The sequence below is a fragment of the Alteromonas profundi genome (assembly GCF_010500865.1).
In the GTDB taxonomy this organism is placed as follows: Bacteria; Pseudomonadota; Gammaproteobacteria; order Enterobacterales; family Alteromonadaceae; genus Alteromonas; species Alteromonas profundi.
Genome location: NZ_JAAAWN010000026.1, coordinates 1 through 57,671 on the forward strand (window position 1 = coordinate 1; position 57,671 = coordinate 57,671).

Below are 57,671 nucleotides of genomic sequence, written 5' to 3' on the forward strand. Positions count from 1 at the left end.
GTTTAGTCACTACTTCAAGATAGCCAATGCGAGCAGGGCATTTAAGCAAATAGCGAGCTGGCTAAGGCGCCGCTTGCGCAGCATCCAACTTAAGTTATGGAAGAAGGCGAGCCGCCTCCATCGCTGGCTAAGACAGCATGGTTATAAAGGTAAGTTCGCTCACATCAACATGACGAGTTGGTGCAGTGCGCGAAGTCCCTTAGCAAGCTACGCGATGCCAAACAGTTGGTTCGATGAACTCGGGCTAATGAACTTGGAAAATGTTGCAACGGGATATGTGTTTAGCAATTACGCTAAATAACTATGTACATGAGCCGTATACGAGGTCCGTATGTACGGTTCTGTGAGAGGGATGAGGCGGTAACGCCTCACCCTACTCGATATGTCAATTGAATGGGGCAACTAAATCCAGTAGAAGGACGTTTATACTTGCTCAAACCATTCTTGCAGGCAGTTAATAGCAGCGCTTATCTTGGCAGGAATAAGTTCGCGTTTCGGGGTCACTGCGTAAACGGTGTAGTCGGGTAATTGCCAGTCTGAGAACAGTTGTTGCATTGAACCATCGTGTAAAAGATGACGTATTTCTGGCTCTGGTAGCACAGCGTACCCCATCCCATCGCGTGTAAGTTGAATAAGTGTTTGCATTGAGTTTACGTCGATACGAGGCGAAGGTAATGCCATAGACGGGTGTTTGGCGTGCCCTATGGTATAGTCTTCGATATGGCGATGGGCTATGTAGGTATAGTCTTTTAGTGCCTCGGGGGTGTCTAAATGTTCGTTCGCCAGAGGATGTTCTGATGAGACGCACAAATAGCGATTCCACGTAGCCAGTTTTAAACTGCTAAAATTGGCATCTGAGAGCGGGGCAAAGCACAACACTAAATCTGCCCCAGAAGCGATAATGTCTTTAGGTTCATCGGTAACCGTTAAAGACACGGAAATTTTAGGGAATTCTTCACAGAGCTTATGAATGGGACGGCTAAGTAGGCCGCCGCCAAAACCTTCAGGAGCAATAATTTTAACCTTTCCAGAGGGCGCATCTTGTAAGGTTTCGATCTGTTCTTGCGCTAATTCAGCTGTTTTTAGCATTTGCACACTGGTGTCGTAATAAATTCTGCCAGCTTCGGTCAAACTCAAATTACGCGTGTTTCGGTTGAATAAGCTAAGGCCAATATCCTGCTCTAACTTTCTAAGTTGCTGACTAATAGCGGAAACTGTCATGTGGAGTGATCGCGCCGCAACGCTCATGCTACCGCTTTCGGCCACAGCTACGAAAACCTGTAGAGAGCGAAGTAATTTCATATTCATCTTACAAAATCCTATTTTCAAAAGCCGATGCTTTCTTATCCTAAAGTATTAGTCTTTATTTAACGCTAATGTAAATCAAAGCCGCTAAAACTACAGCAGTGTTGAACGCATTTTGCTGCAACTAAGCGTATTTTAAGGTACTTCTTGGTTCTATCAGGGGAAAAACTGATGTGAGGGAGGCGTGTAGACGTTATGTTCACAATCTGTTTTTTTAATGTAAATGTAGGTTTTACTTCTTTATTTACTGTTAAAAGCTGATAGTTTATTGGTTCAGGTAGCAATAATAGACAATTATTTTAGAAAGACATTGGTGCCTTTACATAACCTTTACTTCAACTGTATTACACCGACGAAGAGCAAAGAATGAAAAACATACGTTTACTAGTAGTTATCGTGCCTTTAATCGCTTGGGTGGCAGGGTGTGCCACAACATCAAGGCCCCATCAAATAAGTTCATACCAAGGAGATCCGCTAACAGCCGTAGTAGTGGCCTATGCGCCGGAGATGGAGGGAATTTTAAACCGTATAGAGAGTGACCCTGAAGCCAGCATCGTTAGCACTAAAACCATTAAAGGTGTCACCTACCGCCTAGGTACCTATCACGATGCGCCTATTTTAGTTTTTGCTACCGGAATGAGTATTGCTAATGCCGCGATGACAATGCAGATGGCATTAGATTACTTCCCCATTGAGCAGGTGATATACATGGGCATCGCTGGGGCGGTAAACCCTAAATGGCAGCCTGGCGACGTTATCGTGCCCGAACGCTGGTACTATCATGACGAAAGTGTGTATACCAATGAAAACCCTGACAAGCCAGGTGAGTATGTATTACCAGAATACTACGCGGCATTCTTAGAGGCGCAGCCAGAGCGCCAAGCAAAAGACCCCCACTTGCCGAAGTACAAACCCTTTCACTTTATTCATCCAGACGAAGTCCTAATTATTAAAGAGGGAATGGATAAGCCACAAGATACGGCTTACTTCTCTGCTACCCCGCGACTATTGAAAGCCGCGGAAGCCGCTATAGAAGAGATGCCTACCCAGCGTATTTTAGAGAAACGAGATGCGAAGCTGTATGTCGGTGGAAATGGTATTACCGGATCGGTATTTATGGATAACGGAGAATACCGCAAATGGACAAGAGACGTGTTTAACGCCGAAGTCACCGAAATGGAATCAGCGGCGGTAGGCCAAGTGTGCACAGTGAACCAAGTGGATTGGATGGTAATACGTGCTATTAGTGATTTAGCGGGAGGACAAGAAGGGGTAAATACAGAAAACCTGTACGATAAAGAAGTGTCTCGCGTTGGGGCCAATGTGCTTTTCTCTGTTCTCGATGAACTTTCAGAATAAATACGTAGGCCTACAGGTTCACGACACAGTGAGGCTGTGTCGTGAATTCTTTGTCTAAGAGGAGGGGGTTATCGAATAGTACGAACCATATTAATGGTTTTTGTCGCTAGCTTAACTTCTAGTAAAAATACCAGCAACGCACTAATCAAAAAGGCCATGGCTAAAATAAACAAAGCGACCACCGGTGTTTTAAGGTCTACAAGCCATAGCGATCCAGCGAACAAGGCCATGATAACCGTACACACCATAAGCCCCGAAGCCACGCACAAACCAATGGCCCAATTGATAACCTTCACTCTGCGCCACAAAATTTTAATTTCTTTTTTTGAGCTCTCTACAATGTGGGGGTCTGATAGCGTATGAATCTGACGTTCTGCTACACGCACCCGGTCGGATATTCTTCCTAACCGTGAAGACATAACATTAAGAAACCCGGCAATACCGGTAAGTAAAAATACCGGGGCAACGGCAAATTCAATAAGCTGAGAAAGGCTGGGTATCAAGGCGTTCAAATGGCTTCTCCAACAACAAGGTAAGCAGATAAGTAAAAGCTGCTAGTGTACCCAATAAAGTGGTTAAACAAACCATTAGAGAGTGGAAAAGCGTCTTTTTTGATAGATAAATTCGCGCTTTTATGAACCCAATTAAATGCATACACTTATAAGACTATGATGCGGGAAAGCACTCATACCTTACACCACGAATGGAGACGCTATGGCGATTATTGCGCGCATTACACCTTGGATAATACTCTGCGTAGGGGGGCTTGCTCAGTCAAACGTATACGCTCAAAGCGTAGAGGATATTGAACATATAGTCACTACGACATCGCGGGTGACTACGTCTGCAAACAACCGTGGATACCAGGTGTCTACGGTATCGCAACAAGACCTTTCATTTCTTTCATTACAGCACGTTCAAGAGGCGCTGAATTATATCGCAGGGGCAGGGGTTCAGCGCGGTAACGGGCAGGAGTACTTGCCCGCGCTTCGTTCACCAGTACTCACGGGCGCTGGGGCCTGTGGTGGTATTTTAGCGGCAGAGGATGGGATTGCCCTGCGAGCGGCTGGCTTTTGTAATATTAACGAATTGTTTGAAGCTCACAGTGAAATGGCGCAACGTATAGAAGTGTTAAAAGGCCCTAATTCGGTCCTGTATGGCTCAAACGCTATTCACGGCGTAATAAATGTTATCACGCCAGACACTACCCGAGGGGGCGGTAAATTAGGTGTCGATTACGGCTCATACGGCTACCATCGCGTGAAGTTTAGACAAGGCAAGGACAACGGTGATAGCGGCATTGGCGTTAATGCTAGCATCACACGTGACACGGGTTACCGCAACGATGAGGGCGTTGATCAGGAAAAGGTAAATGTAAGGCATAGACGCGACTTTGATACAGTAACCATAAATTCCGGTTTAACCTATACCCATCTTGAACAAGATACGGCTGGGTATATTACTGGCTTTGAAAGTTACAAAGTGCCGGAAATTGCGAGAAGTAATCCCAACCCAGAGGCATTTAGGCATGCGCAAAGTTTGCGCCTTTGGAGTAAGGCAGATATGCGTTTTGATAATGGCAGTGCGCTTTCCATAACGCCTTACTATAGAAGCCAAGATATGGATTTTCGCATGCACTTTTTACCCGGCAAACCGCTGGAGCATAATTACCAAAAAGGCGTAGGGTTACTTTCCCAATATCGCTACTTCATTCACTCTCATCTTTATCTAGATACTGGTATTGACCTTGAATATACCCAAGGTGGGTTGGTGCAATCTCAAGATGGCCCTACCCTTGGCTCAGATTTTTTAGTGGAAACCGTGCCTGAAGGTAAACATTACGATTATGATGTTGATGCTAGTTTAATTGCCCCTTATGTAGCGCTTAATTGGCAGTATCAGCAATGGGATATATCGCTGGGCGCACGTTATGAACGTATGAGCTACGATTATACCAATAATATGCTTGCTGGGCGTACACGGGAAGACGGCAGTGAATGTGGGTTGGGTGGATGTCGCTATTCGCGACCTGAAAGTGGTGATAATCAATTTAACGAACTTAGCCCAAAATTATCGGTAAGCTATCAACTAAGCCCATCTACGCGCTGGTTTGCTGGTGTGTCGCGGGGCTATCGCGCACCCCAAGCCACCGAGCTATATCGTTTACAGCGAGCCCAGCAAGTAGCAGAGTTAGCGTCAGTTATTGCCACGAATGTTGAGTTTGGTGTGCAGCAAACGCTGACTAACGGCGATTTCACCCTCGCCCTTTATAGTTTAACTAAAGATAACGTTATCTATCGGGACAGTAACTTCTTTAATATCAATAACGGCGAAACCTGGCATAGAGGTGTAGAGTTAACCCTTAATTACCAATTTACAACTAACCTCGATATAGCTTTCGCAGGCAGTTATGCCCGTCATACCTATGAACATAGCCAGTTGTCAGGAGAAGTAGATATAAAAGGGAATGATGTTGATACTGCACCGAAAGCGCAAGTTAATACCCGAATGGGGTATACCTTTACACCGCGTTGGCGCGGTGAAGTCGAATGGCAGTACGTATCTAGTTACTTTACTGACATAGAAAACCAACATACGTATGACGGACACGGGTTGCTGCACCTGCGTTTACAATATGACTGGCGAGCAGACACAACTGTTACGCTAAGAGTGAACAATTTGCTTGATAAAGCTTACGCAGACCGGGCGGACTATACCGAATTTACAGAGGATCGTTATTTCCCTGGTCGCCCTCGCTCCTTTATGCTCAGTGCCATGCATAGATTTTAATAAGTTATAGCGTAATTATATTGAATATAAGCCTGAGCCCCTTGTTATAAGAGGGTTTCAGGCGTACTCTAGCGCACTACAAACAGCATCCTTAAAGCAAATAATAGCACTATTTTATTCTGCCTTAACGCAGTCACGCCACGTATCAACGTTTTTTAAGCGCTAATACGTGGAATGATTGTTAATAGGTGAAACCCATGCAAAAAATAGTGATTGTCGGTGGCGGCGCAGGAGGCCTTGAGCTTGCGAGTCGTTTAAGCCGCACCCTCGGGAGAAAAAAACAAGCCGAAATAACGTTAGTCGACCGAAGTCGAACCCATATCTGGAAACCCCTGCTACATGAAGTTGCTGCAGGCATTATTGACAAACATTCAGATGGCGTTGATTACGCTATCCACGCTGCTGCACATCATTATCGTTTTCAGCTAGGCGAGTTATGCGCCATCAATGCGCAAGACAAAACCATATCGCTTGCCCCTCTTTTTGATGAAGAAGGCACAGAAGTGTTACCCCAGCGGGAAATTCGCTACGATGAATTAGTGCTCGCTATTGGTAGTGTCAGTAATGATTTTAAAACGCCAGGTGTCAGTCAATATTGCTATTTCCTCGACTCCTTGAAGCAAGCAGAGCGTTTTCATCGCGCCCTACTTAATCAACTGATTAGGATTAATCAGCAAGATACATGCGACGGCGCAATTAAAGTTGCTATCGTAGGGGCGGGTGCAACAGGTACAGAGCTGGCGGCGCAGTTACATCATGTAGCCAATCTATCGAAAGCCTATGGTATGCCTGATATGTCAGCTTCACGGTTGAAAATTACAATTGTAGAAGCCGGTCAACGCATTTTACCCGCGTTGCCAGAGCGGATTGCCAATTCTGCTCGAAAAGCGCTACAAAAGCTTGGCGTCGATATAAAAGAGCAAACTATGGTTGCCGAAGCAGATGCTAATGGGCTTATTACCAAAGACGGCGGCCGTATCGACGCAGATCTTATGGTTTGGGCGGCAGGTGTAAAAGCGCCGGATTTTATCGCCAATATGAACTTGTTTGAGACCAACCGTGCCAATCAAATTTTAGTCGATAAACAGTTACGTAGTCGTACCCATAGCAGTATTTGGGTGCTAGGTGACTGCTGTGGCTTTCAGAAAAGCGATGGAAAATGGGTGCCGCCTAGAGCTCAGTCGGCCCACCAAATGGCAGAAACGGTGGCCTACAACATTCAGGCGATGTATGCCAATAAGAGCCTAAAAGAGTACACCTACAAAGACTATGGTTCATTAGTTCATTTGAGCAAATACAGCACCGTGGGCAGCCTAATGGGCTCGTTATCAAATAGCAGTATGTTCGTAGAAGGCCGACTAGCAAAACTTGTGTATGTATCTTTGTATAATATGCATCAGTTTGCAGTGCACGGTAAAATAAAGGGGGCGCTTAAGCTATTGATCAAAAAGCTAAGCAATGCAATTAGCCCTAAATTAAAGCTTCACTAAAACCTTTCACGCCTATGCCCTCGTACATTTGTTAGTAGCGGTACGAGGGCGCATCAACAGCGCCAATTTCTTTTGTCGTAGTAAATCTGCATCTCATCTTTGCAAAGAGATAGAACAAACAAAAATTAAGATTGGCGACACTTAATTTTAAAAAAAGAAGCCTATAGTAGAGATATCTGGTTAATTTTTTTGCTATCGATGGGAACATGGCGAATTTACTACTTCTTCTACTTACGCTCTCTTTTGCGATGCCCGACCAAGGCAGCGAGAGTGCGGGTGGGCGTGGTATTATCGACCAAAGCGGTTACACGCTATTTGCGTGTACACCACTAAATAGCAGTGGCGACCCTAGTGATGGCGGCGATTCCGACCTTCCTACCCAGCAAAGTCATGGCATTTTAGCCACACCGTTATATCCCGCAACTTTCGGTTTCTACTTTAGCGTTCCCCGCCAGGTTATGGTGGGAACCAGTGTTATTCGCGCCCCTCCTTTTTTAAGTTAATTGCTTCTTATTTTTACAATTTAACTTAATTACTAGGAGAAGGTTATGCATACCTTACCACTTTATAAAACCGATGCGGCCGATACACTTGTATGGCCTGTCATTGAAAACTCGATATCTATGTCCTCGTCAGCCATGGCTGTTTTTACTGACTTTAAACAACATACGCCACACGTTATTGATGCTAGTGAACCCGCCATTAAGGTTGAAAATATTATGCGCCAGTCTCATGTGCGTATGATGTTGGTGGTAAATGCAAACAACGAATTTATCGGCGTAGTAACCGCTGATGACGTGGATGAGCAGCATATAATGCAGCGCACCGTAGAGCTTAAAGTGACACGAGAAGAGCTACAGGTTCGCGATTTTACTAAGCTTAAAACCTCGCTAATGTCGTTTGATTTTAACGAATTAGCGCGATCTTCTGTAGGCGATGTAATTGAAACGCTTAAAGATTACGGCCAACATCACTGTTTGGTGTTAGACAGAAGCAACCATGAGGTTAGAGGGGTAATTAGTGTTAGTGATATTGCAAGAGCGTTGAAAGCGCCTTTGAATATTCAAGATAAACCTACCTTTTCCCAACTTATACACGTATTAGCGGCGTAATTCGTCGCATTTTACTTCCTTAGCGCAATAGCGTTTACCGCTGTTACGCTAAGGTCTATTTGCTACTAATCGCTGCTAACACAACGGCTGTTTCTTCACCCGTTCCTTTCTCTTATGCTGCAAGCCTAGGCGCGTAAATTTAAACCGTTGGCGTTGCTTATTAGTGTCACATTCGCTTACACGCACCTAATATTCTATGGCCTCTTGTTTTTACTTTTATTTATCTAATCATCTTTTTTCGTAGCTATCCCGTGCTGCTTAAGTGCTTTGTGGCTTTTTCGTCACAGCGTATAACAACACGCCTTAGATTTGCCAACAAGTTGGAATGGTATTTGCGAATAGAAAGAGATAAGCAGGCTTTTCAACATGGTTTAACCGAGGTGACATAATGATGAAATCAGCATATCCACCTAGCGTGGTGTTCAAGGCATTCACGTGGGCCTATCAAGATTTAGGCTTAACTCAATCGGAAGCGGCTGAATTACTTAGTATTTCTGAAAACGCACTACGCCAAACCTTATTATTAGGGTTTGAAAGTGGGACGCTAGAATATCGTCGTCAGCTATCGTTTATTCGTATGTATCATTTACTCATTGCCCTGTCAGAAGGGGATACTGATGCCATGCGTATGTGGTTTCATAGCTATCAGGGGCCCATTAACGCATCGCCGAAAGATCTGTGTTTCGCCGAAGATGGCATCGAAAAAACCACCCACTACCTACGCGAACTGAAACAGGATAGCCTTACTGGGACTTTACCTACCCATGCCCTTAGCCTTCGTGGTTCAAATAGTGTGGCTGAGTTGACCCACTAAGTACCGGATGCTCGAGCGTTTACCTTGTCGATAAAGGCTTTGCATTCGCGCGCCCGAGTAATGGGGATCATGTGTCCCGCATTAGGTATAACCTCACTTATACTGTTAACCACTTTACTGGTTACCGCGGGTATGTGGGTATTGGGCCGCAATATCTTGTCGTTTTCACCAAATAACACGCCTACAGGGCATTTGATTTCATCATAACGCTCGTACTGCTTATATAAACTACTTGCTGACGCCACTATGTCACTGCTGGCGTGAAAAAAGCGTTTTGAATGAAGTGAAAGAGCACCGCCACCTTCAAGAGCAAATGTGTTAGGTACCGCTTCTGGGTAAAAAACTTGAGCCACGCCTTTTTTCCCTCTTTGTAGTTGCAGTGGGGTAGCTAGGGTATTGGCAAGTAGGTGGCGTAAACCCGTATGGGGTATATATAGCGACATTAAAGGGCCGGGGGGTTCCATCGCGGGGGTGGTAAGTGGGCATAAAAGTGTAATAGCGTTTATTCGCTGTGGTGCATCTAGGGCAAGCCTTAAGGAAATGGCGCCGCCCATAGAGTGTCCTACAACAAAGGCCGTGGTTAACCCTACTTTATCCATCCACTGCAATATCATTTGGCTTTGCTGTTTAAAGTTTGCCGACGTGTCGGCGTGGCGCTCAGAGAAACCACTGCCGGGTCTGTCTATGTTGTAAACCGTATAACGCTCTGCAAGTTGGGTAGCGAGAGTTGAAAAATTCAATCCATTGCCGGCTAACCCATGTATTAATATCAGCGCTGGCCCTTGGCCTTGTTGATGCCAATGAATACGTCCACCATCAACCTCGGTGAAGGTGCCAGTAGGAAGAAATTGCCGTTCTATTTTCTTATTCGTGTGTCGGGTGAACCACCAGGTAGTTAACAGCATGAGAGCGATAACGACCGCAAAAACAATGAAGTAAGCCAAAATATATCCCTGATACCCTGATGGTGGTGTAAAAACAAACTAATAGTAAAAGAGGGCTGAGTCAATCCAGTGTTTTAGACAAAACTAAGAATAGCTGTCAGACTAAAACACGAATACGAGGAGAGTTTTAGATATGCTGGAAATAACACCTTCTGTGACAATTGACGAGAACGAAGTCGATATGCAGGCAATAAGAGCACAGGGATCAGGTGGACAGAACGTTAATAAAGTTAGCAGTGCGATTCATTTGCGCTTCGATATACCCAACTCTTCGCTGCCACAAAATATGAAAGACACTTTATTAAATTTAAATGACACTCGGGTAACTACCGAGGGTGTGTTTGTATTAAAAGCACAAAGTTACCGCACCCAGGAGCTTAATCGCGAAGATGCTATTAAACGCCTGAAAATGTGGATAATTAGTGGAACAAAGAAACAAAAGCCCCGCAAGCCAACTCGGTTAAGTCGTGCAGTGAAAGCGCGCCGAGGTGAAGCGAAAAAGCAGCGAAGTGCGCGGAAATCGCTCCGCAAAAAAGTGGAAATCTAAGCCAATATAGCCTAAAGTATTAGTCTTCAGCGACGTCATTGTACAAAACGAATGGAAAATTCTAATAATTTTAAAGAATACGTTTTGCGTTCATGCTGTTAGCAACAAATTAGGGAAGCACTTAAATGACACGTTCTGACATTATCCCCATGGTACTTTTTGGTGCCATCTTAGTGTCGCTTGGGATTAATACACCTCAAGCGGCAAACGAAATAATCGCGCGCCTATTCGACAAGTCAATCGCCAACAGCGAGTTACAACCGTCACAGCAAGATGTGGATAGGTTTCAAGCTATTCTTACTGATAAGTCGGATAAAGAAATTCGTCAACTGCTCGCTCAACGGGCTTTAGGTGAAAAAATTTCCGAGTCTGTTCTGGCCGACTATGCGCAAAAAAATAATATTGAGCCAAATGCAGCTGAGATCCAGTCGGCGTACTCAGTGATTAAAACGTGGACCTTAGATTTAGCTGAACAAGAGGGCTATTCACAACAAGAAGTCGACCGGTATCGTCGCGCAATGGCACAAGGAATGGCGAAAAGTTGGAAAGTATCAAAATCTCTTTATGAACACTTCGGTGGCGAAGTGGCATTTCAACAGAGCAATCCATTAACCCCTGTAGGTGCGTACCGCGATCTCTTCGCTCAGTACCAAGAGAAAGGCGATTTTGTTATTTACGATCCCATTTTCAAGGCGGCTTTTTGGGAGTCGGTAAAAGTACGCTACGCCAAAGTACTTGATGAAAATGACGTAGACTTTACTACCCCGTGGTGGGAATACTCGCAAACGGCAGCGAGTGAATAGTTTTAAGCAAGGGATTTTTGCCAGTTAGTCGTATCATCCCTTACTTTTATCGCATAGCATAAAAGTGTAGTAATTCCGCCTTTCTACAAGACAAGCCTTTTTCCAGTTTAAAATTATCAGCAATGTGATTATTACATTGCTGATAATTGTCGTTTCTTTGTCGGCCCCTATTTGGGCTCTCGTTCAGGCTTTTAGCTTTTTAACGTACTTGTGTGACCAAAAGCATGCTTCTAATTTACTTGGTATTCGTCGTTTGTACGAATATAAAGCGTAGCCGATGCATTGCCATTATTTTGAATGTGGTGGGTGAACTTACCTGTAGATTCTATAAAGCTGGCTGGGCGCAACGTAAGGGCGGTACTTTGCTCATTTGAGGAGTAGTTAACATCGCCGCTAATGACCACGGCGCGAAACTCGCTGGCGTGCGTGATAATTTCGCCGTTAAAGCCTACAGGTAGTTTGATCATTGAACCTGTCATATTGAGGGGACTTTCCCACACGAAAGTAGACTCTACGCCAGCGGCAGTAATATTGCTTAGTTCGCTACTGTCTAGCCAAACAATGTTATCTGCATGCATATTAAGCGGGCGTTCACCATTATCAAATTGCGCATCGGTAGGCTTCACTAAATAAGGGCCACTGTCTATTTCAAGGTATATTAGATTATTCTGGCCGTTGGCGGCTGTCGTATGGTTTTCGCCAGCGGGCTGGGTCCAAAAAGAACCAGTAGGCATCCACATCTTTTCCGCTTCTGGGTCGTCATTATGCATCTGTCCTTCAATAACAATGCCACGGTATGTAATGTTATGAATATGCGGCGGCGACTCAAAGCCTTTTTTAAACTTCACTAACATACCTGTTGCAGTATCTGTGGTTCTATCTCCCCATAGATCGGCGGCTCCTGGGCTTTTATCGCCACGAAGGGGGTTAAGAAAGCCCCAATTAACGTCGCTAGCGACTACCACGTTTGCCACGTTTTCTTGGGCAAAGGCAGGGGCTAATGTGAGTGATGCAACAAGGGCAAGGGCAGAGGTGTTGATTAATCGTTTCATTGAAGTGCTCCGTTTAGGTTGTTTTAACTATAGTAGTACCTAACATTGTTTCTATAAATGCGGTAATCTTTGATTTACTTTCGCTAAAACGTGGATAATAAAATGCCTATATCTTTTGTTTGCCCAAGTGACTATTAAGAGATTTGAATGAAAATTGCCGATTTACAGGTTTTGTTAAAGGTTGCTGAACTCCACTCTATTACCCAAGCCGCTAATCAGTTGGATATGAGTTCTTCTGCTGCCAGCGTATCGTTGAAGCGAGTAGAGCAAGCATTAGGAACCCAATTGTTTGTACGCACCACCCGACAAATTAGGCTAACCCCTGAAGGTGAGCGTTACCTGCCTCTTTGTAAACAGGCGTTGACCCTACTTCAACAAGGACAGCTGTTAATCAACGAAGAGCAGCAATCTGTGAGCGGAGAGGTGCGTATGGCAGTGTCTAGTGAAATGGGGCGCAATCTTATGCGGGTGTTGCTGAATAAAATTATGGATCAGTATAAAGGCATTACACTAAGGCTGCATGCGAACGATAGCCGCGCAGACTTTTATCGTGACGGCGTTGATGTGGCACTGCGCGCAATAACCAAAGATGCAGCGCAAGATTTAAACTTATATGGCTTTAAAATTTGCGATATTCCTCATGTATTGTGTGCGTCTGAAAACTATATTGCGTTGCACGGGCAGCCTACCAGTCCAGAAGATTTATCGAATCACAATGCCTTGCTATATAAGCTTTACGAAGTTGTACACGATAGCTGGGAGCTCTACCAAGGCGGGCAAAAATTCAAAGTTAAGATGAATAGCGATCGGGCTGTAAATGATGGCGATATTGTAAGGCGCTGGTGCGTAGACGGCGCAGGAGTAGCAAAAAAATCAGCCATTGATGTTGCGCAAGATTTGCTGACTGGACGACTTAAACGGCTTATGCCTGATTACACCATTCCGTTAACCGAAATGTGGCTAGTGCTTCCAAGTCGGCAACTAATCTCGCCCGCCATTCGACATATTCGAGATGAACTAAAGCGCACAATAGCCGATTTACGAGAGCAATTAATTGCCCATGGCATCATTGAAGTAAAAGAGTGGCCACAGCTAGAATTACCTGCAGAGGTTTAAGTTAATTTTTCATTTTTTACTCATTGGGTGGAATAAACCTTCTTATTTAACCGTTATCTCAGTGTCCATTATGAAAAACAGGAGATTAACGGATGAACAAGTTAACTACAGCGATAATTTTAGCCCTTGGTGTGTCAGCTCAGGGCGTTTATGCACAGGAAACCTCTGCTAGCGTAGACGCTTCATCACAATCTTCCCTTCAACTGAGTATGGCGGGAGATAATGATTTTGCCAGCACAAGTAACAGCGATGCAACAGCGCAAAGCGCGGTAAACGGTGCAGTGTTAGTTTCGGCCAGTGTGCCTAGCGACACCGAAGCCGCATCCGACGTAGCCAGTGACACTGAATCGACAGCAGGTTCAAATACCACCGCAGATGCAAGTGCTGATAGCGACACTGATCAAAACCTAATAGCTAGTGCTGATGAGAGCCAAGACGAAACACAAAGTGAGGCAGAGGAAGGCGTAGAGCAAACCTCTACCTTGCTAATGAATACCACTGCCGATACCCGTTCCTCAGTGGCAACAGTAGTCAACACAAGTGCCTCATTGATTGACAGTGAAGAGGCAACAAATTTGACCGCCAATGTAACCGCAAATGTGCAAGGTGTAGTAACTAATGCAGTAGCGAACACCGTTGATACGACTGTGGCGTCTACCGTTACCTCTACTGTTAATTCAACAGTAGAAGGCAGTGTAAGCGCGGTGATTGATGATGTCGTAGCCTCAAGCGTTGAAGGAGCCTTAACATCTGCCGTTGATAGCTCGGTAACTACGGCGGTAAGCGATACGGTAACAGGGTCGGTTGAAGAGAGTATTGCCAGTAATATTAGCGGTATGATTGGTCAATAGCATAGCCGCGTTCAATAACTAAGGCAGCCGTACTCTTTAGGGCGCGGTTGCCACGTTCATTTAACTTCCCTCTTGTACCGCAGTGCTTTTGTTAACAGCGGTCCTTCGCTACAAAAAGATGATTTATGAAAACCTGTCATAAACTCTCAGCATTCAGCTTTATATTGTTAAATATGTCCTTCGCAGCAGCGCAAAGTAATGAAAACGATGGCACTTGGTATGATGTAAGTGGCAAGGCGTATTTGGGCTATGGCTATGATAGTAATGTGAGCGTTAGTGAACTTGATACCAATACGGATACCTCAGATACTGCTACCTATAGCCGCGCACAATTAAAAGTGAAACTTAGGCCCAACAAGCGCTGGACGTTTGCCGGTTCCGCGCAATATGCTAACACCAAATACAAAGAACAATCTGCGTTTGATTTGGCAATAACCACCTATTCAGGTGAAATGAGTTACCAAGCCCCATGGGTTAAAATAGGGATGCATCATTACCATGCTAATGCTGATTTAGACAGCATCCGTTATCTTACTTATAAGCAATCTGGGGTTTCTGCAGGCAATGGTTTTTTAGAGCGAGCTTATTGGCGCGTCAGTGCTGATAGTATCGACAAAGAATTACCTGCGGATACAAGGCGCAATAGCGATGCTGAAGCATTAAGAGGTGATGTGTTTTGGTTCTTCAACCAGGCCTCATTTATAAAATTTGGGGCTAGCTACCACGATGAAGATGCCCTTGATACCCAGTTTGATTTTGCTGGCAAAAAAGTTGATGTGTCTTACGCATTAACGTTTCCTCTTCTTGCCAAGATGAGTGAAATCACCGTGGCATATGAGTATGAGCAGCGCGCTTATGAGAATGAAGGCCCGGGCGGGGTAGGGCGAGAGGACTACCGACAACGTATTAAAGCGAATTTTACGTATCCGCTCTACGACTTTGCCGATATTAGCCTTAATACTCAATATGGCAATTACAATTCCACCGTGGTAAGTGCTGATTATAAAGAAACCGTGGCGGAGCTAGGCGTTCGACTTCACTTTTGAATAATACCATACCCATAAACCATGTCTCTACCTATCTCTCCCGCATCAACGGCCATCTCAATAAGTTGTGTCATGGCCCTAGCCCTGTCTTTGCTTGAACGCAGGGCGCAGGCATAGCGTGCAGTTACCCGCGGGGCAGCCATGGATGTCCCTGTTTCTCGATAGGCTTCTTCTTGAGGATGGGCAGTTTTCACAGACACCCCAAGAGCCGAAAAATCGATATAGTCGCCCTGATTCGCCCATCTATAAATAGCGTTGGCTTTATCTACTGCTGTTACCGCAACCGTGCTGGCATAGGCCGCTGGATAAGCTGGGGGAGCCGCTGGACCTTCATTGCCAGCAGCGCTAACTACCTGAATTCCCTGCTTATCTATGGTCTTTAGTACACTTTCCAATACCGGGTTATGGGGTCCGGCGAGGCTCATATTAATTGTGTCTACCTGCAGCGCAGCTAAATATTCCAGCCCGTTTATCAGGGCAAAAAGGGTTGCCCCTTGGCTTACTGAATTGCGCTGATAAAAAACACCAGCGTTATATAATTGGCTGCCCGCGTGCATTTCTTCGGCTAATAAACCGGCCACCGCGGTGCCGTGAATATTACTTATTGGTGTGCCTTCCTCTAAGAAGCTTTGCTGTTGTAGCTGAATATGCTGAAACACCGCATGTTCAGTGTAAATTTGTGTATCGATCATGCCCACTCGGGTAGGTATTTCGCATTGACGTATAGGGGGCGTTGCCGATATTGGGTCGCCGTGTATTGCCCCACTTTGCGATAGATACACATGGTTTCTGGCAATTTGCGCGCTAAGTGACGGCGGTAAGGTGTCTCTAATTCTAGACACTTCATCTAGCGCCGCTGAAACCTTTACCGTGAAAACCCATTGTGAAAGCGAAGGTAGAAAACGTGCATCAACCACAGTAATGTCTGGGTGCGAAAGGGCGTGTATATCTTGTTGCCGACCGAGTAAGACCCATTCCCTTTCAACCGCAATATCTCCTTCAGGGGTGATAACTTCCCGTAAAATGTGTTTCCCACCCGCGGCTTTGATGGCCACAGTTTCAGGTATTGCAAATAAAGGTTTAGTTAACCGTTGGCCAACCTTGGAAAGCTGTTGTTGCTGCTGAACTACATTATCTCTAAGTCCTTGGCGTATATCGGATAAGTCCTTAGGAAGTTTATCAATTATTGGTGTGATAGGGGCTACCACCTGCGGGGGCAATGTAAGTTGGGCCTGCGCGTTAAACACAGTGAACATGGCTATACAAGAAAGCAAACGTTTTACGTTCATATATCACTCTTAGTTATTTGGTGCGGTGTTGTTGCTAACCCTGTCAGTAACTTTAGCACTGTATTCGCTCCAATTTTTAGGAGGTGAAAAGACAAAGGCGCAGAATAGTTATCTATAGCATAGGGCGATAGCTGTACCCGTCTTTTAAAAGGATGGCACAAATCGTGCCACGCAATCTATTATTCGAAGCGTGCCTTAATTGTTTATAGGGTTAACGAGCGCGAACGCAAAAAATTCCAAATATTAGGGAATAAAGTCACAGCTGACACGTTAACTCCATATAAGGCGTAAAATAATAGGTAAATAACAATGCAAGAAGAGCTTACCGATTTAGTCCCCTCATTGAGGAAATTTGCATACTCGTTAACGGGGAACATGCATGATGCAGATGATCTACTCCAAACTACCCTTGAGAAGCTGCTCTGTAAGCCGCTGCCAAAAGAGGCCACATTGATGGCGTGGGCGTTTCGCGTATGTCGAAATGTATGGATTGATGAATATCGGGCACAGAAAGTAAGGCAGCAGGCTGCCCAGTCACCAGAATTACAGGAACAAGGAAACGTTGAAGAAGACGCGGTGCTAAGCGGAGAAATTACTTTAAAGCAAGTATCTAATGCAATGGGGTCGCTACCTGATGAACAAAAGGAAACACTTTCATTGGTTGCGGTACAAGGTATGAGTTATCAAGATGCCTCTAAAATATTGTCGGTTCCCACCGGTACTATTATGAGCCGCCTAGCGAGGGCTAGGGCAAAGCTAAGTACCGTACTTAGAGCTGAGCATGGAGTATTTTCATAATGATGTCAGATGAAAAGCTATCTGCATTTTTGGATGCTGAATTAAATCATAACGAAATGGAAGAGGTGCGCGAAGCCCTCGCTAATACCCCTTCGCTGGCCGATAGATTAGCAGCATTGGCTCAAGTAGATATGGTGGTAAAACAGGCGGCCGAGCTGGCGACGAGAACACCGCTACCCGCTGAAATAGTTTCTCTGCTAAGTAGCGAGAAACCTGAACACCCGCCTTATCGTTCGCCGCATTCAGAGCAGGCTTCTAACATAAGCCCTATAGGCCAGCAGCGAAATAAAATAAAAAAATGGACGGTGCCACTGTCGTTAGCCGCGGGTATCGCCGCTGTGGCCGGCCTTAGCTATATGCAGCTGAGTTCTTCTCCTTCAAACGAAAATAACTATTGGGCAAGTGTCTCTGCGGCCCTTGATACGGCGCATAGTGGTGAAACCATTACCTTAACGTCAGGGCTTAATGTTACCCCTAAATTATCCTTTCAAAGCACAACCGAAGGATTGTGTCGTCAGGCTGAGTTAGCGGGTCAAGATGAACTTAATGTGGTTATCGCTTGTAAAAACCAACAAGGAAACTGGCAGTTGCAGGCAACTAAAATTTTACCCATCGGTCAGTCGCAAGGCCAGTACCAAACGGCCAGTGCAAGCAAAGTGCTAGAGCAAGAGTTAGATGAATTAATGGCTTCTGCACCTTTTAATCGCGTGCAAGAAGCGACTGCTATAAAGCAGCAATGGCAAGAAACTAAGGTTGTTACAGGAGAAAATGATGAAAACTAAATTCAGTGTATTTATCGCAATTGTGGTCATGATGGGGTGTGCCAATAAACCCGATTACCGAGAAGCCAATAATGGCGGGTTTGGCTATACCGAAAGCCAACTCAGTGAAACCCAGTATCGCGTACATTTTAAAGCAAAAGGAACCGATAAGCGTAAAGCAATGGATTACGCTATGTTACGCGCAGCTGAGCTAACCTTATTAGAGGGGTATGATTGGTTTGTTGTTACAGAGCGAGAAACCATGGTAGATAAAGAAACGGTAGAAACTAGCCCGCAGGTGGGATTTAGCCAAAGGTACGCACGGGTTACCGACTGCGGCGTGATTACATGTCGCACTACGTACCATCCTACTACCCAATTTGAAACAGGTATTCATGTGGGCGGCTCACAAGAAAGTGAAATTGAGAGTATTTTAAGTATCGAATTGGGTAAGGGGCCTCGCCCTACCGGTGCTACGAGCTTTGATGCAAGAGAAGTTCGCAGTAATTTAGAACCAAAAGGTGAGTAAAAAAAGACAAAAAAATAGCCCCGAAAGGGGCTATTTCCATGAATACTAGCTGAGGTAGCTGTCCACTTCTTTTTCAGCCTCATCACGGCTTTTACCGTAAGTCTGCTGAATTTTACCGATTAATTCTTCGCGTCGGCCATCAATAACATCCATATCATCATCGGTAAGTTTACCCCACTTCTGTTGGATCTTACCTTTCATTTCTTTCCAGTTACCTTCAATACGATCGTTGTTCATAACATGGCTCCTTTTCCAATGTTGCTGACAAATATTGTCAGTTATTAATAGTAAAGCAATGCCTATTCCAACATGTAATTCATTGATTTTGATTGATTTAGTTTTTGCTTTAGCGGGGAGGAAAAGTCTCGGTGCGCATAATTTACAGGCGTGTGCAAAGCCTACAGTGAAAAAACGGCAAGATGGATTAAAATATAAGACGGAAAAAAGGCGTAAAAAAAAGGGGCTAATAAGCCCCTTACGAAAATCACAACATAACTTGGAAAACACATTTACACACTACAAAGCCACACACAATTGACTCCATATGTAAGTAAGACGGGTGAAGTAAGAGAAAGTTCAGCTTATTTTAAAATAAAACGAATTTATTTATTCAACGCCGATTAATTTCAAAGGGTAAATTGAAAAACTAACTTTATTTCAGTGGGTTATTTGTTTTTAGCGCGCACTAAAAAAAATACTATCATGGTAAAAACCGCCAATAAAACGCTCGCAGCCAAAAATGGTGCGTGTATATCGCCTTGATATAATGCTGCAGCTAGCGGGGGGCCGAGAATATACCCCATAGCGGGGGTGGCGGTAATGTAACCGGTAACCTTTGCCTGATTCTCAGGAGCACAGTAACTGGTTGCAACAGCTGCTAATGAAGGGTAGCCCATTCCCATGCCTAGGCCCATCAATAGCATGGCGATATACAATGTGTAGATGTGTTGGTGTATAAACATCAATAGGTAAGCAACGCACAATAGCGGCAAGGCTATTCGTATTAAGTTGTCAGCAGAAAAACGGGCTTTTTGTACCACCAATATCTGTATTGATAAGGAAGTGGCGGCGCTTAACATCATAGCGATACCCACCTGTTGGGCTGACTGCACCGGCGACTTACCGTAATGGTCGATAAAGAAAAAGCCCAGTGTCTGTTGCATCATTGCCATTGCACAAAAAATACTCGCGCATGAGAGTACCAATATTAGCGTGATACCTTTTGCAGGCTTAGCGAGTGTTGGTTGGTTTGTTTGACTTTGTAAAGATGGAGACGTTTGGATAGTCGGCAGCTTTCGCCACACTAGCACAAAGGCGAGCAAGGTAAATACCACTACGCTGTATAGCGGTGTTACCAGACCAAAGGAGACTAATGCTCCCGCATATACAGGGCCAAAAAGTTGGCCTACGTTATTGGCTGAAGTAACACGGCTAATGGCGCCTACGCGTTGTTGATCGCTACTAATACGTATTGCATAGCCCACTGCACAAGGTGGTGACGCAGACATAATAGTAGACTGTAAGCTGCGCGTAATCAGCAGGGCGAAAAAGAGCGCTGAGCCACAAAGCACCCCAGCATATCCAAGTGACCACATACCTGCGAAAGCAAAAGTGCCGATGCTATACCCTGCTAAGCCCACCATAAGAAGCTTCCGATAACCTTTGTGTTTTGCTACTCGGCTCCAAAAGCTCGTTCCAATTGCAAAAATAAACGCCGAACTAGACATTATTATTGCGATATGAAATTCGCTCAAACCCGCTTCACGTCCCATAGATGGCAAGGTGGTAAGCATAACGCTTTGGCCGATAGACGTGGCTAATAAGGCACAAAACAGAATGTTCAGTGAAGTAGCCCTAGGCTGGTGTGTTTTGTTCATGAAGGTACGCAGTATTTTTTAAACGCGAGCTTAGCGATGGGCGAAAAATTGCAGCGCACAGTTTATCATAATTAGATAAAAAAATGCCCGCCAAAGGCGGGCCAAAATCAGAGGTATGTAAAGGCCGGGATGGGCCTTTGAGGGGAGAGGCTAGCTGCCGGTTGGCAACTCACAACATATATCGAAAATACATGTTGCGTTCCTCGCAATGGTTTCGCTGAATGCGAGCGCAAAAGCTTGCTTTCAACGCGACCAAATAGGGTCACAATCCTTTGCTATACGTGACATCATGTCAGTACCAGTGATGCAGGTAACCAACCACAATAATGTATCCTTCACTATTACTGGTTTTGCTTCCTAGCAGGCTTTATTGGCGCTTTGAGCCAACCTACGCTCACTTGGTGTTCAACGGCGCATTAGCACCAGCGCAACATTCCGTATCTGTGCTTCGCCTACTTAGACTAAGCAAGGGTAACGTCACTGTTAACCCATTACGTCATCCTGACATTCATCAACCTATCCATGATGATGGTTGCGTTGCTAATGCCGCATATACCTAAGTTGCAATACGAGCCCGTAATCCTTACATCCTTGGTTGGCTAAATTCCTAACATCCACTGTTACCAACCGATCTCAATATTTGCTTGTTTACGCGATTACCTCGTAATCCTAAGCCATCCTAGCTACACGTGAACACTTGGTGTTATCCGTTAGTCTAATATATGCTGGTATCGTGCCAAGAGTTAATTTTTCTTAATTTAAGTTGTAATATGTTGTTTTAAAAGTATTTTGTTGTATTTTGGGCGGGGGTGTCGCGTAGCGAGTGAGCTGGCGTGCAGGTAGGCTGTGAATAATTTTCCTATTGCTAGTTACTTCTTACATACACGTAATTTTTTGCTATTTATTGCGCGATGAGAAAGGGAAAAGGCGGAAAAACTTCTTCCGCTCTTCTCCCTATCATGTCTGTTAATTTATTCCTATCTATAGCCGGGCATGAAGGCCATTTCGATAGGCATCTATAGCTGGAATGAGGGACGTAAGTAAGCTGGCGACTACCACACCTGCTAGCAATACAGCGTTGGTGGGGGAGAGCACGTTGGCTGAAATAAATAGCCCATAATGGTTAGCGAGTGTGTCACTAAATAAAGTAAACAAGCCAAATGTTAGTAATAAGGAAGCCAAGCAAGCACTGAGAGTGATGATTAAGGCTTCTACCACAATCAGCATAAGCAATGTTAGGCTACTTGCCCCTAGTATTCGAAGTACGGCTATTTCTTGCTCTCGTTGTTGCATAGAGGCTAACAACATGGTGGATAACCCAAATAATGAAGAGAGCATCACCAAACCACTGATGGCCATAAGAATGTTTTCTACACTTGCCATCATCTGCCACAGCTGGGCTAATGCTACCCCAGGCAATATGGCCATGAGTCTGTCGCCTTTGTAATTATTAAGTTGTCGCTGCAAGGTGAAGGTGGCAAATTTATTGTTAAGCCCCACCAATACCGCGCTTATCTGTTTTGGCTTTAGGTTTAGTTGCGTTTCGCTAGAGGCGCTTAAATATTGCCGCAATGCTTTAGCAGGCATATGCATAGCTTCAATACCTTGCAGGCTTACGTGAACTGTTTTATCCACAGGTGTCCCTGTTGGCGCAAGAATGCCTGTGATAGTAAAGGGGGCATCGTCATGATTTTTAAAGCTGACCGCGCCGACACCATGGGAAATAACAATATCGTCACCTACTTGGTAGCCTAGCTTTTTGGCTACATCGGCACCAATCACCGCCTCTAAAGGCTGGGCAAAAGCGCCCCCCGATGAAAACACTAATGGCTGTTTATTGCCATAATGAAAATGCGTGAAATAATCGGGGCTTGTCCCTAAAACGCGGTAGCCACGATGGGCATCACCTAGGGCAATGGGCACGGCCCACGCAACTTGAGCGTGATTTTGAAGCATGTCATAACTGCTATACGAAATGCTGTTGGTAGGGCTTCCCATTCTGAACACACTGTATAGCAGTAAATTCAACTGCCCGCTTGGCGCGCCTACAATTAAATCTACGCCCGATACTGTGCGGGAAAAGCTTTGTTCCGCTTGACTGCGAATATGCTCAACACTAAGTAGTACGCTAATACTGATCAGCAGCGACAAAAAGGTAAGCAGTACCGACTTTCTTCTACTTTTTAAGCTACTTAATGCAAACCTAAACAACATGGTTTGGCTCCTTTATCGTCACTAATTCTTGCAACGCCACCTTTTGAGAAAAGTAGCTTGCTAATTGCGGGTCGTGGCTGACAAAAATGACGGTAGTGTTATGTGCCTCACATAAATTCAATAACAACGACATAAAGGCATCTCGCGCGTTGGCATCGAGTGCCGAGGTTGGCTCGTCCACCAATAATAATTCAGGGGCGTTAATTAACGCGCGTGCTATGGCAACGCGCTGTTGCTGGCCAATACTTAAGCTGCTGGCAGGTTGGCTGGCAATATAATCGGGTAGCTGCAATTTATGCAGTAAGTCGAAGGCGTGCTCATCTGCCTGTTTGCCTTGCTTGGCGAAATAGGCGGCAAGCCTAATATTGTCTAAAACGCTCAAATGAGCAATTAAATTAAACTGCTGAAAAACAACGCCTATGTGTTGGGCCCGAAGTTTATCTCGTTGGCTGTCGCGACAGGTTGAAAAGGGCTTATCGAGTAAATGAATGGTGCCTTGCTGGGGGACTAAAATTCCTGCTAACAAATTAAGTAAGGTTGTTTTCCCCGCGCCAGAGGGGCCATGAAGAAAGATTCGCTGCCCTTTTTCTATTTGCCATTTGGGCAAAACAAAAGACGGCGCCTGCTTATTGTAGGCGTATTCTAAGTGCTCAACACAGATGACTTGCGTTGGCGATGAAGGGGGTATTTTAGCGGTCAAAATTTCTCAACGACTCGTTGTAGTTTATGTTATGTTATAACATGCTGTGGCGGTAAGGCGAATGCATGTTATCGCGTCTAACGCTTAACTGACGGATTTGAGTAAAACCTTATATGCACGTAATTAGAAAAACAACCGCAAAATTTTTGCGCGTAATCGCCTCCAGGAAAGTGGCAGCTTATGTATTTATTGCTAGCGGTATATTGATAGTGGCAAGTGCGCCCGCTGTTAGTGCAGATGCGCAAAGCTATGAAGAAATAGATTGGACAGAATTAATGCCCGCCGAAGACTTAAGTGCTCTGTTAAATAGGCCAGCATTTTTGGATGACATCGCCGATGGTTCGGCGCAAGATGCTCTCGACAGCTTTCAGCAACGTCAGTTAGAAGATGAACAGGCGCAACAATACCAAGCCGCGCTGTCATCCACTCGTGTTATTCAAGGGTTTGATAGAAAAGCTATTCGCATTCCTGGGTTTATCGTACCTTTGGAACAAAATGAAGATAAAGAAGTAACGCGCTTTTTTATTGTTCCCTATTTCGGTGCTTGCTTACACATGCCGCCGCCACCGCCAAATCAAATTTTGTATGTCGAGTCAGAGCAAGGCATTACCTTGGAAAATCTTTACGATCCTTACTGGTTTGAAGGTATCGTTTCCATAGAACAAAAAGTAGATGCTATGGGTACATCGGCCTATTCATTGTCACTGGATAATTATGCACTGTACGAGGAGTAAAGATGCTCTGGTTTCAAATACTCGGCCAACAATAGCAGGTGCTACATTATCAGCACCTGCTTACTGTTAAATCACCAAGAGCCATACATAGGGTTAGGTAAGATGAACAGGCTTTTACCTACCTTAGGCAATAAGGCATCTACATTGGCATGCTCCTGCGTCACGCCCTCAAAATCTTCAATGTTGTCACCAATTTGCATAAGTAACCTGTGCTGGGCTTGCCAAGTGGGCTTGCTTGCCGTTGTCGAATTAGAACAGTTGACGGTACCTTGTTTAAGTTGGCTGCGTCTTAAATCTTTATCATTAATAACAGTGTTACCGTCTATCGCCGTTTTATCTTGTGCCGTGCGGCCTAGAATACAGGTATTTTCAGCGGTTAAAGGTAAGCCTAATGCTAATAAGTTTTGCCAGGTTGCATCATCCATAGACTTGTCGCGGTTGGTCACTAGAGCCACTTTACCTCCTCGCGCGACAACCTCATTTAAAAAGGCGGTTACGCCGGGTACTGCTGTGGCTTCTTTTCGAGCAATCCAAGCATTCCAACTTTCTGAGGAATAGCCCAAGCCTTGCTGTTCGCGTTCTCTTTGATATTGGCTATTGTCTAGAACCGTTTCATCAACATCCATAACAATCACATCGCTTGGCTGTAACGACGCCGGCAGGGCTTTTGTCGCTTGCGCATAAACGTAGCTGCTTAGTAGCGGGTATTCTTTGCTTTCGGTTTGGTATACCACGGCGGTAGACAGGGGGTAATTTTCCGCATTAGTTTCCGCTTGTATAGCGCCAGTAGTGCTAGCGCAGGCGCCCAACGTTAGCGAACAGATGATTAGAGGAAGTGTGCGTTTGCTAAGCAAAGCCGTTGGGAATGAAAACAAAATAAATTTCCTTAGAATTTTGAATGCGATGGCTTGGTGTCAAACAATAATGCCAGCAGGTTATAATGAAACCACCAGTTTATGCTGCCAGAGGATAAAAGAAAGTATAAATTTCGAGGGCTTAGATTAATTACCGCATTATTGCGGTAAAGCGGGCTTACGTTTGCCTAATCGGTAGTTTACGGTATGCACCGCCACGATAATTGCCGACCCGATGACACTTACAACCACTTCACCTGTTTCGCCCAAATACGCATGACCCAGCCACAAAGGGCTGCTGAGCACCACAAGACCCAATATCCCCGACATTGCTAACCCCCCTTTTTGATGATGAGAGTAGCCAATAGCCAAGGCTAAAGCACCGCTGGGTACCACAAAAAATAACATCACACGATGAAAGGTTTCATCATTTAACAGAGCAACGCCTGCAAGAGAAGGGATGGCAATAAGCAAAATAGGGGTAAATAAGCAATGTAATACGCACATAGACGATAATAATATGGCTAGCTTGTCTGTGCGTGTTTGTAATTTAGGTGCAAATTTTGGCATTGATGAATCCGTAAACGTGTTTCTCATTTATAACTCCACATCAGTCACTGTTAATCTTAGTGGCGCAGAAAAAGCGTATTAGCATTCGGCGTGATTATTTGCATACCTTGGCCTGTATCCGTAGCCCATTGCGCGTCAATCGATACCAAAGAGGGTGAAATCGTGGGTAAGTTTACTGATATAGACGTAATCGCTTCTTTGCAGTCAATTTGATAGACAGCTTCTACATCTTCATGGGCATGTGCTTCTTCATGCATCCTTTCATCGTGCGCATTCTCGCTGTGACGAGGAGGTTCGCCATCTGCATGAAAGGGCCAAGGTAAATTTACGGTGGCACCTTGAAGTGAGCAATTTCCCTGCACTTTTATAAATGTATCGAAAGATTCCGCCTGAGCAACGAAGTGCCGTATGTGTGATTTCTGTTCATCTGTTTCAGGGGCATGCTCAAAGCCAAACGCGTCATCGAGGGGTAATGAAAGCGTTAACTGCCATTGATTCTCAACCTGCAAAATTTGCAGGCTTCCTTGACCATGACGGTGTTCATTCTCAGCGGCTTGGGCAGATCCAATCATAAGTATAGCGCCAGCTATCGTGACCAACCCCGCCACACCTAATGTAAATGTTCTAATCAAGAAACTGACACTCATGACAATTACCCTTTGCTTAATTGTTACAATATAACATATCTAAAGTTGGAATTGTTATATTATCACATTTGCGTTGGGAAGACATTAATATGAAGTTATACCCAGCGGCATTGGACGTATTATTTTTGCTTGCAAGCGAATAGTAAAAGAGCAGGGGATCCTGCTCTTTGGGGTGACGGTATAGGGGCGCGGTATGTACGACTTTCACCTTAGGCGAAATCAAGCAAATCAGTGCCGAAGAAATTATCGATGATACATTTCCAGGTATCGTCGCTTTGGCGCTGCATCACATAAACAGCACGTTTACCTTCGCAAGGAAGCGCATGGGGAGTATGCCTTGGAACGAGATAGAGTTTCGCTATCACTAGCGCCACATCCCCTGCCTCAATCACGATTTCGTCTCCGGTCGTGACAATATGCTCAGGCATAAATTTCTGCTGAAATTGGTTGAGCGCTGAAATGCAATCGCGCTGTGTTGCGCTATTTATGGGGCTAGCTACCACTTTTGCGTTATTACCATAACAGGCTGAAAGGGCGTCTTTATCACCTGCATTCACCGCGCTATGCAAATGGTGTAATACATGGGTTATCGCGTTGTTCATGGCTGTCGTCTCGTTTTAGTACCGAAACAGCGAGCCTATAAAAAACCCGCCGTAACGGCGGGTTTTAGTGAAGGTTTTATTTACACACTAACGTACCCGCCAATTCCTAAGAATAGCGAGAATAATAATGCTTAGTACCGATTGTGTAATGGGCATTGTTTTCGTCAGGTATAAATTCATACCAATAGTATTCAACGTGGTGTGTGAAAAGTCAACGGTAAAGCTATACTGAGCTTTACCGTCTTTTTAAAAGGGCTGTAAACCCAGAGATCCCTTACTCATTTTCTTGTTAAAAGGTAGGGGCTGGGTTTACCTGATAAGTGTTACTGTTTCACCTAAAACGCCAGTTGAAGCGATAGTTGCCACTCTCTGCCTGCACCTGGTACTTTCTCTCCTGTGGCAATATTGGCATCACCCGATACTCTATTTATACCGGCAGTATGCGCAGCGTAGTACTTATCGGTTACATTTGAAATCCGTGTGCTAACGGCAAATACGGGGGTAAGTTGCCATTTTGCGCTTAAGTGTAAAAGGCCATAGCCCGCGGTAGCGGTTTCGCTTTGCAAGGCGGAAACATGGGATTGACTGCCTACCAATTCAGACGTGGCTTCAAGGGAGAGCGGGGAAGCGAACAATGCGGTTTGCCATTGTAAACGGGTTACCAGGCGCTCGGGGGCTATCCGAAAAAGCGCATCGTCAATGTCGTCTCTATTGCCATGGGTGTGGCTTGCCAGCATGTCTAAGGAGAGGTTATCTAAAAGTTCACCGTGAAGGGTGATATCAACGCCTTTAATTACCGCATCGGTATTGGTCCATTGAAAAGGAACGGTACCACTCATCATATTAGAAAACATGATAGCTGATGTATTTTCGCTGGGCATTCCAGTGATGTAATTCTCTATATCTTGGTAAAAGAGCCGCGGAGAAATCGTCCAATTTTTTGCGCTAAAGGTGGTACCGAATTCAATTTGGCGTGCGGTTTCTTCTTCTAAAGCCGTATTGCCTATGTAATTAAACCCATCTGCCATACCGCCGGTTATTGCCAATGGTAGCCAGGTGTATAACTCATAGTAATTGGGCGCCCGGTTTTTTTGAGATACCCCCGCAAAGAACATAGCATTGTCGCCAATGGCTGTTTCAAGGGTTGCCGCTAAATCTAACATAGTAAAACGCTTCTCTCGGTCGGCACCATTAAAGCTTATGGCGAGGCTCGCAACTGCATCGTTCATCATCTCCATATTTGAGCCCACATCGTTTGCTTCTGCATTCACCTGTGTAAAACGGGCGCCAAATTGATACTGCACCGTGTTTCTTACACCTTCCCACTCAGAGAATAGGCTGTAAGTATCTTGCTCGGTGGAGGCAAAATTATTGATGTAAAAGCTGGCGTCATTTGGGTTGCTGATGGTGGAATTATTGCGTTTGTGAGCAACATTGGCACCTAGAGTAATCGTACCGTTATAGAGAGGGGTGACATAAGACGTGTTAAATCCCTGAGCAATGGCGTCCGCGTCATTTTGCCTTGCCATACTGTCCATCATCACGGGGCGTTGTCTGAAGTTATCCATAGCGTGCTGGTTACTATTGCCAAATGCATTTAAGACAAAGTACGTGTTATCAGAAGCTTGGTATCGATAGCCTAAGCGATACCAAGCTGCGTCGATAAAGTTGATGTCCATGGCTAAAGCCGGAGTGCCACTTTGATTTGTATTTAGCGCTTGATACGACGCGGTAAATTGGTGATTGCCCTGCTCATAGCCTGCCCGTAATTTTGCGCCGTTACGTAAATACGCGCTATTAGGAATAGCGATATCGTCAGCGGCCTCCCGCTCATCCCGTTGTTGATGAGTGAACGCGCCAGTTAAAAAACCACTTTCGAAACGGTATACGCCATTAGCTTGATATTGCTGTCCTGTGCCAGGAGAGAAAAGTGCGCCATTAAAATTAGCCTTTAAACCTTCTGCCAAATTAAATAGGGCACTGTCATCGGCGCGTATATCGAGCTTACCGCCAAGGGTTTGTACACCAGCGCTTACCGGCACAATACCGCGATAGAGTACCGCCTGAAGGCCGGGCTCGGGAAGTACGTGAGAGAGAGGTGAGTCCATTGCGTTTGGTCCAGCCCCTTCGATATCTACGCCGTCTATGGTTATGCCCACTCGATCGCCGTACAAGCCGCGATATTGAACAAGGCCAGTAACAGGGCCATTTCGGGTAATACTCACCCCCGTCAACTTCTCTATTTGATCGCCAAAATCGGCATCGGTATTTGATGAAGTGTTGATACGCTCAGCGTCTATTTGGGTAAGCGGGCTTCCGATAACAGTAATTATTTCGCCTTGTGAATCTTGTGCTAAGGCGCATTGGGTAACACCTTGGGCGATAACCGCCAAGGCTGTCAGTGTTTTTTTCATAACGTTTCCATTTATAGAGGTATTAGGTTGCAAGTTGCCTTGCTCGAAATACGAAGGAGGCAGTTATGAAAATGGCGGCGCTCTGCCAATGGGAACCGTGTAAGGGTAGGCGGTATAGGGGCGCTGAACGAGTGACTCAGTAAGCGCATAGAAGCGCTGAAAGAAAACACTCACCTGTAAATCGTAGTTAACTGAAGTATAGCTGGGTAAATCGGCTAGCGTACCATTGGTACAGTCGATGCTTTGAGGAGACGTTTTTACTAATTCAGGGCTGACAAAAACGAATTCACCGGCCAATTCGGAAGCGCTAACGGACACATAGCGCATGGTTTTACCGGTACATATAAGTTCGATATCGGGTGTTTCACTACCCACGCGGTTTTGAGCATTGTCCATAGAATAGGCAGCCAGCCCTATGGCCAATGCATTTTGCATTAGCAAAACAATACACACAAAAAAAGTAAGTAGTGCTTTAATAGCGCGCCTTTAAAACTATCAAAAATATGAGCATAGTATAATAGCGTTAGAGATTAGGTGTTTGCTAGTAAATTTTTTGCACTAAGGAGCGTTTATTTTTAATGCTTGTAATTTTCTGTACAAGGTTCGCACACTTATTCCTAACGCATCGGCTAAGTCTCCAGTATTGCCGGTGTAGACATCGACTTTATCTTTCAAATAATGTGCTTCGACTTCCGCTAGCGTCATTATGCCTTTTTCTCCCTGTGGTGATAAGTGAGCCGTTTGCTGTGTCGATGCGCAGACATATTCAGGTAAATCGCTAGGCCCAATGATTCTATCATCAGCCATTAGAATTGCTTGCTCAACTATGTTTCTAAGCTCCCTTATGTTGCCGGGGAATGTATACTTCTTAAGTGCAGCTAAAGTAGGTTGAGACAAGGTTTTATCGCTGCCTAATGTATTTAATATATGTTTTGCTAGCAAAACAATATCATTATTGCGTTCACGTAATGGAGGTAAATGAATCGAGAGCCCAGCTATTCGATAATATAGGTCGTGGCGAAATTTTCCAGCATTAACAAGCTCCAATAAATCTTTGTGGCTGGCGCAAATTAAGCGAAAATTTGCCTTTTTAATGGCTATACTTCCTACTGGCCGATACGTCTGTGTTTCTAGTAAGCGTAAGAGTTTAACTTGCATAGCAAGAGGGATATCACCTACCTCATCGAGAAATAGCGTGCCGCCCTCAACCGTTTCTATCAGCCCTTTCTTTTTATTTACTGCGCCGGTAAAGGCGCCTTTTTCATGACCGAATAACTCAGATTCGAATAGCGCATCAGTTAGGCCTGTACATTCAATGACGACAAAGGGTTTTTCAGCGCGATGACTACTGCTGTGAAGTGCGTGAGAGACGAGTTCCTTTCCCGTGCCGGTTTCGCCGTGTAAAAGCACAGAAATATTTGAGTTGGCAGCACGGTTGATTTTGCTCAACATGGCCTTAAACGCATCAGATTCGCCCACCATCTTTCCTTCGGATGAGGTGTTTGAGGCGTAAGCTAGTTTGTCGAGTATCTCTAGGTAACCAAGGAGTTCTCCTTCGCCATCAATGATAGGCTTCATACGAATATCGCAGTAACTTTGCCCCTCATTGGTGGCGTGAACATGCACCACGCTGGCGGTTTTCCCTGTTTCTTTAGCTTGCTCCATTGGGCAGTTTTCACCACACAGATCGCATGGTTTGCTATTGCGGTGAGATACTTGGTAGCAGGTACTGAAGCCCAGCTTAATGGTAACAGGATAGGTATCTCTATAGGGCTTGTTAACGGCTTCTATTACATAGTCTTGGTTGATGAAAATTGCGGGTTTATCAATAGCATCGATCATTCCCTGAATGATGGAGATATTCATACCTTTGCTGCCCTACGTTGGTTTAGCCTCGTTTTATTAGTTAAAGACTATCATATTGGCATATAGATTGTTGTGGATTGCCATAGCGAGGTTTAGTGGCCCTTGCATTAGCAACTAATCTCGATAGCCGATATCTGTGAATAAGAGAGGAAATCAAGTGATGAAAGTAACGTTAATTTTACCCTTAAGTATATTTGCGCTAAGTACTACTTTTGCTTTTGCGTCCAATGTAACGATAGAAAGCGAATCCGTGGGCGATTTAAAGGCGAGAACCCTTGTCGCGCGGCAGCATGCGAAAGCCTTAGGCGGTGCATTAAAAGCGCGTTTGCAAGAAGCTATTGGTCAAGGTGGTTTGGTCAAGGGGATTGAGGCTTGTAAATTAGAGGCTGGGCCGATAGCTAAAGCCATTAGTGGTAATGGTTGGACTGTTGGGCGCACGGCCCTGCGGGTACGCAACCCAGCCAATACCCCTGATGCTTGGGAACGAGAACAACTTATCGCGTTTTCTAATCAATTATCGGCTCAATTTGATGGACCACTTGAAGCCTCCCATTATGATAGCGCGACAGGTGAATTTAGATACTTGAAAGCCATAAAAACTGACGAAATATGCACGGCATGCCATGGCCAGTCTGTAGCCCCAAGAGTGCAGGCTGCAATTGATGACGCCTATCCAGAGGACGAAGCTATGGGGTTCGATATTGGCACGTTACGAGGAGCATTTACCCTGACATATACGCCTTAGCACACAGGGGTATAAGGGTAAAAACGGGACATGTGTCAAATATGGCGCTTTGTTTGTCAATTTTGGCGTAGTTAGCAAAGGTTATCTTGCGTTGGATCAAAATTCGCTTTTTCCGCGCATGCCATAATTCTCCCGCATAGTAGGAAATCCCTGTAGTTAGGGCAAAAACCTATTTTATGTACTTTTACTGCAAGACTGGAACAGAGAATGCTCTGCGCCCTTCTGTAGAGAAACTGCGCCCTTCCACATTGGGCGCTTCCAGCACACTTAAAAGATGAGGGAGATCACCCATGAGCGATACGTTAGTAGAACTATCGCGGTGGCAGTTTGCGTTAACCGCAATGTTCCACTTTATATTCGTACCCCTAACCCTAGGACTAAGCTTTCTGCTTGCCATTATGGAGTCTGTCTATGTGATGACGGGCAAAGAGATTTACAAACAAATGACGCAGTTTTGGGGAAAGTTGTTTGGGATTAATTTCGCAATTGGTGTGGCAACAGGCTTAACCATGGAATTTCAGTTCGGTATGAACTGGTCGTATTACTCACACTATGTGGGGGATATCTTTGGTGCGCCGCTTGCCATTGAAGGGCTGATGGCCTTCTTCTTAGAGTCTACCTTTGTGGGGTTGTTTTTTTTCGGCTGGGACAAGATGTCGAAGGTTAAACACCTTATGGCAACGTGGTTAGTTGCCATTGGTTCAAATTTCTCTGCCCTATGGATATTAATCGCCAACGGTTGGATGCAGTATCCTATTGGGGCTGAATTTAACTTCGAAGCAATGCGAATGGAAATGACAAGCTTTGCGGAAGTGATATTTAACCCTGTAGCCCAAGTTAAGTTTGTTCATACGGTATCAGCAGGTTATGTCACCGGTGCTATGTTTGTGCTCGCCATCTCCAGTTACTACTTGCTCAATCATAAACATATCGCCTTCGCACGACGCTCATTTGCCATTGCGGCAAGTTTTGGCTTGGCCGCGACGCTTTCCGTCATTGTGTTAGGGGATGAAAGCGGATATGAACTCGGTCATGTCCAACAAGTGAAGTTGGCTGCTGTGGAAGCGGAATATGATACACATCCAGCGCCCGCGCCTTTTACGCTCTTTGGTTTGCCTAATGATGAAACCCAGGAAACGGAATATGCCGTTCAAATTCCATGGGCAATGGGGATTATCGCCACCCGCTCGTTAACCGAAGAAGTGAAGGGGATAAAAGAAATAAAAGCAGAAAATAGAGCGCGAATTTTAGCAGGAATCAAAGCCTATGAATTGCTCGATAGTGTGCGCAGCGGAACCGCATCTGAGCAAGAAATCGCCACCTTCGAGGCGCATAAAGACAGCTTAGGGTATGCCATGCTGCTAGAGCCTTTTACCGATAATGTAGCTACACCTTCTGAAGCGGCAATTCAGCAAGCTGTTGACTACAGCATTCCCCCTGTAGCGCCCCTCTTTTGGAGTTTTCGTATCATGGTAGCGGCTGGCTTTATCATGCTTGCTTTGTTTGTTTGCGCTTTCTATTTCAGCACTAAACATAAGATTACTCAACCACGCTGGCTATTAAAGTCGGCATTGTATGGCTTGCCGCTACCTTGGATAGCCTGTGAAGCAGGGTGGTTTGTGGCGGAATATGGTCGTCAGCCTTGGTCGATTGCCGAAGTACTGCCTGTTCATGCCTCTGTTTCTAACCTAGCCATAAGCGATGTGGTGACCACCATAATTGCTTACACCCTTTTCTACACAATGATGTTCATTATTGGCTTCTATTTAATGAAAAAATTTGCCAAGAAAGGCCCCGTACCCCCTAGCGACAGCCAAACTGACTCAGATTTAGACTTTGTAGATATAGACAGCAAAGGAGCAAAAGCATGATTGATTATGAACTTCTTCGCATTATTTGGTGGTGCCTAATTGGCGTGCTACTTATTGGCTTTGCAGTGACAGATGGTTTTGACCTTGGCGTAGGTGCATTGCTAACACTCATCGGCAGGAACGACAAAGAACGCCGGGTCATGATCAATACTATTGGCCCCCACTGGGATGGCAACCAAGTATGGTTTATTACGGCGGGGGGCGCGATATTCGCTGCTTGGCCAATGATTTATGCCACGGCTTTTTCAGGCTTTTATCTTGCCCTTGCGCTCACTTTAATTGCGCTTTGGATGCGCCCAATTGGGTTTGATTATCGAAGTAAGTTGCCAAACCCACAATGGCGTAATGCTTGGGACTGGGCGCTATTTGCTGGCGGTATTATCCCTTCGTTGATTTTTGGTGTTGCTTTTGGGAACTTGCTACTCGGCGTTCCCTTCGAGTTGGATAACACTCTTAAGTCTACCTATACCGGCTCGTTCTTCGGACTACTCACGCCGTTTGCGCTTTTATCTGGCGTATTGTCGGTTGCCATTTTGCTAAACCATGGTGCAACTTGGCTGCAAATGAAAACCGATGGGTTTATTCAATCCCGGGCTAGAAATGTATCTAAGGTATTAAGTTTAGTGGGTGTGGCATGCTTTGTCTTAGCCGGAGTATGGGTGGCCGTTGGTATCGATGGTTTCGTTATTACGTCTTCCCTTGATACGCTGGCTACGTCTAACCCCCTCAAAAAAGAGGTGGCTATTCAAAGCGGTGCCTGGATGAATAATTACCGAGACTACCCTGTGACCATGATAGCGCCAGTCTTGGGTATTGTTGCTGGATTGGCCTGTGCATTTTTCTCTAATAAGGGAAATGCCGGTATGGCATTTGTGAGCAGTGCATTATTTATTGCAGGTGTCATTTTAACCGCTGGGATTTCAATGTTCCCATTTTTAATGCCTAGCGCCACCATGCCAGAAGCAAGCTTAACGGTGTGGGATGCCACATCAAGCCATTTAACATTGAATGTCATGTTTTTCGTCGCCTGTCTCTTTGTTCCTATTGTACTTAGTTACACAGCGTACAGTTTTTACGTTATGCGTGGTCGCATTAAAAGTGCTGATCTCGACCAATCTCATACCATCTATTAAGGAGTCGAAAATGTGGTATTTCACATGGATTTTAGGAGTATTACTCGCGTGTTCTTTTGGCATTATCAACGCCATGTGGTTGGAATCGACTGAAAACCTAGATCGCCCCGAAGACGCTGACTAAAAAAGTATGCGGCATCATATTCGGTAAAACGTGCGCGGACGATATCACTGTCTGCGCACTTGATAACTAAGTAAGAGTACCTGTGAAAAAAGAAACCGTTTCTGACAGACAGACATTGTCATCTTGGTGTAAGAGGTTAGACGATGCTCATAGGCTTGGCATGGGTTCGTCGCTTATGACACTTGTGGTGATAAAGTGTCTGTCACTTTTTTCTCTGGTGTTCGCGTTTTACTCCTTCGCGCACATTGCTCAGTCATGGATTGTGCTGAAGCAACCAGCAAGCCACGAACTTATCATTGGCATTATGGTGAGTTTATTGATTAATTGGGTATTAAATGGCGTTTATAACGTACAGTTAATGCGCAGTAAAATTAACACGCTTGAGCGCTTTGAAGGTCTACTTCATCACAGGTTTGCGACGCAGCAACACGCGTTGGCCCGCCAACATTCCAGTTTTTACTGGCAAGATGTCTGGCAAAATCAATTGGTCGATTTGGTCAATTGGGCATTTGAATATCGAACAGTACAAACGGTAGCGATTATCGCCCCGCTTTTAGCACTAGCAGTGATATTTCTATCAACCCTGTGATTGGCACAGGGTTACTTATCACCTTACCTGTAGTGCCTTTGTTTATGGTGATTGTAGGCAAGGGCGCCGGTGCACTGCATCGGAAACACTTTTTGGCATTAGCACGATTAGGTGGCATGTTTACCGACCGGCTAAATGCGCTCCCTATGCTGGCGAACTACAACGCGAATAAAAAGCAAACTGATTTATTGGTGGCAGCCAGTGACGAGCTTAACAAGCGCACCATGAATGTGGTGGGGGTGGCGTTTTTGTCTAACAGCGTGTTAGATTTCTTTGCGACCTTATCCGTGGCCTTGGTGGCGGTATTTATTGGTTTTTCGCTTCTAGGGGAGCTTAATATTGGGCCTTCTATCGAATTGAAAGATGGCCTTTGGATATTGTTAACCGTCCCTTTGCTGCTGAGCGAAATGAAAAAGCTAGGGGCCATCTACCATCAAAAAGCAAAAGCTGAGGCAGCCCAGGAAAATTTAGCGCCACTGCTTTCATCAACGGACATGCCATTTAACCCAGATAGCACTCAACCGTTTTCAGGCTTTGAGGCAAAAGCGTTTCGTGCGGGTGATGTATTGCATGCCGACAAACTCGTAATTTCTCCTCACGATCACATACTTATCAGTGGGGCTTCTGGAAGCGGTAAAACCTTGTTGCTTGAAGCGCTCTCGGCAAAAAGGGAAAGCTCCCATTGTTTAAAAGGCAAGGTGGTTTGGTTAACACAGCAACCGGTTGTTTTACCCTCAAGTGTGCGCCAAAACCTGTGTTTAGATGACGTATACGATGATGAAAAACTTTTGCAGGTGCTATTCCAAGTTGAGCTTACATCTTGGTTTGAAGCACTTCCTGACGGCTTAGATACGCAACTTTCTTATTGTCCAGAACTGTCGGGTGGCGAGGCACAACGTCTTTCATTAGCCCGAGCCCTGTTGCGAGAAGCCGACATCTGGTTGCTAGATGAACCCACTGCGCATTTATCTGATAGCCAACATCACAGACTGTCGCGGCTTATCCACTCTGTGACGCAAGATAAAACGGTACTGTGGGCATCTCACAAGGCATTACCAGCAAATTGGTTTACGCATTTTTGGAACGTTAAACATCAACAAGTGAATGTGCAATGACACACCGTAATCGTACTGAAAAGCCAGCTATATTAACCTTGCTTCTTGCTATTTTGCATGGTGCTGCGGGTTTAAGTATTTTAGTTATTTCTTCGTGGTTTATTGCGATTAGCGCTATTGCACCTTTAGGATTTAACTATGTTATTCCTGCCGTGGTTATTCGCGCGCTCGCCTTACTTCGCATCGCATCAGGTTATGCCTCAATGTGGGTGGGTCACAACGACTTACTTTACCGGATAAGTGGTGTGCGCTTATTGGTGTTTTCTCAGTTAACGAATGCGCATAGTGGAAGCCATGCATACTCTACTGAAGCATTAGCGCATCATACAGAAGAGGTCGCATCTATGTGGATTGCATGGATTGCACCACTTTCAAGTGTGCTTATTCTGTTTGTTAGTGTGTGTGTTGGGGCATCTACGTTCGGCTTACCCGGCGCGCCCATATTATGGGTTGGTTTTGTTGGTTGGCTATTCATCATGAGTTGGCAAGGGGTGAGAAGTTTGAAAGGTGCAGGCCATTATGCTGCGTCCACGACTCACTTTAGAGAGCAAACCACAGCGTTTTTTAATACCAGTGCTATTTGGCATCTTAAAAAAACCGATAGCATCACCTCAGGTCAGTCACCGCGATATCAGTTAAAAAATGTGCCTAGTGCTAAGCAGGTATGGCGAGATAACTTAACACAGCAAGCAAGCGCCCATAGCGCGGCATGGTTGTTTCAAGGCGTGGCCTACTGTTTACTTATAGGGGGGCTACTGGCAACGCCGAGTGTGTTTTATACGCCGCTGGCCATAGTGGTGCCCATGGTGTTGCTTGCATCACCAGATTGGGCGTCGAGCGCCTTTCACGCTGTCACGCGGGTTTCCCAATGGCAGCACAGTCGAAATGCCCTTAATGCCCTCTCTACAGTGCCTTATGATAATTTAAATAACGTCGGGTTTAATCAGCAACTGCAATGTGAACATTTAAAGCCCCTAGAGTGGCGCAGTGCAAGTGTTTCTGCTGTTGTTCAACGGCAAGGAATAACCTTATTGCAGGGCGCGTCTGGCAGCGGTAAATCAAGTTTGTTACAAGCCATAGTAGGTTTAATCCCAAGTACGGGAAGGCGTATTGTTGATGGTGTGCCCTTACCTCACGGGTTAATAGAAGGCTGGCGGTATGTAGAGCAGTCTCCTACCGTTTTGTCGGCAACGATTAAGCAAAATCTGGACCCTGCGGGCTTGGGTGTTACAGAGCAAAAAATGGACGAATGCTTGCGTGCACTCGGACTGGACTCGCTGTTACCGCTGGAAACCTGGGTTGGCAAGGCAGGGCGGCACTTATCAGGTGGAGAAAGTAAGCGCTTGGAGTTGGCTCGCGCTATCTTGTCATCGCCCTCGCTACTGTGTGTAGATGAACCATTCGAAGGACTGGATGCTGAATCTCAACAACGGGTGTGTACGCTACTTAAACGGGTGTCTGCTACCACACCAATAGTGGTTGCTTCACATGTTGTGCCCGCTACCTTTTCATTTAATGAGCTAATCTCCCTTGATAGCATTTCTTTAAATCCTACCTTCCAACGAATATACGACGGGCACAAACGTTTTACAGTTACCGAGACAGGACAGTAGGCAAGGACGTTAACTCGCGGCTAAACTACACATGCTCAAGTGCATTTACTTAGAGTGATAAGACTATTTATCTACAATTGGGCAGCCTAGTTAAGCTATGCTCGTTATCTAACCTACAGTTTGAGGGGTTTTATGCATCACCATCATCACCACTACCATACCCCAGATAAACCTGAAGGGGGCGCCGACAGTAAACGTATCGCATGGGCTTTCTGGTTGAATTTCATATTCACCATTTTTGAATTCGTAGGTGGGTGGCTAACCAATAGCGTGGCAATCATGGCCGATGCTGTTCACGACCTTGGGGACTCGTTATCTATAGGATTGGCGTGGTATCTAAGTAAATTGGGCCATAAAGCCGCAACCAATAAATACTCCTATGGGTTTAAGCGCTTAAGTTTGATGGGCGCAATGATTAATGGCCTTATTTTAGTGATAGGCTCGGTATGGATCTTATCTGAGGCTATCCCGCGCTTATTACAGCCAGAAATGCCGGTTACTGAAGGTATGATGGGTATGGCGGTGTTGGGTATTTTAGTTAACGGTTTTGCCGCGTATAAACTACATGGGGGCCACTCCATGAATGAAAAAGTACTCAACTGGCACCTTATTGAAGACGCCATGGGATGGGTGGCCGTTCTTCTTGTTGCAATCGTTCTTCATTTCGTTGATTGGCCCATATTAGACCCTGTGCTGTCTATTGTATTTACCCTTTTTATTTTGACCAATGTGCTTAGGTATGTACTGCAAACCATGAAGTTATTTTTGCAGGGCGTACCGGATGAAAACCAGCAAAAGGACATTACTGAAACACTACTCGAACTGCCCCATGTTGAAGAGTTACATCATGTGCATTTTTGGTCGTTAGACGGTGAACAGCATGTACTCACTGCTCACGTAGTAATTAATTGCAGTATAGATAACGATACCTTAATTCAGTTGAAACAAGCGGTTGCAGAAAAGCTTGCTGTCTTCGGGTTGGCGCATACCACTATTGAATTTGAACTTCCTGGGGAGCCCTGCCGTGACGATGCAGATAATTTACATATACACCCGCATCATCACGAACATGTGCATATAAAATAAAGATGCAGGTGGGCTTTTTTGAGCCTGATAGTAGGTTCGGGCAGTAAAACGCCCTATCTCTGTGCCAAAGCGGTGTTCATTTTATGCTTTCTTTTTATATGTTCTAGCACCTTAAAAGAAAGGCGTGTTTACATTCTGAAACAGCTAAACTGCTTGTGATGCGAACAAAGTGTTAATGGCCTTTTCGTTATCGCGTTAGCGTTGTAAGAGGTATACATGGCAGTTAAATCTTCTTTGTCATGCGCATTTTTGAGTATATTTATACGGCAAGTTAGCCAAGATAAGCTAGCTTACTAGGCGTTATACGCTACTCACCTCTGTATACAATAATTCATTTGTATACACTGCGCTGTCCATTTTCTAACACGGTTTTATTGCTATAAATTCATACTGATAAACTGATATTAACAAATAACATGTTTTTTACATTGAATTTGTTAACACTTCATGTAATTATTATTTAAAAATGTAAGCGCTTACAGGTTAAGTTTTTTTGCTCTTGTAAGCGTTTTCATTTTCGCCTTTTATAAAATGACATAATCAATATTAGAGGTATAAAGTGGCCACATCAGTTCAATCCCACTCTGCGCAGGCGAGTTCGCCTTTACCTGCTGGCGGTTACCGCTTTGCGCTAATATCGTTAACCACATTATTTTTCATGTGGGGCTTTATTACCTGTCTTAACGACATCCTTATTCCTTATTTGAAAGGGGCATTCAACCTTAGCTATACCCAAGCTATGCTCATTCAATTTTGCTTTTTTAGCGCTTACTTCATCGTATCTCTTCCCGCTGGCATGATAGTGTCGAAAATAGGCTATCAAAAGGGAATAGTACTGGGCTTAGCTATTGCGTGTATTGGTTGTTTATTGTTTTATCCTGCGGCGGCCCATGGCATTTATGCGGTTTTTCTCATTGCGCTATTTGTACTTGCCAGTGGTATTACCATCTTACAGGTGTCGGCGAACCCCTATGTTACTGCCTTAGGAGACCCAGATACTGCTTCGTCGCGACTCACCATGACACAGGCGTTTAATTCGCTAGGGACTACCGTGGCGCCATTTTTTGGTTCCTACCTAATATTTGGCGTAAGCGGCGAACACAATAGTGCTACTGCCTCGGCATCTGATGTTCAGGTGCCTTATCTTATTTTGGCTCTTACCTTATTACTACTTGCCTTAGTGTTCTTATATTTAAAGTTACCTAAGCTTCATCAAACTAATGCTAATACAAAAGTGTTTTCCGGAGGTGCTTGGCAGCATCGTCATCTGGTATTGGGGGCGCTCGGTATTTTTATGTATGTAGGCGCTGAAGTGGCTATTGGTAGCATGATAGTGAACTATCTGGCTAACCCCTCGGTGGCAGGCTTGTCAGAGGGCAAAGCCTCTAAGCTACTGGCCTATTTTTGGGGCGGCGCCATGGTGGGCCGATTTATCGGCGCCCTTGTCATGCAGAAAATTTCTGGCGGTAAAGTTTTGGCATTTAACGCCTTTATGGCTATTGCGCTAATACTTATTTCCATAAATAGCGAAGGCGCTGTGGCGCTATGGTCGATGCTAGGTGTGGGATTGTTCAACTCTATTATGTTCCCCACTATTTTTAGTCTTGCGCTACATAAGTTAGGTAAACACACACCGCAAGGCTCAGGCATTTTATGCTTGGCCATTGTCGGTGGTGCAATTATACCGCTACTTCAAGGTGTGCTTGCCGACAACGTTGGCGTTACCCTTTCATTTTTATTACCCGCCGCCTGCTATGTGTATATTGCGTACTATGGCTTGGTCGGCTGCCGTGTAAACCCTATTAAACCAAACTAAGGAAGAATGATGAGAACAAAAATTCTTGCTTCATTTATTTCAGCAGTCATTCTCGGTGGTTGTACTACCGCTACCGAAGATACTGCCACTGAAGCGGTCAGCAAAGCCAGCGACATATGGCCTGAATTGGCAATAGAGGTACAGCCTGATCCAGCGGTGGAGCAAAAGGTTACTGCACTTATGGCCGACATGACATTAGAGCAAAAAGTCGCCCAGATGATTCAGCCAGAAATTCGAAACATATCTGTTGAAGATATGCGTAAGTATGGCTTTGGGTCGTACCTTAATGGCGGCGGCGCTTTCCCCGACAATAACAAACATGCGACGCCGGATGATTGGGTGGCGCTGGCAGAAAAGCTCTATCAAGCCTCTGTGGATGATAGTTTAGATGGCTCTAGCATTCCTACTATGTGGGGAACCGATGCGGTTCACGGTCACAACAATGTTATTGGAGCTACATTATTCCCTCATAATATTGGCTTAGGTGCCGCAAATAACCCTGAACTGATGGAAAAAATTGCCCACATTACAGCCAAAGAAGTGATGGCGACAGGGATAGATTGGGTATTTGCACCGACAGTGGCGGTAGTGCGTGATGATCGTTGGGGGCGTACATATGAGAGCTACTCAGAAGATCCCGCCATCGTACGTGAGTACGCGGCCTCGGTAGTGAGAGGGTTACAAGGGGCAGCTGATAAAGACTTTTTAAGCGATCAACGTGTCATCAGCACAGTTAAACACTTTGTGGGTGATGGTGGAACCGTAGGCGGAGACGACCAAGGTAATAATATCGCTAGTGAACAAGAATTGTTTGATATTCACGCCCAGGGCTATGTAGGCGGGCTGAGCGCAGGCGCCCAGTCAGTAATGGCTTCATTCAACAGCTGGAACGGTGAAAAGTTGCATGGACACAAATATCTTCTTACCGACGTATTGAAAGATCGTATGGGGTTTGACGGCTTTGTGGTGGGTGATTGGAACGGTCATGGCCAAGTTAAAGGTTGCAATAACCAAGACTGTGCTCAAGCCATCAATGCAGGGTTAGACATTTTCATGGTGCCCAACGATTGGAAAGCCTTATTTGAAAATACCATTGCGCAAGTAAAAGATGGCACTATTGCAATGTCGCGTATTGATGATGCGGTACGTCGTATTTTACGCGTAAAAGTGCGTGCTGGCTTGTTTGAAAAGCCAAGCCCGGCGAACCGTCCTTTATCGGGTGATAAATCGCTTATTGGCGCTGAAGCGCATCGCGAGGTTGCTCGTCAGGCTGTTCGTGAATCTTTGGTATTGCTAAAGAATAATGATCATGTGCTTCCTCTTAAAGGCGCACAACGAATTTTGGTTGCAGGCGACGGCGCGGATAATATCGGCAAACAGTCGGGTGGCTGGAGTATTACTTGGCAAGGTACTAACAACACCAACGATGATTTCCCAGGCGGCTCATCAATATTTGATGGTATTCAATCTCAGGTAGAAAATGCCGGCGGGGAAGCGATACTATCTGTAGATGGAAGCTTTGAAACTAAGCCAGATGTAGCGGTTGTGGTATTCGGTGAAGAGCCTTACGCTGAAGGGCATGGCGATAGAGAAACCTTAATCTATCAAAACGGCACGAAACGCGATTTAGCGTTACTTAGCAAGCTTAAAGGGCAGGGGATCCCGGTGGTTTCTGTCTTTATTAGCGGCCGACCTATGTGGGTGAACGCAGAGTTAAATGCGTCAGATGCGTTTGTCGCAGCTTGGCTACCAGGCTCCGAAGGTGCTGCGGTAGCAGATGTATTATTTGGTGAGCACGACTTTAAAGGGAAGCTACCATTCTCATGGCCCGCTACCCCCGAGCAAATTGTAAATGTCGGTGATGAAGACTACGCACCACTGCTTCCATATGGGTATGGTTTATCATTAAGCGATGAAAGCGAGCTAGACAATAACTTAAATACTGAAGTGAAAATTGATGCGAGCGCCAGTCAGCCTATGGAAATCCTGAATGGCGCCGTACAAGCCCCTTGGGTACTATGGCTAAACTCTGCTGATGAATCTCTGTCGGTTAATGCAAGTATTCATAGGGTAGGTGCACTGACCTACCGTACCGTAGATAAAGTTGTGCAAGAAGATGCACGCAAGTTAACCTTTGATGGCAGCCAGTATGCCGCCATGCGCTTTGCCAGTAAGAGTTTCTTTAGAGAAGATCTAAGTGCCCAACTGGTGATGAATTCAGCGTTAACCTTTGCTGTTAACCGTCATAGCGAGATTACCGCGCCACTCACTATTGGTATGAACTGTGAGGGCGAGGGAGATGCTCCAGGAAGTTGTTCTACGCAGATTGATATTAGTGAGCAACTAAATGCGCTGCCAAAAGATAGCTGGTCATCTATGAGTATTGATTTGCAGTGCTTCGTTAAAAAAGGTATTGATTTTACTGGCCTAGTAGTACCTTTTGAATTAGGTACGGCAGGTAAAGCGAGCCTTAGTGTAGCGGATATTCAATTTACCCCTGAACGTGCTGAACAAGCTGTGCTTAGCTGTCAGTAAACTAGATATATCCCGTGTTTATCGTTAAAAACCGCTAAGTTGGATACTCCACTTAGCGGTTTTTTTGTACACGTTATACCTATTACCAACCATTACTTTTTCTATATCTACTCTAAACGTCTGCGTTAGTTTCTGTACTGTCTTTACCTCGCATATACGCATAACTACAAAATTTTAAAATACCGTTTTGTTTTATGTTGTTGTTTTTATTATTAAATTAATAGATTTAACCGTATTTTAAAATTCTCTCTTGCAATTTTTTAGAAACTAAATAAGATCAAATGCAAATTATTATCATTTGCATTACATAATTATTATGCGTGTTTCTATTGTTCCACTCTCTTTTGTCTGTGGCCTTTTGGCAAATAGTGTTTCTTCCACCACGAGGGCTATGCCTATAGATATTCCTGCCGATGATAACCGCGATATTGAATATAGGGTGGTGACAGGAACGCGTTCGCCTACGCTACTCTCAAACTCCCCGATTAAGGTTGATGTTATTGATAAAGATGCTATTGCGCGTTTAAGTAAGGGCACCTTAAGGCAGGTACTAGAAGTTATGCCAGGCGTTGTTGTACGGCGTAGCCAAAAAGACGGTTACAACGTTCAGCTCCATGGTTTTAACGGTGATCACGTACTGGTACTCATTAATGGCCAGCCCATTATTGCGCCTACCGGCTCCTCGGTAGATTTGGACCAAATTAGCGTGGCGAATATCCGCCAAATCGAAATCGTACGTGGCGCTGCGTCCGTTTTGTACGGTAGTTCGGCCATGGGCGGGGTTATCAATATTATTACGGCAAAACCAGTAAAGAACACAGCGACATTGGATTACGAGGTAGGGCATTACACTGACGATGGCGTTAGTGGCGATACATTAACCCATACCACACGGATAAATGCGGCAGGAAAAATGCGCGGCTGGCAGGCAGCAGTAAGCGCACAACATATCACAAACCCCGGCTTTGATTATGATGAGACGAGTGTTGCCCACGATGGCGGCGCAGTGGACAAAACGTTTGTCAAAATGGCCCTTTCTACACAATTCGATAGCACAGATTTCGCGTATCAAATGCAATTTTTTGATGAGAAGAAAGACCGTCCACAATCAGCCATACCGGGCCAAAGTAGCATTATTAGCTATCAATCAGATGTCGAACAGTGGCAACACGATTTTTCTGTAAAGCAAGCCGGCCTTTGGCATGTAAATAGCCGCTATCTCGCGCATGATGAAACGAGCGGCAATACAAACGGGTTAAGAGAAACCGATATACAGCTGGGTGAAATAGACGCGCAGTATCAGTTTCAAAGCAACGTTCTTACCATGCCAGTAAACTGGGTAAGTGGTTTGGTGCTACATGCAGACAATTTAGATCAACAAAATGTAGAAACCGGCGTTATTGAAGTAGATGATGTTAGTAGACAAAGTGTTGAAGCCTATCTGCAAGCCCAAGGACAATTCAAGAATACGCAGTTACTTGCGGGTGTGCGGATACAAAACGACTCAGATTTCAACTGGCATACTGCAGCCAAATTAAGCGCTAACCGTAAATTTAAATACAACACGCTTTCAATTCATCTGCGCGGCGGCGTAGGCAGCAGCTACCGGGTCCCTAATCTAAAAGAACGTTATTATGTTTTTGACCACAGTAATTTAGGTTACATGGTGCTCGGCAATGCACAGTTGCAGCCAGAAACAGCATTAAGTAGCAATGTAGGGGCAAGCTTTAATTGGTCTATACCCGACACGCAATGGAGCCTAAAAACAGACATAGAGTTCCACTATACCGATGCAACAGACTTCATTATTGCGCTAAGAGATGAGGATGCTTCTAAAAACGCCGGGCTAGATATATCGATATACAACAATTTAGATGAGGCCCAACTCTATGGCGCAGATCTCAGTGTTGCTGTGCAAAACGATAATTGGACGTGGCAAACAAACTACAGTTACCTTCACACTGAAGACAAAGAGAGTAACCGATTACCAGAACGCCCTACACACTTAATTAAAACCGCGTTGACCTATCAGTTTTCTCGGTCTGAGACCAGTATTCAGGTTTATGCGGTACATGAAAACGATGTTTCTCCCACAGCGGGTTATACCCAGACCTCGCACGATGCTTATACCACCGTGAACGCGGTGCTTCAGCACCAATACAATAGTGCTATATCAATGCGCATAGGCGCAGAAAATATCTCCAATGAGCATCGCTCACCAGATGCAGTAAGTGCAGGTGTATTTGATGCCCGGCCCATTTCTTCCCGGCGTGTTTATGTCTCGGTACGGTACGCGTTTTAACCATAAATACCATTTAGTTTTGCCACAACACTTTAAAAATGAACAAATAAAAAGAGGAAATTAAAATGAAACACACACAATTAGCTTTTCTTATCGCCCTTAGTTTAGGGTTAGCCGCCTGTGGCGGTTCCAGTGATGATACGCCTGTGAACGTAGATACAGGCGTTGGCGTGGATGATGGCACAGAAGATACTGGCGATGAAACACAGGGCAGTACTGACGAACCTAACGATGAAGGCACCATTTATGGGCCTTTTAGTACAGGCAGTACTGCAGAGCCCGTGGCGGTTTATTTTGATTTAGATACCCAAAGCCAAATTACACTCACCGAAGAAGAAGCCGCGGTTAACACCCAATGGGATATTGGCTTTCAGCGCACCAATGTATTTTTAAATACCCATCAAGAGGCCCCTGTTAGCCTTTATTTTACCGGTAATAACGCAGATTTTTTTGACGATGAAGGTAATGCAATTGCCGATAGCTTTCTTAATGCGACGGCTGACAGCGAACTTGACGACTACCTGACAGTTACGGCGAGTGATATTCCCGATGACGCTGAGTTTGTTAGCGATAGCGAAACCCAGGTTATTGGCACTACCTTTTATAACTATGACACGACTACCCACGTGGTAAGTGCCGCGGATGACGTTTATTACATCGTTTCTTCCGATGACAACTACACCAAATTTCACGTCACCGACATAGTAACTGAAGGCTACGGAATGGGCGAATTGACCCTAAACGTCATGCACCAAAGTGTATTAGACGGTCAAACTGAATTTGCTGAAGCAGTAGCCGTTAGCGCAAATTTAGTGGGCTGTACTGAGGCCGCTTACATCGACTTTGACCTTCAACAAACGGTTACTGCTAGCGATGACTGGGATATTAGTATTCCGTGTAGCGATGGGGCGGGTGAATTTGCCATAAATCTCGCCGATGATGCCTCAGTGCTTAGAACAGATGCGCAGACCTATGCTGGCGTAGACGATGCGGCTGCAGCTTTCTATGGCTTTAGCAGTGAAACAGTGAGTGCCTATGCGATTAGTGAAAACAACTGGTACTACTATGATAGTAGTTCGCACTTACTCTACTCTCAGTTTGGCGTGTATCTTATTAAAGCGGGTGACACTGTGTTTAAAATGCAAATTACCAGCTACTACGATGAGGCCGGTACCTCGGGTAATTACAGCTTCCGTAGTGATGCGTTAACCGCGGAGTAAGACCATGACGAATGCAAAATGGGTCGCCCATATTGGTATCTCTATTTTGCTTATGGGCTTGGGCAATCTTGGGGATGCCCAAGCCCATGAACAGCAAAATACACAACGTATTATCACCGCGGGCGGAAGCTTAACGGAAATAGTGTACGCCCTAGAAAAGGGTAACCAAGTGGTAGCAACCGACAGCACCAGCATGTTCCCCACAAGCGCACAACAGGTCACCAAGCTAGGCTATTTTCGCCAGTTAAGTACCGAAGGGGTATTAGCACAACAGCCCACCTTGCTACTCGGGGCGAGCGCCACGGGCCCAGGCGACATGATTGAGCAGGTGTCAGAGGCCGGTGTAAAGGTGGTTATCTATGATGTGCCTAAGAACCTTCTAGGCTTGCAGCAACTCATTGAACAAGTAGGCAAGGTTCTTAAGGTGCCAGACAAGGCAAAACGCCTTAGCACTAGTATTGCCGAAAACGTCGCGCATCAAGCAGCAAGCTTTAAAAAACGCAAAGACGGCTATTTTCCCGCTGATGCTAAACCCGTTAAAGCCTTATTTGTGGTGTCTAACAACGACCGAGGGTTAACTGTGGCCGGGCACAATACCGTACCTCAGGCGATGTTCGATATGGTAGATATTCAAAATGGAGCTCAGGAATTAGAAGGGTATAAGCTGATTAATAACGAAGCAGTGGTACGTCATAACCCTGATGTTATTTTCGTAGCAGGACATATGCTACGTGGCAAAAACGCCCTCACTGATTTATGTGAACATCCCGCCATTGCCGCAACCTTTGCGGGTAAGCATTGCTTAATCAAGGTCATGGACAGTAACGTAGCGCTAGGGCTATCTCCGCGTTTTCCTGACGGGCTGTCGGTTATCGCCGAACACGCATTACATGCCTTAGCGTTGAAACATCCTACGCCGATGAAGAAGTCTGCAATGTCGCTAATTAATAGGACTGATTAGATGACACAGGCGTGTACACGACTATCTCAATATGTCGCAACTAGGCAGCAAAACAATCGGCGAGGGCTATGGCTGTTTAGCGTAGCGCTAGCTATTAGTATGTACCTTTCTGTTACTAATGGCAGTATAGAGATAAACGCATGGCAGCTTATCTTTGCGCACATCGAAGGTCTTTATAATCAGGCATTCGGTGTTACACAGCAAATAACTGCAAATACAGAGTTAAGCAATGCAACACAATGGTATGTGTTTGCCCAGCTTCGCTTACCCCGGGTTATTATGACCTCACTGATTGGTGCGTTACTCGCTACGGCGGGTTGTACTATGCAGGGGTTGGTGCGAAACCCGCTCGCCGACCCGGGTCTCATTGGCATATCCGGCGGGGCCGCGGCGGCAGCGGCGGTAAGTATGGCCGTAATGCCTGCCAGCGCATTTTCCTTTATCCCTCCAGCCATGGCGTCTATTTGGGTAGGTATCTGGGCCTTTTTGGGAGCGTTAGCTGCGGTTTTATTGGTGCTGAAATTTTCCAACAGCGCCCACGGTGTATCGGTGGCCGCCCTTATACTAGCTGGTGTGGCTATTAACGCATTCACCGGTACGATTATAGGCGCGGTAAGCTATGTAGCCAGCGACGATGCGTTACGTCAAATTTCCTATTGGACAATGGGTAGTTTAGCGGGGGCTAACTGGAATAAAGCCCTCATAGTTGCCATTACCTGTGCGCTCGCCTTCGCGGGACTGTTTAGCATGCGAAACGCACTTAACCTATTAGCCCTTGGGGAAGGGGAAGCGGCGTATATGGGGCTGGACGTGAAACGCTATAAAAAACGTATGTTGTGGCTCGTTACGTTTTGCGTAGCGCTGGCCACTGCGCTTTGCGGCATCATTGGGTTTGTGGGGTTGGTGGTGCCACATATCTGCCGCACAATATTTGGCGTAAACCATCGCATATTACTTCCTGCCAGTGCCCTTGTAGGCGCACTTTTACTAAGCGCGGCAGATACCCTTTCCCGTAGTCTATTTTCGCCTATGGAAATACCTATTGGCATAGTAACTTCGGCAATCGGTGCACCTTTTTTCCTGTACCTTTTGTGGCAGCAAAAAGGAGTGTTTAGCGGTGGCCAATAGCAATCTTGATAGGCAATCAACAAATGTATTGCAGGTAGAAAATGCTAAAGTGAAACGCGGCGAGAGGCTATTACTTGCCAACATCAATTTTACGGTAAAAGCAGGAGAGTTTATCGCTATAGCAGGCGAAAATGGCTGTGGTAAATCTACTCTGCTTAGTATTTTATGCGCGGCTGATACTGCGCAAAGTGCCCTTGTACATGGAGAAATATGTATACAAAATGTGCCGTTAAAACATTACAAGGTACAGCAATTAGCAACGATAAGAGCAGTGATGTGTCAGCATCAAAGCTCCCCTTTTGGCTTTTTTGTGGACGAAATTTTAACCCTAGCTCGCCACGCGGTTATCGAGCCAAGCCATCTTAGGCACGCTTGTATAGCCGGTGTGTCTGAGGCGCTAGATTTACGCCATTTGTTGCACCGCAATATACAAACTCTCTCTGGGGGAGAGCGGCAACGGGTTTATTTGGCAAAGGCACTACTGCAACTTATTCCCTCATCGCTTGAGGACGACCTATCTGGCAAGTTGCTTCTACTCGATGAACCCACCTCAGCGCTAGATTTGCGCCACCAAAAACTTGTGATGGCATTGTTGGCCAAATTAAGCCAAGGGGGCCTTAGCATTATATGTATTAGCCACGATATAAACCTTATAACCCCCTACTGTACACGAATGCTGGTGTTAGCTAACCAAGGCGTCATTGCTGACGGAGCGCCTAATCAGGTACTGACTCATGGGGTCTTAAAACAATGCTATCAAACCGATCTACACCTATTAAAACACCCGGAACACGGTGTTTTTGTTACCCATTAAGCTAATTAAAATTAAGAGGAAAATATTATGAGCATGCAAGATATAGCACTTGCTGCAAAACATTTAGCCAGAGCACAGCATAGTGGTGTTCTTGGTACGCATTCTACTTCCATGCCGGGCTATCCTTTTGGCTCTGTGGTGCCCTACTATTTAACTCCTGAAGGCGATGCGGTTATTTATATTAGTGATATTGCGCTGCATACACGCAATATTAAGGCGAACGATAAAGTAAGCTTAACGATTTTCGACAACGAAGAAGACGACTCCCAAGCGAATGGGCGAGTCACTATTATGGGGAATGCAATGTGTGTCAATGAGTCACACATTGAAGCCCAGTACCTTCGTCTTTTCCCGCAGGCAAAAGGGTATAAGCAAACCCATGACTTTAACTTTTATGTGATTAAAACAGAGCGGGTACGCTACATAGGCGGGTTTGGTAAAATCCATTGGGTAGATAAAGCCTATTGGCACCAACAAAAACAGGAATGGCACAGTAATGTTGATGGCATGATCGCCCATATGAATGAAGATCATTTAGATGCTATGTCCCTCATATTAAAACATAGGCTGAATGTAGACGTTGTTGCGCCCACCATGTGCAGCGTGTTCCCCGAAGGCGCCCATTATACCTATGGAGACAATGTGTGGTTTGTTCCTTTTGAGCAGGTGTGCCAGTCGGCCAAACACGTTCGCGAACAGCTTGTAATTCAAACTAAACAGGCGCGTGAAGTGTTAAGCCCAGCGATAGAAAATTAAAAACCAAAAATCAGACCGGCAACAGTTGCCGCAGTTGTGTCACAGGCAATGTTAGGCTTCTATTGAGAAGAGCGAAAAAAACCACCGGCTAAATTTAGGCGGTGGTTTTTATGATACCAATTGTCGGCGTTATTATTTAGAAGGTATAACGCGCGCCTAGTGTGTAACGAGGGCCATATTGACGAGCAAACAAGAATTGCTCTTCAAAGCGTCCGAAACCACGTTCGGTTTCATCGTTAATATTCACCCCTTCTAAGAATACAGTTAGGTGCTGATTAACGTCGTAGTTAATGCTCGCATCAACCTGTCCGTAAGTATCGAATTGAGTTGCTGGGTTATCTTCAGATCCCTGCGCTTGGCCCATACCTACGAGGTATTGGTCGCGCCATGCATAGGTAACTTTTACCGATAGGCCATTTTTCTCATAAAACACTTGGAAGTTGGCAGAGTCACTGATCCCCACGATTGGGTTTTGTTCAGATGACAAATCATACGGGTCATAGTTTACATCCCCGTCTACCAAAGTAGCGTTTGCACCTATACCGAACCCGGTATCGCCGAATGTGTGTTGAATAGCTACTTCCAGGCCTTCTACCGTGCGTTTGTCTTCAACATTGCGTGGTTGGTTTACTCGCCATTCGATAAGTGGATCTTCAGAGGTAGGAGATATTACGCCATTTTCATCCGCATAGCCGTTATTTACAAAGTAGTCATAAATAGCGCTGTCGGTAGCCTGAACGCCGTCTGCTTCAAGTGCCGATACCGCTTCATTCCAACGTGGCCCTTGGTAAATATCGTGTATTCCTTCATAGGTTTCTTGCACTGAAGAATACGCGATATAGTTTTTAACCGACTTTCTAAATAAACCTAATGAGGCATAACTTGCTTCGTCGTAATACCACTCGAATGAAAGGTCTAAGTTATCGGATAAGTAGGGCAGTAAGCTTGTGTTACCCGCAGATGCCGTACGTGCGCCAATCTTTGGACTACCACTAAATGATAAACCACCTTGAAGTAGGCCAATAGGCGCGCGAGTTATCGATTTACCCCAAGAGAAGCGAGCGACTACATCGTCGGTTAGATCAACTTTTACATCAAACATAGGCAGCGCAATGCTGTACTCACCAGTGAAGTCGAGCAACTGCAAATCACTTTCATAATCAGTGATCCATTCTGATGGTGCCACCCAGTTCACTTGTGTAGGTACGCGTACTTCAGCAGCACTTGGTACTTCGGTCTCTTCGTAGCGTACCCCTGCATTAATTTGTATGTAGAAGTCGCTAAGTTCAAATTCCCATTCAGTTTGAACATAGATTGAGTCGGTAATTTCTTCAACATTACTTACAGACGGCGAACCACTGAAGTAGGGGTCGATAGAATAGGCGTTATTTTCGCCTACTACGTCACCTGTGATAAATGCTAACTGGCGAGCAATAGCTTCATCAAAATCAAAGGTATAGTAATATCCTGGGTTCATGCCCGCACCGCCCCCATCGAAGGCATCTAGGAAGTCGTCGGTGGTGTTGCGGACAAACATGCTATCTGGAAATATCTCGGTGAACGAAGGGCTAAAACCTGGGCCGCCACGTAGTCCACTCCACGCCTCAAAGCCTGTAAGAGCCTGCTCTGTGCGCGCCACACCAAAGTCAATTTTAACCAGTGGGATATCAAATGCAGAGTTGTACCAAGTTCCATCAAGCTGAAGCTGTTCTATATCAGAACGGCCCGGCGAGTATATAAATTGGCTGAAGTTAGAATCGATTTCACTAGGAAGGATCTCGTTGGTGCCGTTATTCCAGTTAACGTATACCTGTGGGATTTCGCCTTCACGGAAATCGTAAACCTTAGATTCGAGCTGATTCGAGCCTAAAATTACTTGGCCTGAACTACCAAGCCCTTCGTCATAACCGTTGTCTATTTCGTTGTAAGAGTCGTGATAATCTAGCTTAAAGTGCCAGTCGTCATTCACAATCCAATCAAGGTTTACACCGATAGAGCGAGCGTCAACACGGGTGGTGTTTCTGCTGGCGGTAAATGAACCATCGTCGCCGCTAATATCAGCGTAAACGGCGGTACCATTTTCGTCTAATTCATAGGCATTAATGTTGGCGCCGAAGTTATTCCAAATACCCCAGCCTACAGTATTGGTACCTGTGGTTGCGCGGGTGGCGGTGTAATCTACTGTAGCGGTAAATTCGTCAACGGGACGAAATTGAAGCGTAACTTGGCCATTGGTACGTTCACGTTGTACGTCGTTAATGCTGTAGTTCATATCTTTCGGAAAGAACGCGGCATCGGTAATGTTGGTACGGTTGTCTACCACATTGGCCGTATCTAACTCTGGAAGTTCGCCATTTTCCTGCAAAACCCAACCTTGAATAGTGGCAGCTTGTTGCTGAAAGTCACGTTCTTGGTGTGAAAATGATACGCCAAAACCAAATCTGTCATCGGCAAAGGTGTTGCTGTAAACGCCCGCGAACTCGGGGGTTATGTCATCGCCCTCAACGTTGGAAGTGTCGTAGATCCCTTTCGCTGAAAATGATGCTTGTTGCCCCGGACGTGCCAACGGTTTCATGGTAATAATGTTTACTGTTGCACCTAAACCACCGCTAGGATTTTCTGCCCGCGCCGTTTTGTGCAATTCTAGAGTGTTAACCCCTTCAGAAGACAGATTTTCTAAGTTAAACGAACGGGTAAAACCAGTGCCTGGCATCTGCCGTCCATTTAGCGTAACCAAGTTAAACTCTGGACCGAAACCTCGAACAGTAATTTGGCTACCTTCACCGTTTGAACGACTAATGGTAACACCGGTAATACGTTGTAGTGCTTCAGCGAGGTTGGTATCAGGAAACTTACCAAGCTCTTCAGCCGATATAGCGTCTACCACACCGCTTGAACTGCGCTTTACATCCATAGAGCGCATAAGGCTACCGCGAATACCGCTTACCTGAATTACTTCCACTTCACCTTCAGCGGGTGTCTCAGATTCCTGAGCGTAAGCTGGAAGTGCTAATGAGGAGCCCATCAACAAAGCCATTGACGTGGCGAGCTGGGTCTTTTTAAAAGTTGAATTTTTCATAATTGCCCTACTAATCTTTATCAATATCACACTGGCGCCAATACATAACAGGCGGCAGTTGCTTTGTTATTGCGCTGCAATTTCAACGTTATCCATGCGGTATACCGCGCCTTCGCCTGCACCCCACGTTGGGAACACCATAATCACGTCAATAGCGCTTATATCTAAACCGGCGTCGTAAAGGGTTTGTAGCGGGAAGGTATAGGTTTGCCACTCGCCAACAACAGGGTCGATGCCTTCAACGCTGTCAGCTAAACCCAGTTCCACTGCAGAAGCTGTGTCACCCGATTCAATTTTAAATAACCACGGCGCTGACGTGTCGTTAGGTGCCGAACTTACTTTTAGGTCAAAGCGTACTACACCATTAGACAGTAATCCTGATGCATCAAAGTAGACGTTATCATCTGCTAGGAAGCCCATTACCGTTGGGGTAGCGCCAATACGGAACTCGGCAACCGAACCATGGTCGGTATCATCAATTTCCACGGTGGGCGTTGAACCGCCACAGCAATCCCAAATAGACCATTGGTCTGCAGCAGTGTCAGCAAATAGGGTAATGCCGCTGGCACTACTTGCTTCACCATCGGGGTGGTAAAATTTTACATTGTCCATACGGTAAACCGCGCCTTCACCGGTTCCCCATGTGGGAAATACCATGATCACATCAATTGCACTAACGTCTAAGCCTTTAGCCTGTAGGTCTGAGATAGAGAAGGTATAAGTTTGCCACTCTCCCTCAACCGGAGTTTGGCCTTCAACGCTTTCGCTTAACGGTAATTCCACAGCGGTCGCAGTGTCATCAGATTCTACTTTAAATAGCCAATCGCCACTGGTATCGGCTGGCATACTTACTACGCGCATATCAAACTGTAGTAGTCCGCCCTCAACAAGGGCTGATGCGTCAAACGGCGTGTCGCCACCACCTGCTGCAGGACGTGTAATAAAGCCCATTACGGTAGGTTCAGCACCGATACGGAATTCAGCAGTAACACCGTGCTCTTCATTATCAATTTCTTCGGTAGGGGTAGATCCGCCACAGCAGTCCCACATTGGCCAATCTGGGTTCATTTCATCTTCGAAAATGACCAATTCTGGATAGGCTGATTCCTGGGAAATCTCAACGTTTGCCATGCGATACACAGCCCTTTCACCGGCGCCCCATGTTGGAAATACCATAATGACGTCGATAGCGCTGGTATCTAGTCCAGCTTCAGCTAATGCGCTTAAAGGAAATTCAAACGATTCCCACACGCCTTGTTCGGGTGTTGCGCCCGCTTCTGCATTAGGCCCTACATAGCCATCCATCAACGGCAGTTCTACCGCTGTCGTGCCTTCGCCACTTTCTATTTTAAATAGCCATGCTGCGGATGCGTCTGCGGGTGAAGAAACCATCTTTAAGTCAAACTTAACACTGCCGTTTTCTTCCATTGGCGAGGCATCAAACGGGGATGCTTGACCTTCTGGATCTGTGATAAACAGTTCACGACTAATAAAACCCATTACAGTGGGGGTGGCACCAATACTAAATTCGTATACATCACCTTCTTCAGTGTCCTCAACGATAGCTGGTGTCGAACCGCCACAGCAGTCCCATGCAGGCCAGTTAGGATTAGTCGTGCCATCGAAAATAGTAAGGTTTTGCGCAATGCCTGTTGAAGGTGGTGAAGGAATTGGAGCGGCGCCTTCAACAAGCGCATCTTCTGTCGAATCGTACCCCGCGCGCACGGTTTCACACCCTGCTCCTGTTACCGGGTCTGAACCACATTCATAAACACGTACGTAATCAATTTCGAAGCTTTGACCGTTGGCGAAGGCTTCAGCATCAATACCGGTTTCATTTACTGCTTCTGGCCAATTACCGCCAACCGCTAAGTTTAGAATCATAAAGAATTCTTGATCGAAGGGTGCGTTATCCCAGTGCGTAGTGAGTTCACCGGTTGTTTGATCGTAATATTCTGCGTACCAACCGCGATGAGCCAAGCCTGTGGCTTCGCCCTTACTGTTATAACGTACTTCTGAACGGCGTTGAGTAGCGTACAGGTAACCGTCCATATACCAACGAATCTCACCTTCTTGCCATTCAACCGCATAGGTATGGAAATCATCAGCTGGGTTTTCGCCGCTAGGTAATGAGTACGCTTGCCCTGAACTATCATTGTTCGGCCATTCTTGGCCATAATGCAAGGTGCCATAAATATGAGCTTCGGGATTACCGTCGGCATCCGCAGCTTTCAAGTTCACCGCTTCCATAATGTCGATTTCGCCAGAACGTGGCCAACCGCCATATACACTGTCAGTAGGCATCATCCAAAACGCTGGCCAACTACCTTGACCAGAAGGTAATTTGGCACGTATTTCAAAACGGCCATATTTAAAATCAGCTTTGTATTGGGTAACTAAACGGGCTGAGGTATAAGGCTTTTGCGCACCTTCTTCAGCGGGCAATGCAACCAGATTAAGCACTCCCTCTTCGATGTAGGCATTGGCGTCACTGTCTGTGTAGCACTGAGCTTCATTGTTGCCACCACCATCGCAGTTAACTTCATGAGTCCATTTATTGTCATCGATACCTGGCTCATCAAACTCGTCGCTCCATACCAGTTGCCAATCACTGACGGGGGCAGTCACATCGACGCTGTCAATATCAGTTGATGTGGTGGCTCCACCACCGCAGCCGATTAGGGTCGTGACCGATATCGCGGCAGCAATCCGCGAAAGTTGAGTTGCTTTATTAGTCATTATTCTCAGCCCTGTTCCAAAAATTAAGTTATAAAAGTTGCCGCGATGGCTACAACCAAGGGGTCTGTAAGCGCTTACAAATAGTGAAAAATAAAAAGCTTTTTTGAAAGCGCTTACATTAAATTAATATACTGGGCTCCAAAAATCAATACTCTTCGCAAAAAATTAACATTTGGGTAAATTATATTTCTGTTGTTATTTTCCTCAGCCCTCGACACTATTGGCTTGCGACGGAGTCGGCGCAAACATTAACTTTCTAGGTTTGGTTTTTTACTCTATTTTCACAATTGCCGTCATGTTACTGATGTGGGTGTTAACGACTTTGTAAACACCCTCGTAGCGCAATTTTTAAAAGTCTGGAAGGAGGAAACGAAGGTGTAAACCCTGTTTAAACGGAGGAACACCTTAAAAGAGGGGGAATAGCGCGGGAATACCGCGCCTAAGTGATGTTAATAAGCCTAGCACAACATTGCGCTGTGAATACGATGTAAAATTTTTGGTTAATTTTTATGGAAGCGCTTACAAATGGTGCTATTATCACTCCATTATTTCTAATTAATGTTCACGCATAAATCTGATGGCATGAATCAGTTAATTAAGGGCGTCCACATTTTTTTATCCGAAGGTGTGACAGTAAGGGAAGCTATTGAGCCCTCTATTATCTTCATTTTTGGGTGTTCTTAAGACCGCACTCGCGAGAGTTAGGCTAACCCCCTATTAGATGCAATAGATTATCGTTATTACTTACTTGATGAAAGGTTTTCACTCATGCAAATTCTCGCCAAACCTGGTTCCCCGTTTGCACACGCAGACTTTACAATTGGTGTCGCGACCTCGTCTTTTCAAATTGAAGGTGATGCAGATAGTCGAGAAGTAAGCATTTGGGATACGTTTTGCGATACGCCTGGAAAAATAGCGGATGGGTCCCACGGATTAGTGGCATGCGACCACATAAACCGCC

At 45.3% G+C, this 57,671-nt stretch carries 52 protein-coding genes (1 of these 52 running past the window's edge); 34 read left to right on the forward strand and 18 right to left on the reverse strand.

All coding sequences use genetic code 11. The features are described 5' to 3' along the window. The coding region (locus GTH32_RS15815) for a group II intron maturase-specific domain-containing protein (protein WP_281360029.1) at nt 1-301 on the forward strand (301 nt) is incomplete at its 5' end. 122 nt (nt 302-423) lie between these two features. Here the strand turns inward: GTH32_RS15815 and GTH32_RS15820 are convergent. Then, nucleotides 424-1,308 (reverse strand): LysR family transcriptional regulator, encoded by an 885-nt coding sequence (locus GTH32_RS15820; protein WP_163087549.1) that lies wholly within the window; start codon nt 1,306-1,308, stop codon nt 424-426. 363 nt (nt 1,309-1,671) lie between these two features. On the opposite strand from GTH32_RS15820, the gene GTH32_RS15825 reads away from it, so the two are divergent. After that, nucleotides 1,672-2,664 (forward strand): 5'-methylthioadenosine/S-adenosylhomocysteine nucleosidase family protein, encoded by a 993-nt coding sequence (locus GTH32_RS15825; RefSeq protein ID WP_163087551.1) that lies wholly within the window; start codon nt 1,672-1,674, stop codon nt 2,662-2,664. A 68-nt stretch (nt 2,665-2,732) separates the two neighbouring features. Here the strand turns inward: GTH32_RS15825 and GTH32_RS15830 are convergent, their stop codons facing one another. Next, nucleotides 2,733-3,176, reverse strand: a complete 444-nt coding sequence (locus GTH32_RS15830) for a DUF2721 domain-containing protein (protein WP_163087553.1) — start codon at nt 3,174-3,176, stop codon at nt 2,733-2,735. 202 nt (nt 3,177-3,378) lie between these two features. Between GTH32_RS15830 and GTH32_RS15835 the strand changes: the two genes are divergently transcribed. The 5 genes from GTH32_RS15835 (at nt 3,379) to GTH32_RS15855 (ending at nt 8,870) form a co-directional block, all read left to right on the forward strand. After that, nucleotides 3,379-5,454 carry a TonB-dependent receptor gene (locus GTH32_RS15835; RefSeq protein WP_163087555.1) on the forward strand — a complete coding sequence of 692 codons (2,076 nt, stop codon included), beginning with the start codon at nt 3,379-3,381 and terminating at the stop codon, nt 5,452-5,454. A gap of 197 nt (nt 5,455-5,651) precedes the next feature. After that, nucleotides 5,652-6,944, forward strand: coding sequence for an NAD(P)/FAD-dependent oxidoreductase (locus GTH32_RS15840; RefSeq protein WP_163087557.1), 1,293 nt, complete (start codon nt 5,652-5,654; stop codon nt 6,942-6,944). A gap of 206 nt (nt 6,945-7,150) precedes the next feature. Further along, complete coding sequence (locus tag GTH32_RS15845) at nt 7,151-7,447, forward strand: hypothetical protein (RefSeq protein ID WP_163087559.1); 297 nt, start codon at nt 7,151-7,153, stop codon at nt 7,445-7,447. Nucleotides 7,448-7,492: 45 nt separating this feature from the next. Continuing rightward, nucleotides 7,493-8,056, forward strand: coding sequence for a CBS domain-containing protein (locus GTH32_RS15850; RefSeq protein WP_163087562.1), 564 nt, complete (start codon nt 7,493-7,495; stop codon nt 8,054-8,056). 388 nt (nt 8,057-8,444) lie between these two features. Then, the gene (locus GTH32_RS15855; RefSeq protein ID WP_163087564.1) at nt 8,445-8,870 is read left to right on the forward strand and encodes a hypothetical protein; all 426 of its coding nucleotides are present in this window, start codon (nt 8,445-8,447) and stop codon (nt 8,868-8,870) included. On the opposite strand, the gene GTH32_RS15860 is transcribed toward GTH32_RS15855, so the two are convergent. Further along, nucleotides 8,867-9,814 carry an alpha/beta fold hydrolase gene (locus GTH32_RS15860; RefSeq protein WP_246223290.1) on the reverse strand — a complete coding sequence of 316 codons (948 nt, stop codon included), beginning with the start codon at nt 9,812-9,814 and terminating at the stop codon, nt 8,867-8,869. The two genes, GTH32_RS15855 and GTH32_RS15860, sit on opposite strands and share 4 nt — an antisense overlap. A 133-nt stretch (nt 9,815-9,947) precedes the next feature. Here GTH32_RS15860 and arfB point away from each other — a divergent pair, with 133 nt between their 5' ends. Together arfB and GTH32_RS15870 are read left to right on the forward strand one after the other, a co-directional pair. Then, nucleotides 9,948-10,361, forward strand: a complete 414-nt coding sequence (gene arfB, locus GTH32_RS15865) for an alternative ribosome rescue aminoacyl-tRNA hydrolase ArfB (protein WP_163087566.1) — start codon at nt 9,948-9,950, stop codon at nt 10,359-10,361. A gap of 125 nt (nt 10,362-10,486) precedes the next feature. Next, nucleotides 10,487-11,164, forward strand: coding sequence for a SurA N-terminal domain-containing protein (locus tag GTH32_RS15870; protein ID WP_163087568.1), 678 nt, complete (start codon nt 10,487-10,489; stop codon nt 11,162-11,164). Nucleotides 11,165-11,394: 230 nt separating this feature from the next. Here the strand turns inward: GTH32_RS15870 and GTH32_RS15875 are convergent, their stop codons facing one another. Next, a complete protein-coding gene (locus tag GTH32_RS15875; RefSeq protein WP_163087570.1) occupies nt 11,395-12,216 on the reverse strand; it encodes a DUF4437 domain-containing protein in 822 nt (273 codons plus the stop codon). 147 nt (nt 12,217-12,363) lie between these two features. On the opposite strand from GTH32_RS15875, the gene GTH32_RS15880 reads away from it, so the two are divergent. The 3 genes from GTH32_RS15880 to GTH32_RS15890 all read left to right on the forward strand — a co-directional run bounded on the left by GTH32_RS15880 (nt 12,364) and on the right by GTH32_RS15890 (nt 15,229). Beyond that, nucleotides 12,364-13,332, forward strand: a complete 969-nt coding sequence (locus GTH32_RS15880; protein ID WP_163087572.1) for a LysR family transcriptional regulator — start codon at nt 12,364-12,366, stop codon at nt 13,330-13,332. Between the two features lie 92 nt (nt 13,333-13,424). Further along, complete coding sequence (locus GTH32_RS15885; RefSeq protein ID WP_163087574.1) at nt 13,425-14,183, forward strand: hypothetical protein; 759 nt, start codon at nt 13,425-13,427, stop codon at nt 14,181-14,183. A gap of 125 nt (nt 14,184-14,308) precedes the next feature. Beyond that, a complete protein-coding gene (locus GTH32_RS15890) occupies nt 14,309-15,229 on the forward strand; it encodes an outer membrane beta-barrel protein (protein WP_163087576.1) in 921 nt (306 codons plus the stop codon). On the opposite strand, the gene GTH32_RS15895 is transcribed toward GTH32_RS15890, so the two are convergent. Continuing rightward, on the reverse strand, nt 15,220-16,518 hold the full coding sequence (locus tag GTH32_RS15895; protein ID WP_163087578.1) for a S8 family serine peptidase: 1,299 nt from the start codon (nt 16,516-16,518) through the stop codon (nt 15,220-15,222). The genes GTH32_RS15890 and GTH32_RS15895 overlap by 10 nt on opposite strands. Nucleotides 16,519-16,827: 309 nt before the next feature. Here GTH32_RS15895 and GTH32_RS15900 point away from each other — a divergent pair, with 309 nt between their 5' ends. From GTH32_RS15900 to GTH32_RS15910, 3 genes are read left to right on the forward strand one after another with little or no spacing between them, the layout of a single operon-like run. Then, nucleotides 16,828-17,316 (forward strand): RNA polymerase sigma factor, encoded by a 489-nt coding sequence (locus GTH32_RS15900; protein ID WP_163087580.1) that lies wholly within the window; start codon nt 16,828-16,830, stop codon nt 17,314-17,316. Further along, nucleotides 17,316-18,098 (forward strand): anti-sigma factor, encoded by a 783-nt coding sequence (locus GTH32_RS15905; protein ID WP_203565522.1) that lies wholly within the window; start codon nt 17,316-17,318, stop codon nt 18,096-18,098. Before GTH32_RS15900 ends, GTH32_RS15905 begins: the two co-directional genes overlap by 1 nt. After that, a complete protein-coding gene (locus GTH32_RS15910; protein ID WP_163087646.1) occupies nt 18,088-18,606 on the forward strand; it encodes a CC0125/CC1285 family lipoprotein in 519 nt (172 codons plus the stop codon). The genes GTH32_RS15905 and GTH32_RS15910 overlap by 11 nt, the downstream gene beginning before the upstream one ends. Nucleotides 18,607-18,651: 45 nt before the next feature. Here GTH32_RS15910 and GTH32_RS15915 read toward each other — a convergent pair whose 3' ends face one another. Then, complete coding sequence (locus GTH32_RS15915; RefSeq protein WP_163087582.1) at nt 18,652-18,843, reverse strand: CsbD family protein; 192 nt, start codon at nt 18,841-18,843, stop codon at nt 18,652-18,654. 428 nt (nt 18,844-19,271) lie between these two features. Next, a complete protein-coding gene (locus GTH32_RS15920; RefSeq protein ID WP_163087584.1) occupies nt 19,272-20,483 on the reverse strand; it encodes an MFS transporter in 1,212 nt (403 codons plus the stop codon). A 326-nt stretch (nt 20,484-20,809) separates the two neighbouring features. On the opposite strand from GTH32_RS15920, the gene GTH32_RS15925 reads away from it, so the two are divergent. Next, nucleotides 20,810-21,043, forward strand: a complete 234-nt coding sequence (locus GTH32_RS15925) for a hypothetical protein (RefSeq protein ID WP_163087586.1) — start codon at nt 20,810-20,812, stop codon at nt 21,041-21,043. 421 nt (nt 21,044-21,464) lie between these two features. On the opposite strand, the gene GTH32_RS15930 is transcribed toward GTH32_RS15925, so the two are convergent. Further along, on the reverse strand, nt 21,465-22,697 hold the full coding sequence (locus tag GTH32_RS15930; protein ID WP_163087588.1) for an ABC transporter permease: 1,233 nt from the start codon (nt 22,695-22,697) through the stop codon (nt 21,465-21,467). Continuing rightward, complete coding sequence (locus tag GTH32_RS15935) at nt 22,687-23,397, reverse strand: ABC transporter ATP-binding protein (RefSeq protein WP_203565523.1); 711 nt, start codon at nt 23,395-23,397, stop codon at nt 22,687-22,689. Before GTH32_RS15935 ends, GTH32_RS15930 begins: the two co-directional genes overlap by 11 nt. A gap of 170 nt (nt 23,398-23,567) precedes the next feature. On the opposite strand from GTH32_RS15935, the gene GTH32_RS15940 reads away from it, so the two are divergent. Continuing rightward, nucleotides 23,568-24,131 (forward strand): DUF3299 domain-containing protein, encoded by a 564-nt coding sequence (locus tag GTH32_RS15940; RefSeq protein ID WP_343033451.1) that lies wholly within the window; start codon nt 23,568-23,570, stop codon nt 24,129-24,131. 71 nt (nt 24,132-24,202) lie between these two features. Here the strand turns inward: GTH32_RS15940 and GTH32_RS15945 are convergent, their stop codons facing one another. The 7 genes from GTH32_RS15945 to GTH32_RS15975 form a co-directional block, all read right to left on the reverse strand. Continuing rightward, nucleotides 24,203-25,006: a 5'-nucleotidase, lipoprotein e(P4) family gene (locus tag GTH32_RS15945; protein ID WP_246223291.1), complete on the reverse strand. Its 804-nt coding sequence runs from the start codon at nt 25,004-25,006 to the stop codon at nt 24,203-24,205. Between the two features lie 138 nt (nt 25,007-25,144). Continuing rightward, on the reverse strand, nt 25,145-25,582 hold the full coding sequence (locus GTH32_RS15950; protein ID WP_246223292.1) for a MerC domain-containing protein: 438 nt from the start codon (nt 25,580-25,582) through the stop codon (nt 25,145-25,147). 29 nt (nt 25,583-25,611) lie between these two features. Continuing rightward, nucleotides 25,612-26,202: a ZrgA family zinc uptake protein gene (locus tag GTH32_RS15955; RefSeq protein WP_163087592.1), complete on the reverse strand. Its 591-nt coding sequence runs from the start codon at nt 26,200-26,202 to the stop codon at nt 25,612-25,614. 209 nt (nt 26,203-26,411) lie between these two features. Beyond that, entirely contained in the window at nt 26,412-26,804 is a 393-nt protein-coding gene (locus GTH32_RS15960) for a YybH family protein (protein WP_163087594.1), read from the reverse strand. A gap of 335 nt (nt 26,805-27,139) precedes the next feature. After that, a complete protein-coding gene (locus GTH32_RS15965; protein ID WP_163087596.1) occupies nt 27,140-29,218 on the reverse strand; it encodes a TonB-dependent receptor plug domain-containing protein in 2,079 nt (692 codons plus the stop codon). A 63-nt stretch (nt 29,219-29,281) separates the two neighbouring features. Next, the gene (locus GTH32_RS15970; protein WP_163087598.1) at nt 29,282-29,653 is read right to left on the reverse strand and encodes a hypothetical protein; all 372 of its coding nucleotides are present in this window, start codon (nt 29,651-29,653) and stop codon (nt 29,282-29,284) included. A gap of 123 nt (nt 29,654-29,776) precedes the next feature. Further along, nucleotides 29,777-31,084 (reverse strand): sigma-54 interaction domain-containing protein, encoded by a 1,308-nt coding sequence (locus GTH32_RS15975; RefSeq protein WP_246223293.1) that lies wholly within the window; start codon nt 31,082-31,084, stop codon nt 29,777-29,779. 160 nt (nt 31,085-31,244) lie between these two features. On the opposite strand from GTH32_RS15975, the gene GTH32_RS15980 reads away from it, so the two are divergent. The 16 genes from GTH32_RS15980 to GTH32_RS16050 all read left to right on the forward strand — a co-directional run bounded on the left by GTH32_RS15980 (nt 31,245) and on the right by GTH32_RS16050 (nt 50,892). Next, the gene (locus tag GTH32_RS15980) at nt 31,245-31,829 is read left to right on the forward strand and encodes a Tll0287-like domain-containing protein (protein WP_044058382.1); all 585 of its coding nucleotides are present in this window, start codon (nt 31,245-31,247) and stop codon (nt 31,827-31,829) included. Nucleotides 31,830-32,119: 290 nt separating this feature from the next. Next, on the forward strand, nt 32,120-33,700 hold the full coding sequence (locus tag GTH32_RS15985; protein ID WP_163087600.1) for a cytochrome ubiquinol oxidase subunit I: 1,581 nt from the start codon (nt 32,120-32,122) through the stop codon (nt 33,698-33,700). Then, a complete protein-coding gene (gene cydB, locus GTH32_RS15990) occupies nt 33,697-34,833 on the forward strand; it encodes a cytochrome d ubiquinol oxidase subunit II (protein WP_163087602.1) in 1,137 nt (378 codons plus the stop codon). The genes GTH32_RS15985 and cydB overlap by 4 nt, the downstream gene beginning before the upstream one ends. A 10-nt stretch (nt 34,834-34,843) precedes the next feature. After that, nucleotides 34,844-34,957 carry a cytochrome bd-I oxidase subunit CydX gene (cydX, locus tag GTH32_RS15995; protein WP_163087604.1) on the forward strand — a complete coding sequence of 38 codons (114 nt, stop codon included), beginning with the start codon at nt 34,844-34,846 and terminating at the stop codon, nt 34,955-34,957. Between the two features lie 82 nt (nt 34,958-35,039). Then, on the forward strand, nt 35,040-35,546 hold the full coding sequence (locus GTH32_RS19530) for a 6TM ABC transporter family protein (protein WP_246223294.1): 507 nt from the start codon (nt 35,040-35,042) through the stop codon (nt 35,544-35,546). A 44-nt stretch (nt 35,547-35,590) separates the two neighbouring features. After that, the gene (locus tag GTH32_RS16000) at nt 35,591-36,661 is read left to right on the forward strand and encodes an ATP-binding cassette domain-containing protein (protein ID WP_246223297.1); all 1,071 of its coding nucleotides are present in this window, start codon (nt 35,591-35,593) and stop codon (nt 36,659-36,661) included. Further along, entirely contained in the window at nt 36,658-38,274 is a 1,617-nt protein-coding gene (locus tag GTH32_RS16005; protein WP_163087606.1) for an ATP-binding cassette domain-containing protein, read from the forward strand. The genes GTH32_RS16000 and GTH32_RS16005 overlap by 4 nt, the downstream gene beginning before the upstream one ends. A 132-nt stretch (nt 38,275-38,406) precedes the next feature. Further along, nucleotides 38,407-39,360: a cation diffusion facilitator family transporter gene (locus GTH32_RS16010; protein WP_163087608.1), complete on the forward strand. Its 954-nt coding sequence runs from the start codon at nt 38,407-38,409 to the stop codon at nt 39,358-39,360. A gap of 559 nt (nt 39,361-39,919) precedes the next feature. After that, nucleotides 39,920-41,176 (forward strand): sugar MFS transporter, encoded by a 1,257-nt coding sequence (locus GTH32_RS16015; RefSeq protein ID WP_425482379.1) that lies wholly within the window; start codon nt 39,920-39,922, stop codon nt 41,174-41,176. Nucleotides 41,177-41,185: 9 nt separating this feature from the next. Next, nucleotides 41,186-43,711, forward strand: a complete 2,526-nt coding sequence (locus GTH32_RS16020) for a glycoside hydrolase family 3 protein (protein ID WP_163087658.1) — start codon at nt 41,186-41,188, stop codon at nt 43,709-43,711. A gap of 391 nt (nt 43,712-44,102) precedes the next feature. Beyond that, a complete protein-coding gene (locus tag GTH32_RS16025) occupies nt 44,103-46,013 on the forward strand; it encodes a TonB-dependent receptor plug domain-containing protein (RefSeq protein ID WP_163087610.1) in 1,911 nt (636 codons plus the stop codon). A gap of 65 nt (nt 46,014-46,078) precedes the next feature. Then, nucleotides 46,079-47,233 (forward strand): HmuY family protein, encoded by a 1,155-nt coding sequence (locus GTH32_RS16030; RefSeq protein WP_163087612.1) that lies wholly within the window; start codon nt 46,079-46,081, stop codon nt 47,231-47,233. Between the two features lie 4 nt (nt 47,234-47,237). Beyond that, nucleotides 47,238-48,194: a heme/hemin ABC transporter substrate-binding protein gene (locus tag GTH32_RS16035; protein ID WP_163087614.1), complete on the forward strand. Its 957-nt coding sequence runs from the start codon at nt 47,238-47,240 to the stop codon at nt 48,192-48,194. Beyond that, nucleotides 48,195-49,322 (forward strand): FecCD family ABC transporter permease, encoded by a 1,128-nt coding sequence (locus tag GTH32_RS16040; protein ID WP_246223295.1) that lies wholly within the window; start codon nt 48,195-48,197, stop codon nt 49,320-49,322. It begins immediately after the preceding gene. Further along, nucleotides 49,312-50,136: an ATP-binding cassette domain-containing protein gene (locus GTH32_RS16045; RefSeq protein WP_163087616.1), complete on the forward strand. Its 825-nt coding sequence runs from the start codon at nt 49,312-49,314 to the stop codon at nt 50,134-50,136. Before GTH32_RS16040 ends, GTH32_RS16045 begins: the two co-directional genes overlap by 11 nt. A gap of 27 nt (nt 50,137-50,163) precedes the next feature. Further along, a complete protein-coding gene (locus tag GTH32_RS16050) occupies nt 50,164-50,892 on the forward strand; it encodes a HugZ family pyridoxamine 5'-phosphate oxidase (RefSeq protein ID WP_163087618.1) in 729 nt (242 codons plus the stop codon). A gap of 136 nt (nt 50,893-51,028) precedes the next feature. Here GTH32_RS16050 and GTH32_RS16055 read toward each other — a convergent pair whose 3' ends face one another. Together GTH32_RS16055 and GTH32_RS16060 are read right to left on the reverse strand one after the other, a co-directional pair. Next, complete coding sequence (locus tag GTH32_RS16055) at nt 51,029-53,971, reverse strand: TonB-dependent receptor (protein WP_163087620.1); 2,943 nt, start codon at nt 53,969-53,971, stop codon at nt 51,029-51,031. 66 nt (nt 53,972-54,037) lie between these two features. After that, a complete protein-coding gene (locus GTH32_RS16060) occupies nt 54,038-56,710 on the reverse strand; it encodes a glycoside hydrolase family 16 protein (protein WP_163087622.1) in 2,673 nt (890 codons plus the stop codon). 768 nt (nt 56,711-57,478) lie between these two features. Here GTH32_RS16060 and GTH32_RS16065 point away from each other — a divergent pair. Then, a protein-coding gene (locus tag GTH32_RS16065) for a GH1 family beta-glucosidase (RefSeq protein ID WP_163087624.1) crosses the window boundary here: on the forward strand, nt 57,479-57,671 show its beginning. The gene runs 1,199 nt beyond the window's last position; only the first 193 of its 1,392 coding nucleotides appear in the window; its start codon is at nt 57,479-57,481; its stop codon lies beyond the right edge, outside the window.

Excerpts from the sequence above, each read along its gene's own strand:
- GTH32_RS15895 (WP_163087578.1), bottom strand. The coding sequence starts at position 16,518 with ATGAACGTAAAACGTTTGCTTTCTTGTATAGCCATGTTCACTGTGTTT.
- GTH32_RS15910 (WP_163087646.1), top strand. The coding sequence starts at position 18,088 with ATGAAAACTAAATTCAGTGTATTTATCGCAATTGTGGTCATGATGGGG.
- GTH32_RS15820 (WP_163087549.1), bottom strand. The coding sequence starts at position 1,308 with ATGAATATGAAATTACTTCGCTCTCTACAGGTTTTCGTAGCTGTGGCC.
- GTH32_RS15905 (WP_203565522.1), top strand. The coding sequence starts at position 17,316 with ATGATGTCAGATGAAAAGCTATCTGCATTTTTGGATGCTGAATTAAAT.
- GTH32_RS15955 (WP_163087592.1), bottom strand. The coding sequence starts at position 26,202 with ATGAGTGTCAGTTTCTTGATTAGAACATTTACATTAGGTGTGGCGGGG.
- GTH32_RS15925 (WP_163087586.1), top strand. The coding sequence starts at position 20,810 with ATGTATCCTTCACTATTACTGGTTTTGCTTCCTAGCAGGCTTTATTGG.
- GTH32_RS16005 (WP_163087606.1), top strand. The coding sequence starts at position 36,658 with ATGACACACCGTAATCGTACTGAAAAGCCAGCTATATTAACCTTGCTT.
- GTH32_RS15915 (WP_163087582.1), bottom strand. The coding sequence starts at position 18,843 with ATGAACAACGATCGTATTGAAGGTAACTGGAAAGAAATGAAAGGTAAG.
- GTH32_RS15855 (WP_163087564.1), top strand. The coding sequence starts at position 8,445 with ATGATGAAATCAGCATATCCACCTAGCGTGGTGTTCAAGGCATTCACG.
- GTH32_RS16035 (WP_163087614.1), top strand. The coding sequence starts at position 47,238 with ATGACGAATGCAAAATGGGTCGCCCATATTGGTATCTCTATTTTGCTT.
- GTH32_RS15980 (WP_044058382.1), top strand. The coding sequence starts at position 31,245 with ATGAAAGTAACGTTAATTTTACCCTTAAGTATATTTGCGCTAAGTACT.
- GTH32_RS15985 (WP_163087600.1), top strand. The coding sequence starts at position 32,120 with ATGAGCGATACGTTAGTAGAACTATCGCGGTGGCAGTTTGCGTTAACC.
- GTH32_RS16000 (WP_246223297.1), top strand. The coding sequence starts at position 35,591 with ATGGTGATTGTAGGCAAGGGCGCCGGTGCACTGCATCGGAAACACTTT.
- GTH32_RS15890 (WP_163087576.1), top strand. The coding sequence starts at position 14,309 with ATGAAAACCTGTCATAAACTCTCAGCATTCAGCTTTATATTGTTAAAT.
- GTH32_RS15825 (WP_163087551.1), top strand. The coding sequence starts at position 1,672 with ATGAAAAACATACGTTTACTAGTAGTTATCGTGCCTTTAATCGCTTGG.
- GTH32_RS16030 (WP_163087612.1), top strand. The coding sequence starts at position 46,079 with ATGAAACACACACAATTAGCTTTTCTTATCGCCCTTAGTTTAGGGTTA.
- GTH32_RS15835 (WP_163087555.1), top strand. The coding sequence starts at position 3,379 with ATGGCGATTATTGCGCGCATTACACCTTGGATAATACTCTGCGTAGGG.
- GTH32_RS15900 (WP_163087580.1), top strand. The coding sequence starts at position 16,828 with ATGCAAGAAGAGCTTACCGATTTAGTCCCCTCATTGAGGAAATTTGCA.
- GTH32_RS15880 (WP_163087572.1), top strand. The coding sequence starts at position 12,364 with ATGAAAATTGCCGATTTACAGGTTTTGTTAAAGGTTGCTGAACTCCAC.
- GTH32_RS16010 (WP_163087608.1), top strand. The coding sequence starts at position 38,407 with ATGCATCACCATCATCACCACTACCATACCCCAGATAAACCTGAAGGG.
- GTH32_RS15845 (WP_163087559.1), top strand. The coding sequence starts at position 7,151 with ATGGCGAATTTACTACTTCTTCTACTTACGCTCTCTTTTGCGATGCCC.
- GTH32_RS15930 (WP_163087588.1), bottom strand. The coding sequence starts at position 22,697 with ATGTTGTTTAGGTTTGCATTAAGTAGCTTAAAAAGTAGAAGAAAGTCG.
- GTH32_RS15960 (WP_163087594.1), bottom strand. The coding sequence starts at position 26,804 with ATGAACAACGCGATAACCCATGTATTACACCATTTGCATAGCGCGGTG.
- GTH32_RS15840 (WP_163087557.1), top strand. The coding sequence starts at position 5,652 with ATGCAAAAAATAGTGATTGTCGGTGGCGGCGCAGGAGGCCTTGAGCTT.
- GTH32_RS16055 (WP_163087620.1), bottom strand. The coding sequence starts at position 53,971 with ATGAAAAATTCAACTTTTAAAAAGACCCAGCTCGCCACGTCAATGGCT.
- arfB (WP_163087566.1), top strand. The coding sequence starts at position 9,948 with ATGCTGGAAATAACACCTTCTGTGACAATTGACGAGAACGAAGTCGAT.
- GTH32_RS15870 (WP_163087568.1), top strand. The coding sequence starts at position 10,487 with ATGACACGTTCTGACATTATCCCCATGGTACTTTTTGGTGCCATCTTA.
- GTH32_RS16050 (WP_163087618.1), top strand. The coding sequence starts at position 50,164 with ATGAGCATGCAAGATATAGCACTTGCTGCAAAACATTTAGCCAGAGCA.
- GTH32_RS15850 (WP_163087562.1), top strand. The coding sequence starts at position 7,493 with ATGCATACCTTACCACTTTATAAAACCGATGCGGCCGATACACTTGTA.
- GTH32_RS15965 (WP_163087596.1), bottom strand. The coding sequence starts at position 29,218 with ATGAAAAAAACACTGACAGCCTTGGCGGTTATCGCCCAAGGTGTTACC.
- GTH32_RS15920 (WP_163087584.1), bottom strand. The coding sequence starts at position 20,483 with ATGAACAAAACACACCAGCCTAGGGCTACTTCACTGAACATTCTGTTT.
- GTH32_RS16060 (WP_163087622.1), bottom strand. The coding sequence starts at position 56,710 with ATGACTAATAAAGCAACTCAACTTTCGCGGATTGCTGCCGCGATATCG.
- GTH32_RS15975 (WP_246223293.1), bottom strand. The coding sequence starts at position 31,084 with ATGAATATCTCCATCATTCAGGGAATGATCGATGCTATTGATAAACCC.
- GTH32_RS16020 (WP_163087658.1), top strand. The coding sequence starts at position 41,186 with ATGAGAACAAAAATTCTTGCTTCATTTATTTCAGCAGTCATTCTCGGT.
- cydX (WP_163087604.1), top strand. The coding sequence starts at position 34,844 with ATGTGGTATTTCACATGGATTTTAGGAGTATTACTCGCGTGTTCTTTT.
- GTH32_RS15875 (WP_163087570.1), bottom strand. The coding sequence starts at position 12,216 with ATGAAACGATTAATCAACACCTCTGCCCTTGCCCTTGTTGCATCACTC.
- GTH32_RS15970 (WP_163087598.1), bottom strand. The coding sequence starts at position 29,653 with ATGCAAAATGCATTGGCCATAGGGCTGGCTGCCTATTCTATGGACAAT.
- GTH32_RS15950 (WP_246223292.1), bottom strand. The coding sequence starts at position 25,582 with ATGAGAAACACGTTTACGGATTCATCAATGCCAAAATTTGCACCTAAA.
- GTH32_RS16040 (WP_246223295.1), top strand. The coding sequence starts at position 48,195 with ATGACACAGGCGTGTACACGACTATCTCAATATGTCGCAACTAGGCAG.
- cydB (WP_163087602.1), top strand. The coding sequence starts at position 33,697 with ATGATTGATTATGAACTTCTTCGCATTATTTGGTGGTGCCTAATTGGC.
- GTH32_RS16025 (WP_163087610.1), top strand. The coding sequence starts at position 44,103 with ATGCCTATAGATATTCCTGCCGATGATAACCGCGATATTGAATATAGG.
- GTH32_RS15885 (WP_163087574.1), top strand. The coding sequence starts at position 13,425 with ATGAACAAGTTAACTACAGCGATAATTTTAGCCCTTGGTGTGTCAGCT.